This is a genomic window from Streptomyces sp. NPDC051563, assembly GCF_044454225.1.
In the GTDB taxonomy this organism is placed as follows: domain Bacteria; phylum Actinomycetota; class Actinomycetes; order Streptomycetales; family Streptomycetaceae; genus Streptomyces.
In genome coordinates this window covers 1-55,595 of record NZ_JBITDL010000037.1, presented here as the reverse complement: position 1 = coordinate 55,595, position 55,595 = coordinate 1, and the positions used below count along the sequence as shown (strand labels likewise).

The following is a 55,595-nucleotide window of genomic DNA, read 5'->3' as shown; positions in this document are numbered from 1 at the left end:
CGGGATCCCTCGCGCGCGAGGGACTCGGTACCCTGGCAGTCATGAGCACTCTTGAGCCCGATCGCGGGACTGGTACGGGGACCCTCGTAGAGCCGACGCCGCAGGTGTCCCACGGCGACGGCGACCACGAGCGCTTCGCCCACTACGTCCAGAAGGACAAGATCATGGAGAGCGCGCTCGGGGGCACCCCCGTCGTCGCGCTCTGCGGCAAGGTCTGGGTGCCGGGCCGGGACCCGAAGAAGTACCCGGTCTGCCCCATGTGCAAGGAGATCTACGAGTCCATGGGCCCCGGCGGGGACAAGGACAAGGGCGGCAAGGACGGGAAGTAGCCCTCCGGCCCTCCTGGAACGGGACGAAGGCCCCCGGTGCGCAGCTGTGCACCCGGGGGCCTTTGTCATGTCCCGGGGGCGGGTTAGGGTCGCCGCATCAGCGCCCTGTGAAACGTTCGTTGCACCTGATGCAACGGTGGAGGTCGAGGCCATGCCCGAGTTGATCCCGCAGCCCCGGTACGCGCGATTCCTGCCCGACGGGGGCACGGTCGAGCTCACCGACCCGCTCCTCGATACCGGACCCGGCACCGGGGGCGCGGCCCGCTGGCTGCGGCGCGAACTCGGCGCCGCCACCGGCTGGGAGCTGCCGGCCCCGGTCCGCGGCGGGGAGCACGGCGCCCGCCCGGTCATCCGGCTCGCGCTGCGCCCGGACATCGCGCGGGGGACCGGGGCGGAGTCGTACGAGCTCCACGTCGCCCCCGGCCTCGTCCTGCTGGAGGGCGCCGACGAGGCGGGCCTCTTCTACGCCGCCCAGACGCTGCGTCAGCTGCTCGGCCCGGGCGCCTTCCGGCGGGCACCGCTGCCCGGCGCGGTGTGGCGGCTGCCGGTCGGGGACCTCCTGGACGGGCCGCGCTTCGGCTGGCGCGGCCTGATGCTCGACGTGGCCCGCCACTTCCTGCCCAAGGACGGGGTGCTGCGCTACATCGACCTGCTCGCCGCCCACAAGCTCAACGTGCTGCACCTGCACCTGACGGACGACCAGGGCTGGCGGATGGAGGTCAAGCGCTACCCGCGGCTCACCGAGGTCGGTTCCTGGCGGGCCCGCAGCCGGTGGGGCCACCGGGCCTCGCCGCTGTGGCGGGAGACCCCGCACGGCGGCTTCTACACCCAGGACGACCTGCGCGAGATCGTCGCGTACGCCGCGGAGCGGCACGTGCGGGTGGTCCCGGAGATCGACGTACCGGGGCACTCCCAGGCGGCGATCGCCGCGTACCCGGAGCTGGGCAACGCGGACGTGGTGGACACGGCGGCCCTGGGGGTGTGGGACGACTGGGGCGTCAACGAGAACGTGCTCGCCCCCACCGAGGCCGTCCTGCGGTTCTACGAGGGGGTCTTCGAGGAACTCCTGGAGGTGTTCCCCGCGGAGGTCTCCCCCTTCGTGCACGTGGGCGGCGACGAATGCCCCAAGACGCAGTGGAAGGCCTCCGCGCTCGCGCAGGAGCGGATCCGGGAGCTGGGGGTCGACGGCGAGGACGGTCTGCAGTCCTGGTTCATCCGGCACTTCGACGGCTGGCTCGCCGAACGCGGCCGCCGGCTCATCGGCTGGGACGAGATCCTGGAGGGCGGCCTGGCCCCGGGGGCGGCCGTGTCCTCCTGGCGCGGCTACGCGGGCGGCGTCGCCGCCGCCGAGGCCGGCCACGACGTGGTGATGTGCCCCGAGCAGCAGGTCTACCTGGACCACCGTCAGGCGGCCGGCGAGGACGAGCCGGTGCCCATCGGATACGTACGGTCATTGGAGGACGTGTACCGGTTCGAGCCGGTACCGCCGGAGTTGTCCGAAGAGGCCGCCGCCCACGTGCTGGGCGCGCAGGCCAACGTGTGGACCGAGGTGATGGAGGACCAGAGCCGCGTCGACTACCAGGTGTTCCCGCGCCTCGCCGCCTTCGCCGAGGTGGTGTGGTCCCGGCTGCCGGAGCCCGGGGAGCGGGACTACGCCGGCTTCGACGCGCGGATGACCGCCCACTACCGCCGCCTGGACGCCCTCGGGGTCGACTACCGGCCGCCCGGCGGCCCGTTGCCCCGGCAGCGCCGGCCCGGACTGCTCGGACGCCCGATCGAGGGAGCGCCCCCGAACGTGTGACGGGCCCCCGCGGGGTGAGCGGTGCCCCCGGGGGCGAGCGCGAGGCCCCCGCGGCCGGGTCGTGCGGACTCCGGGCGGGGGCCGTGCGGGGCGCCGTGCGCGGGGTCTTGCGGGGGTGGTGCGCCGGTGGTGCGCGGCCGGTGGACCCTCGCGTCGGGTGCTCCGGAAGATGTGCCAGAGTTGCCACCTCCCGGCGGTGAGCACGTACCGTACGGCGGACAGGCGTGAGCGCCGGGACCGGGACATCGGGAAGGGGCAGCTGGGTTGACCACGCACGCACCGCACGCACCGCAGGCACGGGACTCGTCCCAGGGGCCCCGCAGCGACCCGCGGGCGGGGAACGCGGCGCAGTCCGTGACGCTGCCGGCCTCGCTCGACGAGGCCGTGGCGGCGCTCGCGGCCATGCCCGCCGCCGTCCCCGTGGCGGGCGGCACCGACCTCATGGCCGCCGTCAACGCGGGACTCCTGCGCCCCGCCGCCCTCGTGGGCCTCGGCCGGATCAACGAGATCCGCGGCTGGCAGTACCAGGACGGCCACGCACTGCTCGGCGCCGGCCTCACGCACGCGCGCATGGGCCGCCCCGACTTCGCCGCCCTGATCCCGGCCCTGGCCGCCGCCGCGCGCGCCGCCGGCCCGCCGCAGATCCGCAACGCCGGCACGCTCGGCGGCAACATCGCCACGGCCGCGCCGACCGGTGACGCGCTGCCCGTGCTGGCCGCGCTGGAGGCCGTGCTCGTCATCGTCGGGCCCGGCGGCTCGCGGCGCGAGATCCCGGTCTCGCACCTGCTCGCCGGCCGGGAGATGCTCCGCCCCGGAGAGCTGATCGGCTTCGTGCGCGTGCCGTTGCTGCACGCGCCGCAGGTGTTCCTCAAGGCCACGGGCCGTACGGGACCGGGGCGCGCGACGGCGTCCGTGGGGCTCGTACTGGACCCCGCGCGCCGGGGTGTGCGCTGCGCGATCGGCGCGGTCGCCCCGATGCCGCTGCGGCCGCTGGAAGCCGAGCAGTGGGTTGCATCGTTGATCGACTGGGACGGGGACCGCAGTCTGGCCCCCGAGGCGCTCGAAGCCTTCGGCGAGTACGTCGCGGCGGCCTGCGTGCCCGACCAGGGGGAGCCGGTGGCTCCCGCAGTACTGCATTTGCGGCGGACGGTGGCCGTGCTGGCACGGAGGGCCCTGGGGAGGGCGCTGAGCTCATGAGTGAGAACGAGAACACGGGTGCTGCGGGCCCGACGGGACCTGCCGGACCCCACAGGGGCTGGGAGCCGGTGCCGCACGGCGGCGAGTACGACTCCGACGCGACGGCCTTCGTGAAACTCCCGCAGGACATGCTGGACGCGCTCGGCACCGGTGAGCCCCTCGCCGCCCCCGGGCACGGTTACGTGCCGCCGCCGATGATCGTGCCGCTGGGCACGGGCAGTACGGATCCCGCGGCCACGGGCACGTGGACGATCCCGGTCCAGTGGCCGGAGGCGGGCGCGCCGGCCCCGGCGGACGCGGGTGCGGGCGCGGGCACTTCGGGGACCGCGGCGCGGGCACCGATCCCGGCGTCGGTGCCGATCCCCGCCTCGGTGGCCGCGGCGTTCGCGGAACCGGCGGCGGAGCCGGCGGCCGAGCCCGTCGCGGAGCCCTTCGGGGAGCCTTACGCGGAGTCTTACGGAGAGCCTTACGGGGACTCCTACGCCGAGCAGTTCGCCGAGCCCTTCGCCGAGCCCGTCGCGCAGACCTTCGCCGAGCCCGTCGCCGAGCCCTTCGCGGGCAGCCGGGCCGGCGCGCACGAACCGGGGTCGACCGCCGAGTGGCGGTTCCCCGAGGCGGCGGCGAGCGACGTGTGGACCCCGGGGGGCGCGGGCGACACGGGCAGCTTCGGGCAGCTCGCGGCCTCGGCCGACTGGAGCCAGGCCCCCGCGACGCTGCCCGGCGGGGCCGCGGCCCCGTGGGCGACCCATCCGGACTTCGAGGGCGCGCGCGACTTCGAGGGCGCGCGCGGGTACGTGGCGCAGCAGCCCGGTTCCGGCGGACCGGGTCCGGACCCGCTGGGCTCCGGCTCGCAGGGTTCCGACCCGCTGGGCTCCGGGGTGCTCCCCGGGTCCTCCGCACCGGCCGGCGGCTCCTTCGCGCCGGCGCCGGGCCCGGGACGCGGACCGCGCGTGCTGGGCGGGCCGGGGGTCGGTACCCCGCTGGACGGGGAGCCGGGCTACCCGGCCCCGCACGACATCGAAGCCGCCCACGGCCCGGCGCAGGCCGCCGACTCGGGGGAGCGGCAGCATCCGGGGACCGAGGGCGAAGCCCGGGGCGAGGAAGCCCGGGGCGAGGAAGTCCGGGGCGCGGAGTTCCGGGCCGAGGGCGAAGGCGGGGCAGGGGCAGGGGCCGGAGCCGCGGACCAGGGGGCGGACGGGGACCAGGACGGGGCCGGAGCAGGGGCCGCGCCGGCGGAGCAGGGTGACGGCGGAGCCGTGCCGGCCGACGGCGGAGCAGGGGCCGCGCCCGCGCCGGGTGCGGACGGCGCCGACCCGGCTGGCGAGAGCGCTCCGGCGGCGACGGCCGAAGGGATTCCGGGCGAGGGGGCGACGTACGGCCACGAGGACGCCGACGGGGCGGACGCCGCCGCCGTCGCGCATCACGAGCATCCGTCGGCCTCCTACGTCCTGCGCGTCAACGGCGCCGACCGCCCCGTCACCGGTGCCTGGATCGGCGAGTCCCTCCTCTACGTGCTGCGCGAGCGCCTCGGCCTGGCCGGCGCCAAGGACGGCTGCTCGCAGGGCGAATGCGGGGCCTGCGCCGTGCAGGTCGACGGCCGGCTCGTCGCCTCCTGCCTCGTCCCGGCCGCCACCGCGGCCGGCAGCGAGGTCCGGACCGTGGAAGGTCTGGCGACCGACGGGGAACTGTCGGACGTCCAAGAGGCGTTGTGCAGGTCGGGCGCGGTGCAGTGCGGGTTCTGCGTGCCCGGCATGGCCATGACCATCCACGACCTGCTGGAAGGCAACCACGCCCCCAGCGAGCTGGAGACCCGCCAGGCGCTGTGCGGCAACCTCTGCCGCTGCTCCGGGTACTCGGGAGTCATCGAGGCCGTGCGCGAGGTCGTCGCCGAGCGCGGTTCGGCGGCGGAAGCGGCCGCCGCGGCCTCGGCCGAGGCCCGGATCCCGCACCAGGCCCTGCCGGGCGAGGGCGGCGTCCACGGGATGCAGGGGAACCACGGGAACCAGGGGGACCACGGGATGCAGGGGAACCACGGCAGCCACGAAGGGGGCACGCAGTGACCGCCCACGACGCGGCGACGGTCCCGGTATCGGTCGCGGCACCGGCCCCCGAGGGCGCGGAGCCGTCGGAGTCCGCGGTCCCGCGCGGCATCGGCGCGTCCGTCCCGGCCGCCGACACCCGCGCGAAGACCGAGGGCACCTTCCCCTACGCCGCCGACCTGTGGGCCGAGGGCCTCCTCTGGGCCGCCGTGCTGCGCTCCCCGCACGCCCACGCCCGCATCCTCTCCGTCGACACCTCCGCCGCCACCGAGATGCCCGGCGTGCGGGCCGTCGTCACCCACGCCGACGTCCCCGGCGCCACCACGCACGGCCGCCGCATCGCCGACCGGCCCGTCTTCGCGCACGACGTGGTCCGCCACCACGGCGAGCCCATCGCCGCCGTCGCCGCCGACCACCCGGACACCGCACGCCTCGCGGCCGCCGCCATCGCCGTCGAGTACGAGCTCCTCGACCCCGTCACCGACCCCGAACAGGCCTTCGGCGCCCCCGACCTGCACCCCGACGGCAACCTGATCCGGCACATCCCGCTGCGCTACGGCGACCCCGAAGCCACCGGCGAGGTGGTCGTCGAGGGCCTCTACCGCATCGGCCGCCAGGACCCCGCCCCCATCGGCGCCGAGGCCGGGCTGGCCGTGCCGCGCCCCGACGGAGGCGTGGAGATCTACACCGCCTCCACCGACCCGCACACCGACCGCGACCTGGCCGCCGCCTGCTTCGGGCTGGACCCGGACCGCGTACGGGTCGTGGTCACCGGGGTCCCGGGCGCGACGGCCGACCGCGAGGACGCCGCCTTCCAGCTCCCGCTGGGCCTGCTCGCCCTGCGCACCGGCTGCCCGGTCAAGCTGGCCGCCACCCGCGAGGAGTCCTTCCTCGGCCACCCGCACCGCCACCCCACGCTGCTGCGCTACCGCCACCACGCGGACGCGGACGGCCGCCTGGTCAAGGTCGAGGCCCAGATCCTGATGGACGCGGGCGCCTACGCCGACGCCTCCTCGGAATCCCTGGCCGCCGCGGTGGCCTTCGCCTGCGGCCCGTACGTGGTCCCGCACGCCTTCGTCGAAGGCTGGGCCGTCCGTACGAACAACCCCCCGTCGGGACACGTCCGCGGCGAAGGCGCCCTCCAGGTCTGCGCGGCCTACGAGGGCCAGATGGACAAGCTGGCCGCCGCCCTCGGCATCGACGGCGCCGAACTGCGCCTGCGCAACGTCCTGGCCACCGGCGACCTGCTCCCGACCGGCCAGACGGTCACCTGCCCCGCCCCCGTGGCGGAACTCCTGCGCGCGGTCCGCGACCACGAGTTGCCCGCCCTCCCGAAGGACACCCCGGAGGAGGACTGGCTGCTCCCCGGCGGCCCGGAGGGCGCGGGGGAGCCGGGCGCGGTGCGGCGCGGGGTCGGGTACGGGGTCGGCATGGTCCACATGCTCGGCGCGGAGGGCACCGACGAGGTGTCCACGGCCACCGTGAAGATCGTCGGCGGCTCGGCCACCGTCATCTGCGCGGCCGTCGACACCGGCCAGGGCTTCTCCACGCTCGCCCGCCAGATCGTCCAGGAGACCCTGGGCGTCGACGAGGTCGTCACCGCCCCGGTCGACACCGACCAGCCGCCGGCGGGCCCCTCCGCCCACGGCCGCCACACCTGGGTCTCGGGCGGCGCGGTGGAACGCGCCGCGAAGATGGTCCGCACCCAGCTCCTCCAGCCGATGGCGCACAAACTGGGCATGTCCACCGAGCTGCTCCAGATCGCGGATGGCCGGATCACGTCGTACGACGGGGCCTTCTCCACCACCGTCGCCGAGGCGATGGAGGGCAAGGAACTCTGGGCCACGGCCCAGTGCCGCCCGCACCCCACGGAGCCGCTGGACGGCGACGGCCAGGGCGACGCCTTCGTGGGCCTCGCCTTCTGCGCGATCCGCGCGGTGGTCGACGTGGACATCGAGCTCGGCTCGGTACGGGTCGTGGAACTCGCGGTCGCCCAGGACGTCGGCCGCGTCCTCAACCCCCGCCAGCTGGAAGCCCGTATCGAAGCCGGCGTCATCCAGGGCGTGGGCGCCGCCCTGACGGAAAACCTCCGCACCGCCTCCGGCCTGATCCGCCACCCGGACCTGACCGGGTACGCCCTGCCCACCTCCCTGGACGCCCCGACGGTCCGCATCGTCAAACTAGTCGAAGAACGCGACGTGGTGGCCCCCTTCGGCGCGAAGCCGGCCAGCGCCGTCCCGGTGGTCACGGCCCCGGCGGCAGTCGCCTCGGCGGTCCGCGCGGCCACGGGCCGCCCGGTCAACAGGATCCCGATCCGGCCATCCGCGGCCGTGGCGGCGCCCAACTCGTAACCTTGTGACCCTGATTGCACCTGCAACCCGAAACTTGGGCCTGTCGGACTCTCTCGATAGAGTGTTTGCGGACACTGGCGACGTGCGTGTGCGAACGCGTGCGAAGCGGGTGCGAACGGGGACGACGGGGAGTCGGGGAGGCCATCGTGGCAGTGGACTATGGGCCGGGCGTGTTCGGAGTGGACTTCGGCGTGGGCGTTGCCTCGCCGGCGGCGCTGGGCGCCCTGCAGGTCGAGTACGAATCGCTGACCGACTACAAGAAGCGGGTCGACGGCCTGCTGGAGAAGCTGGACGGCTCCCCGGCGAGCGACAAGAAGCTGGCGGACGGCACCCTCCCGGAAAACTCCCTGGGCGAAGGCTTCGCAGAGGCCAAGCGGCTGTTCACGGCCTACTCGAACGTGCACACGCAGCTGCTCGCGCTGTCCAAGGGGCTGGCGGACCAGATCGAGGGGCTGGGCATCGCGATCCAGACGGCGGGACGGGGCTTCGGCGGCGTGGACGAGGACACGAAGCGGCGGATGCTGGCGATCAGCGAGCAGGCGAAGGCCAACTACGTCCCGGAACGGGACCCGCTGGCACCTCCGCCGCCGCACAGTTCGCCCTCGCAGGGCGCAACTCCCGGTGCGACGCAGGGAAGTGGCTTCTGATGGCGACGAACTTCGAGAGCCACACGCACCAGGAACTGCTGGCCATGCTCGCCTCGGCCAATGCGGAGACCCTCAAGGCGCGCGGCGACCAGCTGACGGACGCCGCGGCGGCCATCAAGGAGATCGGCGAGAGCCTCAAGGACCACCGGGTGACCGGCTGGGAAGGCGAATCGGGCACGGCCTTCCAGGACTGGGTCAGCCGCGCGGGCAACGCGACGCTGCGCTTGAGCGAATACAGCGCCGAGGGCGGCAAGCAGCTGACGCAGGCCAGCCAGGTCGTCATCGAGGTCAAGGCCAACATGCCGAAGTACGACGCGACGGCGGCCGCCAACCTCGATGCGGCCCGCGAGTTCCACAACGACCCCGACGCACAGCAGATCGGCCAGCAGGCCCACTCGAAGCTGAGCGGCGACCGGCAGCAGGCGATCCAGCAGATGACGAAGCTGGCGCAGGGGTACGAGGCTTCGGCTACCGGGATGGAGATGGCGGAGATTCCGACGTTTCCGGAGCCGCCGGAGACGTTCGTGCCGAAGCTCCGTTCCGGGGAAACGGAAATGGCGCGCTCTGATGGTGGTTCGACGGGGAGTGCTGGCTCGGGTGGGTCGCCGTACGCGCCCACGTCGGCAGGTCCCGCTGGCTCCTCGAACGACTCTGGTTTTACAACTGGGCCGCAGCCGGGACCCGGGGGTACGACCCCGACGATTCCTGGCCCCACTCCTGTGCCGCCGGACCGCAGCGTCGGCACTGGACTGGATACCGTCGGTCCGACGCCGAGTACGACCCTTCCCCCAGTCCCCGGAGTACCCGGAGGCCCGGGTTCTGTCGGGCCGGGCGGCGGTCCAGGCGTCACCCCTGGCGGCTTCGTCCCGCCTCTGACGCTGCCGCCGGGTGTTGGCGTACAGAAGCCGATCGGCAGTGTCGGTCCTGGTGGCTTCGGGCCTGGCGGAACCCCGCCGAGCCCCGGTGGGGTTGGCGGGAAGGGTGGACTGGGCGGTGTCGCAGGACTGCCCCCGCGCGACAGCGGGATTTCGGGCGGTCGGCCGGTGACGCCCGGCGGGCCGGGTGCGAGCATCCCTCGTGGCACGGTCATCGGCGGTGAGGCGGCCGGACGCGGCATGGGCATGGGCGGCGGCATGGGTATGGGTGGCGGCGGCGTGCACGGCGGTCTCGGTGGCCCCACGGCCGGCCGCCGTCTCGCCGCCGAACCCGGCGGTGTCGTCGGTGGGCGTCAGCTTGGTGGCAGCGGTCAAGCCGTAGCTGGTGGTCAGCCGTTTACCCAGGGCGGTTCCGGATTGGTTCGCGGCGGATCAGGTTCTGGCCCCGCGGGGGGCCCCATGGGTCATGGCGGCGCTGGCGCGCATGCTCCGGGTCGACGGGGTGAGGGTCGGCAGGGCGAGCGCCCCGACTACCTTGCTGAGGACGAAGAGACGTGGCAGGGCGACGGTCGTGTCGTTCCGCCGGTGATCGACTGAGTGGAGCGGACGTTGCACGGGATGCGTATGCGTAAGGCAACCGCGGCCTTGGTGGGCTTCCTGCTGGCCGGAGTTGCTGCGGCTCCGGCCCACGCGGAGAGCATTCGGTCCCAGCAATGGCACCTCACGTCGATGAAGGCTGACGAGATCTGGAAGACCAGTACGGGCAAAGGTGTCACGGTCGCCGTTATCGACAGCGGTGTTGATCGACTTCCCGAGCTGGAGGGGCAAGTTCTGCCAGGTAAGGACTACGCCCCTTCCTCGTACAAGGGTGACGAACGTACGGACTGGATGCCGCACGGATCAAGCATTGCGGCGATCATCGCGGGTAGCGGGAAGCATCCCAGCGGCGACGGGGCATTTGGGCTTGCACCAGGAGCCAAGATCCTCCCTATCCGTACACCTCAGAGCGAGAGTGCGTCGGATCCGATCTGGACTGAAGCGATTCGGTATGCCGCAGACTCTGAAGCGAAGATCATTAACATCTCGATGTCGTCATCGGTAGAGGATCCGGCGCGACTTGAGGTAGTGAAGTACGCGCTCTCCAAAGGTAAGTTGATCTTTGCTGCTGTCGGCAATGACGGAGAGTCGACTAACCGGACCATGTATCCGGCGGCGACACCTGGAGTGGTGGGTGTCGGTGCTGTCGACCGAGACGGCAAGGTGACCAAAGAATCGCAGCACGGCTCTCAGGTCGACCTGTCCGCACCGGGTGCTGACATCGTTACGGCTTGCTCGACAGGTAAGAGCGGGCTGTGCACCAGCCACGGCACGAGTGACGCCACCGCCCTCGTCTCCGCCTCCGCCGCGCTGATCTGGTCCGCCCACCCCGACTGGACCAACAACCAGGTGCTCCGGGTCCTCATGAACACCGCGGGCAAGCCCACCGACGGCGCCGCGCGCAGTGACTTCGTCGGGTACGGCATCGTCCGGCCGCGCATCGCGGTGGCAACCCCCGGCGACCCCGGCCCCGCGGACGTCTACCCGCTCCCCGACCTGGCCGCAGCCGGCGGCGGGACGGGGACGAAGGCGCCCTCGGCCGGCTCCTCCACCAGTTCCGAGGCCGCCGCGCCCGCGCCCCAGGCCGATGCGAAGAAGGACGACGGAGGCGGCAGCAACCTCCCCTATGTCGGGCTCGCGCTCGGCCTGGGGGCCTGTCTGCTCATCGGCGGAGCCGTCACCGCGGTCGTCGTCCGGCGGCGGAGCCGCTGACCCGGGCCACGCGCAGAACCGCACACCACCAGAGCCGGAAGGGAAGGCCACCGCATGTCCTTCGACGAGGAATGGTCCACGGCCCGGAGCACCGCCGCCGCCAACGTCGCCACGCGGCTCAACAGCGTCCCGGCCGCCCCCGCACCAGGTCCCGGCGGTGGCAGTGCCGATCTGGAGCTCGATCAGGACCGCATCGGCGAGGTCGGCTCCGAGGCCTACAAGCTCCACACCCGGCTCTCCACCGACGGCCGGCACGCCGCCGCGTCCACCACGGAGGCGGCCGGCGCGCTGACGCGCGAGGGCTTCGCGAGCGGTGCGGCCCTGCTCAAGGTCAACACCCGCTGGGAGAGCCAGCTCAAGACCCTCGTCGCCGCCTGCGCGAACATTTCCAACGGCCTGAACTACTCGCTCTCCTCGCACAGCAAGGAAGAGCAGCAGCTGTACGCCGATTTCACGGCCTCGAAGATCGACGAGCTCCTCAAGTGACGAACAAGTGACGAAGGTGTCGTACACGTGCTGACGTACGAGAACGTCGTGAACGCGCCCCTGGGCCCGCTCCAGACCGCGATCACCGACTGGGCCGCGATGGCCAAGAAGCTGGACGAGCTGGCGGAGTCGGCGCGAAACGGCATGAAGGCGGCCTCGGACAAGGCCCGGTGGAGCGGCGTCACCGCGGGTGTCGCCCGCTCGCTGGTCGACAAGACGGCCAAGGAGTTCGACGACGCGGCCCGCGAGGCCAAGGGCATCCACCTCCTGCTCACCGACGGGCACGCCACCCTCAAGGCGGTCCAGGAGCAGCTCAAGAAGCTGGTGGCGGACGCTCCGGCCGCCGGCTTTCGCATAGACGAGACCGGGCGGGTGTCGGCCATACCGCTCGCCGACCCGCAGGATCGTTACGCCGCCCAGCACGATCCGGACTACCAGGCGTCCCTCCGCACGAACCAGGGTCTGTGGCAGGACCGGGTCGACCGGGCCGTCGAGGACGCCCAGGACGCGGACGACTCCCTTGTCCGCGCGCTCCAGGCCAATGTCACGGACGACCACGACTTCACCGCACCGAAGTACGCGACCCTCGACGCCGAACAAGCGGACCGGGCGGCCGCGTTGATGAAGAAGGTCACGGGCGAGGGCGGTACGGCCCGCAACCCCGAGGCGCTGCGCGAGCTGGAGGACCTGCTCGACGACAACCGCGAGGACCCCGAGTTCGCGACGGGCTTCTACCGGACGATCGGGGCCGAGGGCACGCTGGAGATGTACGCCACCATGTCCCTGGACGCCACGAGCCTCGGCGTCGCGGGTAAGGACCGCGCGCAGATGGTCGCGAACATCCAGAGCGACATGGGCGCGATGCTCGGCCTGGCCACGCACAAGGACGTCCCGAACCACCTCGACGCCGCCTGGACCACACAGCTGATGAAGGCCGGCCGCAAGGAGATGCAGGTCACCGGCGGAGTGACGACGATCTACGGCTATCAGGCGCTCGGTGCGCTGATCCGCGAGGGGACGTACGACAAGGAGTTCCTGACCTCGGTCGGCCGCGACATGGTGGCCGTGGACCGCAAGGATCCGAAGGCCTGGGAGTACCACACGCCGTACGGCCTCGACTCGGTCCTGAACCAGGGCGAGGGCGGCGGCCGCGGCTTCTACCCGCTGACGGGTCTGATGGAGGCCCTCGGCAACAACCCGGACGCGGCGACGGCGTTCTTCAACGAGCCGGTCCGCGAGGACTCCAACGGCGACGGCATCGTCACCGAGGACGACAAGCCGGTCAAGGGTCAGCACGGCAAGGACCAGGGCATGGTCGACTACATGCTCGACAAGAAGCCGTACGAGGACGCCTTCGACATCGCGAAGACGGGCGACGCCCACCCGGCCCAGGAGGCCCTCGGCGGCGCCCTGGAGGCAGCCGTCTCGGGCCGCGCGGCGGGCGACGAGGACGCGAAGCCCGTACCGCACACCGGTCCGATGACGGACATCATGGAACGGGTCGTCGAGAAGGTCAGCGACAACCCGGAGCTCGTGGCCAAGCCGACTGCCGACGAGCCGACTCCGCTGGGTGGCCTGTCCGGCAACTTCGGACGCATGGCCGCCGAGTACATGCCGGACCTGCAGGCGACCGCCGCGAACGGTACGCAGGAGATCAGGACCTTCGGCGAGCAGGCCGATTTCAAGAAGTCCGACATGGCGCGGTTCTTGGGGGCGGTGGCTCAGGATCCCGAAGCGTACGGCGTGATCACCACGGCTCAGCAGACCCACACCACGGCCTTGGTCAGCGATGTCATCGCGCACCGCGCCGACCATTCGGAACTGGATCTGGCCATCTCCAATTCCGTCAATCCCGGTGGTCAGATCGCGGGCATGCTGTCCGAGGCCAGGGCGCAGGGGACCTATGGAGCCGCCGCCCATACGAACGAGGAATACGTCAAGGGCGTCGAGGACAGTGCGAAGTGGGTCAACCGCGGTATCACCATGGCCGGCGGCAAGTACCTGGAGCTGGTCCCGCTGGCCGGGGACGTCGTCGAATGGCTTCAGGAGGACATCACCGAGGCGGTAGTCGACAGCGCCAAGGAAGACGTGGCGGAGAAGACCGGCAAGACCGAGAAGGGCGTCATGGCCAACTACGCGGATGCGGAGGCGGCTGCAAGCAAGGCGGCGGAGAACGCCGTTGCCAATGCGGCCAGGGGGTCGGGCATGAGCGAGACGGACATCAAGGACCTTCAGCTGGGGGCAGGACGTGAGACCGGTACGGCCCATTCGACCGGCCGGAACCTCATGGCGTCCGGCAAGGCGGGTTCCTGAGATGGCGCGTCGGGCCGCCTCTTGCTTCACCGGTGGCGCGATCGCAGTCCTGTTGCTGCTTTCCGCGTGCACGGGAGGGAGCGGACAGGGGGCGGCGCCCCTGCCCGACCGGGTCTGCTGGGGAGCGGGGGCCTTCGCGGGCAAGGACGTGGCCCGGACGGCCGGCAAGGGAACCAAGGTCCGGGACGACTCTCCTGCTGTTTTCACCCTGCCCGAAATCGACAAGGGCACGTCCTGCCAGCTCTACGTCGACGGGGACACCCGATTCAGTGCCCGTGCCTCCCGGCGGTCGGTGGATCAGGACTTCCAGTGGTCCAGCTGGGAGAAGGAGAGCCCCGACAGGATCGACATCGGGAGCGGTGGGATCGTCTGGGACAGCGGCGCGGCGATTTCGTTCACCTGCAAGAGCCCCGAGGGCCCCTACAAAGTGGAGCTCGTCCTGACCAGCGGGTCCGGAGCGGGAAAGCCGAAGGATCCGCGAGCCTATTTCACGGAGATGATGGACCCGTACCACCGGTTCGCCGTGGAGCAGCTGCACTGCTCCGCATGACCGACAGATGACAGTAAGAAGGCCGCTCAGGAACGTCCTGAGCGGCCTTCTGCATGGAAGCCGTGACCGGAATCGAACCGGCGTAACTCGCTTTGCAGGCGAGTCCCTCAACCACTCGGGCACACGGCTGGGTGGTGGTGATGTGTATGACCGTACGAGGGGGCGGGAGGGTGGGGAAGGGGTGCGCGGGGCGTGCAATGCGACTGCCATGCCGCGTTCACAAAGAGGGAGGGGGAGGGGAGCACCGAGGGGAGGGAGGAAGGGAGAGAGGAGTGGTGGCGGGACCTTTGGCCTAGGGCTGGGGGAGGGGGTGGGATCGGTCGGAATGACAGGGTCGAAAGAGGGTTATGGGACTTACGCTGGGGCGATGAGCGTCCTCCCCCAGCGAGCTGCTGCACCCGCCGAGCCCATACCCGACGACCCGAAGGGCGGGATCCTCGCGCCCGCGTACCGGACGCTCAGCATCGGGATCATCTCGGTCATCTTCCTGATCGCCTTCGAGGCGACCGCCGTCGGTACCGCCATGCCCGTGGCCGCCCGGGAGCTGGACGGGATCGCGCTGTACGCCTTCGCCTTCTCCGCCTACTTCACGACCAGCCTCTTCGGGATGGTGCTGTCCGGGCAGTGGGCCGACCGGCAGGGGCCGCTGCGGCCGCTGACCGTGGGGATCGTGGCATTCGCCGCCGGGCTGGTGTGTTCCGGGACGGCCGGGGCGATGTGGATGTTCGTGCTCGGGCGGGCCGTGCAGGGGTTCGGGGGCGGGCTGGTCATCGTCGCGCTCTACGTGGTCGTAAGCCGGGCCTACGAGGAGCGGCTGCGGCCCGCGATCATGGCGGCCTTCGCCGCGAGCTGGGTCGTGCCGTCGATCGTCGGACCGTTGGCGGCGGGAACGGTCACCGAGCACCTCGGGTGGCGCTGGGTGTTCCTCGGGATCCCCGCGCTGGTCTTCGTACCGCTGGCCGTGGCGCTGCCCGCGATCCGGCGGAGCGCGTCCGGGCCGGTGGACCCCGAGGCGCCGCCCGTGGCGTTCGACCGGCGGCGGATCCGGCTCGCCCTCGGGATCTCGGCCGGTGCGGGACTGCTGCAGTACGCCGCCCAGGACCTGAGGTGGCTGTCGCTGGTGCCGGGGCTCGCCGGGGCCGCCCTGCTGGTGCCCGCGGTGCTCGGGCTGCTGCCGCGCGGGACCTACCGGGCGCGGCGCGGGCTGCCGTCGGTGGTGCTGCTGCGCGGTGTGGCGGCCGGGTCGTTCATCGCGGCGGAGAGCTTCATCCCGCTGATGCTGGTCACCCAGCGGGGGCTGAGCCCCACGATGGCCGGGTTCTCGCTCGCGCTGGGCGGGGTGACGTGGGCGGCGGGGTCGTGGGTGCAGTCGCAGGGGCGGACCGCGCCGTACCGGGAACGGCTGATGGTGCTCGGCATGATCATGGTCACCGTGGCGATCGCCGGGGCGCCGGCGGTGCTCGTGGAGTGGGTGCCGGTGTGGATCATCGCGCTGGTGTGGGCGCTGGGGTGCCTGGGGATGGGGCTCGTCATCGGCTCCACCAGCGTGCTGCTGCTGAAGCTGTCGGCGCCGGAGGAAGCGGGCGCGAACTCCGCTTCGCTGCAGATCTCGGACGCGCTGGCGAATGTCGTGCTGCTGGCGGCGGGCGGGGCGGCGTTTGCCGCGCTGGGCGGGGGCGCGGTAGGGGCGGCGCACTCCGTGGCCGAGGGGGGCGGGGCTTCGCACCCCGGTGCGTTCGTGGTGGTGTTCCTGCCGATGGCCTGCGTGGCGCTGGTGGGGGCATGGGTGGCCACCCGGCTGGACGCGGAGCCCGTGCGGGGCTGAGACCGGTTGCAGGGTGCGGCGCCGCTGCCGGGGGGCCGGCCCCCCGGGCCCCTGCGCCTCAAACGCCGGCGGGGCCGGGTTGTGGCCGGGGCGGCCTGCCCTGTGTGCGGGGTAACCCCCGGGGTGGGTCGGCTGGCCGGTGGTCCGGTGCAGCGCCGTTGCCGGGGGCCGGCCCCCGGGCCCCCGCTCCTCAAACGCCGGAGGGGCTGGATTCGGCCGGGCTCGGTCTGTTCTGCGAGCGGGTGCTCCGGGCGAGGTGGACGGGCCGGTGGTCCGGTGCGGCGCCGTTGCCGGGGGCCGGCCCCCGGGCCCCCGCTCCTCAAACGCCGGAGGGGCTGGATGTGGCCTGGGCAGGGGACCCGTGCGGAAATGCGGCGCGGCCACCGGGGGCGGCTGGCTAGCATCCGGGGATGAGTGAGTTGATCATCGGGATGGGTGAGGCCGAGTTGGCCGATCTGGCCGATGCCACCGGGCAGAGTGTCGAGGAGGCCGTGCTGGCCGCCGTGCGGGGCTGGGTGCGGGGGGAGCGGGAGCGGGCCGGGAGTGAGGCCGGGCGGCTGGCCGGGCTCCATGCGGGGCTGCTGCGGAGGCTCGGGGAATGAGCACCAGGTATCTGACCCTCGTAGAGGTGCTCGACCTTGCGCGGTACGCCTGTCTTGCCCAGGACCAGCCCGTCGAGCTGCGTGCGCCCGGGCTGCTGGAGTCCGCGGTGCACCGGCCGCGGGCTCCGGGGGCCCCTCCCAGCGGTAGCTGGGGGAGTTCGGGACGGCTGCCTACGAGGACGTGTTCGGGCAGGCCGCCGCGCTGTTGCACGCGATCGCGACGAACCACCCCCTCGTCGACGGGAACAAGCGCACCGCCTGGCTCGCCGCGGCCACCTTCCTCGCCGTCAACGGCGTCGATCTCGGGGATGCCGATCAGGACTCCGCGTACGGCCTGGTCATCGACGTGGCGGCGGGCAGCGAGGAGGACATCGGGCGGATCGCGGAGCGGCTGCGCACGCTGGAGCGGCGAATGTGACGCTCGCCGCACGCGCCGAGGTCACGGGCCTGTCCCTCCGCGAGGGGCGGGCCCGTGCCGGTAAGGTGGCCCGGTTGTCCTACGTACGACTGCCCGTACCGCCGGCCGTACCGATGCCCGGACCGCACGCCCGGAAGACACCCGGAATGCGTGCCCGGGACGGAAAACGCCGCCGAGAGACCGAACCGGAGACCGTGACTACTACCGCCTCCCACCACCTCTCACCCGCCTTCCCCGGCCGCGCGCCGTGGGGTACCGCCAGCGCCCTGCGAGCTTGGCAGCAGGGTGCGCTGGACCGGTACCTGGAGACCCAGCCGCGCGACTTCCTCGCCGTCGCCACCCCCGGCGCCGGCAAGACCACCTTCGCGCTGACCCTCGCGTCCTGGCTGCTGCACCACCACGTCGTGCAGCAGGTGACCGTCGTCGCGCCGACCGAGCACCTGAAGAAGCAGTGGGCGGAGGCCGCCGCCCGGATAGGGATCCGACTGGATCCCGATTACTCGGCCGGCCCGCTCAGCAAGGACTACCACGGGGTCGCCGTCACGTACGCGGGTGTGGGCGTGCGCCCGATGCTGCACCGCAACCGGTGCGAGCAGCGCAAGACCCTCGTGATCCTCGACGAGATCCACCATGCCGGTGACTCGAAGTCCTGGGGCGAGGCCTGCCTGGAGGCCTTCGACCCGGCGACCCGGCGGCTCGCCCTCACCGGTACGCCTTTCCGGTCCGACACGAATCCCATTCCCTTCGTCGCCTATGAGGAGGGGAACGACGGAATTCGGCGGTCCTCCGCCGATTACACGTACGGCTACGGGAACGCCCTCGGCGACGGGGTCGTGCGGCCCGTCATCTTCCTTTCCTACAGCGGCAACATGCGCTGGCGCACCAAGGCGGGCGACGAGATCGCCGCGCGCCTCGGCGAGCCGATGACCAAGGACGCCATCTCGCAGGCCTGGCGCACCGCCCTCGACGCGCGCGGCGACTGGATGCCGAACGTGCTGCGCGCCGCCGACCAGCGGCTCACCGAGGTCAGGAAGGGCATCCCGGACGCGGGCGGGCTGGTCATCGCCGCCGACCAGGATTCCGCGCGCGCCTACGCCAAGCTGATCCGGGAGATCACCGGGAGCAAGGCCACCGTCGTCCTGTCCGACGACACCGGCGCCTCGAAGCGGATCGACGAGTTCGCCGCGAGCAACGACCGCTGGATGGTCGCGGTCCGCATGGTGTCCGAGGGCGTCGACGTACCCCGCCTCGCGGTCGGCGTGTACGCCACCACCATCTCGACCCCGCTGTTCTTCGCGCAGGCCGTCGGCCGCTTCGTGCGCTCGCGCCGGCGCGGCGAGACGGCCTCGGTGTTCCTGCCGACCATCCCCTACCTGCTGGGCTTCGCCAACGAGATGGAAGTCGAGCGCGACCACGTCCTCGACAAGCCGAAGAAGCAGGGCGAGGAAGACCCCTACGCCGACTCCGAGAAGGAGATGGAGGAGGCGAACAAGCAGGAGGACGAGGACACCGGCGACGAGGAGCAGATGTCCTTCGAGGCGCTGGAGTCCGACGCCGTCTTCGACCGGGTGCTCTACGACGGCGCCGAGTTCGGCATGCAGGCGCATCCGGGGAGCGAGGAGGAGCAGGACTACCTCGGCATCCCGGGGCTGCTGGAGCCCGACCAGGTGCAGATGCTGCTCCAGAAGCGGCAGTCGCGGCAGATCGCGCACAGCAAGCGCAAGCCAGACTCGGAGGCGGACCTGCTGGAGCTGCCCGCCGACCGGCGCCCGGTGGTCTCCCACAAGGAACTGCTGGAGCTGCGCAAGTCGCTCAACACGATGGTCGGTGCGTACGTCCACCAGAGCGGCAAACCGCACGGCGTGCTCCACACCGAACTGCGCCGTGTGTGCGGCGGACCGCCGAGCGCGGAAGCCACCGCGGGACAGCTGCGCGAGCGCATCAAGAAGGTCCAGGAGTGGGCCACCCGGATGCGGTGATTTCCTACGGAATACGGTCCGGCGGGCGAGGGGAGATTCGTACGGTCCCCGCCCGCCCGGGCCGCCGTAGCGGTGGCGCCGCACCCGTGGTGGGAGCCCCTGCGGGGCCGCCGGGGGCGGCCCGCAAACGCGGGACGGGACCGGGGGCCGAAGGTCACGAATTGGCGGCGATGCGCGTTTTCAACCGGCATAAAACGCCAGTAGGCGCCCGGATTCTGGACGAGCCCTTCCGCTGAGCGAACCCGCTCGCTAGTGTCCCCGCATCGAACGCCCCGTGGCAACGCCGCTGCGGGAGCGCAGCCGGTGCCATGGCCGCTACCGGCGGCCTCTCCGTGCGTCGCCGAGGGACCGGCGGCGCTATCCCCAGAGAGTCACCGCCGCCCACCGAAAGAGGGAGAGGCGTCGTGACCGCGGAAACCTCCCAGACTCTCGACCGAGGACTCCGAGTTCTCAAACTGCTCGCCGACACCGACCACGGTCTGACCGTCACCGAGCTCTCCAACCGCCTCGGTGTGAACCGCACCGTGGTCTACCGCCTCCTGGCCACCCTCGAACAGCACGCCCTGGTCCGCCGCGACCTCGGCGGCCGCGCCCGCGTCGGGCTCGGCGTGCTGCGCCTGGGCCGCCAGGTGCACCCGCTCGTGCGCGAGGCGGCGCTGCCCGCGCTGCGCTCCCTCGCCGAGGACATAGGCGCCACCGCGCACCTGACCCTCGTGGACGGAACCGAGGCGCTGGCCGTGGCGGTCGTGGAGCCGACCTGGACCGACTACCACGTGGCCTACCGGCCCGGCTTCCGCCATCCGCTGGACCGCGGGGCAGCCGGCCGGGCCATCCTGGCCGCCCGTCAGGGCACGCTCATCGAGCCCGGGTACACGCTCACCCACGGCGAGCTCGAAGCGGGCGCCAGCGGCGCTGCGGCGCCCCTCGTGGGCATTACCGGGCTGGAGGGCAGCGTGGGCGTCGTCATGCTGGCCGACGCCGTGCCCGAGCGGGTCGGCCCGCGCGTGGTGGACGCCGCCCGCGAGGTGGCCGACGCCCTGCGCTGAGCAGCGCACGCAGCACACCGGGCCGCGCCCCCGTCGCAGGGGGCGCGGCTCGACCCGTTCGCAGGCACCCGCGCTAGATTGGCCCGGTGCTCTCTCGTCTCACACGTCTGCCGCGTCCCGCCGCCCTCGCCGTCTGCGCCGTGCCCGTGCTCGCGCTGTTCGCCGTCGCGGCCTTCGCCCCGCTGCCCTTCGTGATCGCGCAGCCGGGCCTCACGGCCGACGTGCTCGGCTCCCGTGACGGCAAGCAGGTCATCAGCATCACGGGGGCCCCGACCCGCGCGACCACGGGCCAGCTGCGGATGACGACCATCCAGGCCACCGGCCCCTCCACCACCGTCACCCTCCCCGAGCTGGTCGGCGACTGGTTCGACACCTCGCGGGCGGTCATGCCCCGGGAGTCGGTGTACCCGTCGGGCGGAAGCGACAAGGAGATCGAGGAGCACAACCTGGAGGAGATGACCACGTCGCAGACGACGGCCTCCCAGGCCGCGCTCGGCTACCTCCACAAGGACCCGAAGGACGTGAAGGTCGAGCTGAACCTCGCCGACGTCGGCGGTCCGAGCGCCGGACTGCTCTTTTCCCTCGGCATCGTCGACAAGCTCGACGGGAACGGCAGCGGCGGCGATCTCACCGGCGGCCGCACCATCGCCGGTACGGGCACGATCAGCGCGGACGGAGAGGTCGGTGCGGTCGGCGGCGTGGCCCTGAAGACTCAGGCCGCGCGGCGCGACGGGGCGAGCGTGTTCCTCGTACCGGCGGCGGAGTGCTCGGACGCGAGGTCCGAACTCCCCGAGGGGCTGCGGCTGGTCCCCGTCACCTCGCTGACGGGTGCGGTCGACGCGCTGCGGGCCCTGCAGAAGGGCGCAGCGGTTCCGTCCTGCTGACCCGGGGGGCCGCCTCCATGCTCCGCCAGGACGGGAACACCAACGGGGAGAGCGTGGCGAGGAGGTACACCCCGCCGAACACCAGCAGCGCCCGCGTCACCCCGAAGCCGTCGATGAGCAGCCCGGCGGCCAGCCCGCCCAGCGGCATCGTCAGCTCGCAGCCCGCCTGGGTCACTCCCGAGACCCGGCTGCGCAGCTCGTCGGGCACCTTCTCCAGCATCACGGTGGTCAGGATCGGGTTGAGCACGCCCGCGCCCAGCCCGGACAGCGCCATCGTCACCGCGAGCGGCAGCGAGGTGTCGGTGAAGGCGGCGACCACGTAGCGCGGGGCCCCGCACAGCAGGAACGCCGCGGCGAAGACGGCCCTACGGGGGAACCGCTCGCCCCAGGCTCCGTAGAGCAAGGCCCCCAGCAGGGCGAACCCGCCGAAGAGGGCGACGAGCATGCCGAGCGCGGTGGCTCCGCCGAGGGCTTCGCGGCCGTGCACGGGCAGCAGGACCGAGGACCAGCCCTGGTCGAGGCCGTTGGTCATCATCACCATCACCGTGACGCCCAGCAGCAGCCGCGTGCGGGTCAGGAACCGCCAGCCCTCGGCGAGTTCCGCCCGGTAGCCGGCCAGCGACACCTTCCCGGCGGCGCGCTGCGGCTCGGCGGCCGGTATCCCGCGCACGAAGGCGGTGACCAGCAGCGCGGAGGCGCCGAAGGTGGCGGCGTCCAGGAGGAGGACCGACTCGGCGCCGATCGTGGCGATCAGCAGGCCGGCCAGCACAGCCCCGATCATGCGGGCTCCGCGCGAGACGGCGTCGTAGAGGCTGGCGGCGCGGGCGACGGTGGTGCCGGCGTGCTCGGCGAGATGGGGGAGCAGGACGTAGCGCGAGGCCAGGCCGGGGGTGTGCACGAGGCCGCCGACGGCCATCAGCGCGCACAGCATCCAGAACTCCAGCAGCCCGGCGTAGTGCAGCAGCGGGATCGCGCCCACGGACAGTCCGCAGATCAGGTCGGAGGCGGCGGAGACCCGGCGGCGGCCGATCCGGTCGATGACTGGGCCCCCGACGAGCGCGGCGATCGCGACGGGCAGGGTGGCGCAGAAGGCGACGATCCCGGCCCGGCCGGCGCTGCCCGTGGTCTGGAGCACGAACCAGGGGACCCCGATGAGGGTCAGCGAACTCCCGGCTATCGAGATGGTGTTGGCGATCAGGACGGCGGTGAAGGGGCGACGGCTCACGCGATGCCCCGGTGCGGGCGCGAGATGCGGGTGGTGCGGGTGATGCGTGCGTGCAGGTGCGCGGGCTGGATCAGGCGGATGCCGGTGGTGATCAGGGCCTCGCCGACCCGGTTGCGCAGGGCGGAGGCGGGGTGCCGGCACAGGTGGGGGGCGGCCTCCCGGGTACGGCGCCAGGTGGCGGCCTCGGCGGTGCGGACGGTGTGGACCTCGGCGTGGATCTGGGCATGGCTGAAGGGGTGCACGGCAGGGCTCCTTCTGCGAAAGGGGTGGGTGGGGCGCTACTTGGTGTGGATCGGGAAGGCGTGCGTCTGGAAGCGGACCGTCTCGGTACCTTCGGTGGGCGGCAGATCGCGGTAGCTGTTGATCAGGTCGTGGAGCTTGAGGATCAGCTCGTGGCTCTGCGCGGGAGTCAGCTGCAGCGAGAAGTCGCTGAGTTCGGAACTCCGGCGCCACTCCACCGACCAGGTGTGGGCTTCGCCCAGCCAGGCGGACAGTTCCTGTTCGTGGATCTTCACGATCTCCGCCATGAAGACCTCCGCGGCGCCGCGCGTGGCGGGGTCGGTGTCGTAGATCAGCGCCTCGTCGAAGATCGTGCCGTCCTGGGAGGGGCGCCACCAGCGCTCGCGGCCCTTGCCGTGCTCGGGGGCGTCCTCGACGAACCCGTACGCGGCGAGCTGGCGCAGGTGGTAGCTGGTGGCCCCGCTCGACTCCCCGAGCCGCTCCGCGAGTTGCGAGGCGGTGGCCGGCCCGTGCAGACGCAGGTCGCCCAGCAGCCGGATGCGCAGCGGGTGAGCCAGGCCGCGCAGGGAGTGGGCGTCGAGCTTGCGGAGCTGGGGCTCCGGCTTCGGGGATTCCGGCTTCGTGGACTCCGGCTTCGGGGACTCTGCGCTCTTCTCGGGCATGCCTCGACGATAGGGTTGCAAAGAAATCTATGCAAGGGTTTCTTTGCAACTACTCCTTTGCATCTTCCGGGGCCGGTCCGAGGTCACCCCTCCTTGATGAACCCCTCCGCCACCAGCCAGTCCTTCGCCACCTCGTGCGGGTCCTGCCCCTCCACGTCCACCAGGGCGTTGAGCCGCTGCGCCGTCTCCGTCGTCAGCCGCTTCGACAGGGGGTCCAGCAGGCCCGCGATCTCCGGGTACTTCTCCAGGGTCTTCGCGTGCAGCTCCGGCGCCGCGTTGTAGTTGGGGAAGAAGTGCCGGTCGTCGACGAGGGTGTCCAGGTCCATGGCCTTGATCCGGCCGTCCGTGGTGAAGGCCTCGCCCAGCAGGCAGGAATCGGACTTGGAGACCTGGGTGTAGATGATCCCGGCGTCCATCTTCTTGACGTTGCCCGCCGGGATCTCCATCCCGTAGGCCTTCTCCATCCCCGGCAGCCCGTCCTCGCGCGAGGCGAACTCGTTCTCCACGCAGACGGTCACCGCCTTCGGGTCGCGCTTCGACAGCGCCGCCACGTCCGACAGGGTCTTCAGCCCGTATTTGGCGTTGTTCTTCTTGCTGATGGCCAGCGTGTAGGTGTTGTTGAGCGTGGACGGCGGCAGCCATGCCACGCCGTTCTTCACGTCCGCGTTCCGCACCGCCTCCCACTGCGCGTACGGGTCCGTGATCGGCTTGTCGTTGCCCAGGTAGGTGATCCACGCCGTGCCCGTGTACTCGTACATGGCGTCCGCGTCGCCCTGGATGATCGCCTCGCGGGCGCTGATCGAGCCGGGCAGGTTGGTGCGGTCCAGCACCTCCGCGCCGGCCGCCTTGAAGATCAGGCCGATCATCTGGCCGAGCACGATGTTCTCGCTGAAGTTCTTCGAGGTGACCGTGAGCGAGGCGCCCTTGAGCGGCTGCCCCTGGCCGACCGAGCCCGGCAGGACCTCGTCGACCATCGGGGAACCGCTCTTGAGCCCGCAGCCCGCGAGCGCCAGCAGGGGCAGCAGGGCCGCGCCGGCCGCCGCGGCCGTCCGTACGCAGAGGGGGAGCCTGGTCATCTACGCCTCCAGCCCGCGCGGGGTCAGGACCGTCTCGGCCAGCGAGGCCAGCCAGTCCACGAACAGCGCCAGCGCCACCGTCAGCACCGAGCCCAGCACCAGCACGGGCATCCGCTGGGTCTGGATCCCGGAGGTGATCAGGTCGCCCAGGCCCCCGCCGCCGCCGAAGGTGGCCAGGGTCGCGGTGCCGACGTTGAGGACGAGGGCCGTCCGCACGCCCGCCAGGATCAGCGGGACGGCCAGCGGCAGTTCCACCTTCGTCAGGGTGCCCATGGAGGACATCCCGATCCCGCGCGAGGCCTCCACCAGCTGCGGGTCGATGCCGCGCAGCCCCGCGACGGTGTTGGACAGCACGGGCAGGACGGCGTAGGCGACCATGCCGATGATCGCCGTCGAGGGGCCGATGCCGAGCCAGATGACGAGCAGGGCGAGCAGTCCGATGGCCGGGGTGGCCTGGCCGATGTTGGCGATCGCGGTGACCAGCGGAGCTCCCCGGCGCAGGCCGCGGCGGGTCAGGGCGATGCCGAGCGGGATGGCGATGACCAGCACCCAGAAGGTGGAGATGGCGGTGAGCTGGACGTGCTGCCACAGCCGGAGCTGGACGTTGCCGTTGGCGAGGGAGTTCTCGGCGATCGTGTCGAGGGTGGCGTTGGTGATCCACAGGTACGTGGCCAGCAGCACCAGCGCCAGCACGACGGGCAGGGTCACCAGCCGGCCCCAGGTCAGCCGGCTCCCGGGGCGGGGCGGTGCGATGGAGGCCATGACCTCCTCGTCGGGCCCGGGCTCCTGCGGATCGCGGAAGACGTGCCCCTTGAGCTCGTGCTCCCCGGGCGGGCGTTCGGGGGAGACCGGGTTCCGCGGGCTCATGAGCCCTCCGAACCGTCCCGGAGCCCCTCCAGGTCCCGTTCGGTGCGGTGGTGGCGCAGCTCCTCCAGATCGTGCGCGTGCTCGGCGGCGGTCAGCCGGTCGGCCTCCAGCATCTCGTGCACGGAGTTCATCAGGGTCTCCATGTCCACGACGCCGATGTACTCGCCGCGCCGCCCGGTGACGGCCACCCGGCCGCCGCTGTCGGTGAGCACGGCCTCCAGGGCGTCGTGCAGGGTCGCGTCCCGTGTCACCGTGTCGTGCACGAGCTGGCCGGCCCGGGCCAGGGATCCCTTGGCACGCATCAGGTCGCCGCGGCGCAGCCACTTGTACGGGCGGCCGCGCCGGTCCAGCATCAGGAGCTCGTTGACCTGGCCGGCGCGCAGGGTGTTGAAGATCTTCTGGAGCGGGTCGTCCACGGAGACCGTCGGGAACTCGGCGATCTCCACGTCCCGTACGCGGGTGAGGTTGAGCCGTTTGAGGGCCGCGCCCGCGCCGACGAAACCGGAGACGAAGTCGTCGGCGGGGTTGGTCAGGATCGCCTCGGGGGTGTCGAACTGGGCGATGTGCGAGCGCTCGCGCAGGACGGCGATCCGGTCGCCCAGCTTGATGGCCTCGTCGAAGTCGTGGGTGACGAAGACGATCGTCTTGTGCAGCTCGTGCTGGAGCCGGATCAGCTCGTCCTGGAGGTGGTCGCGGGTGATGGGGTCGACGGCGCCGAAGGGCTCGTCCATCAGCAGGACGGGCGGGTCGGCGGCGAGCGCCCGGGCCACGCCCACGCGCTGCTGCTGGCCGCCGGAGAGCTGGCGCGGATAGCGGCCGTGGAACTCGCGCGGGTCCAGGCCGACCAGGTCGAGCATCTCCTCCACCCGGTCCTTCACGCGGGACTTGGACCAGCCGGTCATCTTGGGGACCAGGGCGATGTTCTCGGCGACCGTCATGTGCGGGAAGAGCCCGGAGGACTGGATCGCGTACCCGATCTTGCGGCGCAGCTTCACCGGGTCCATGTCGGTGACGTCCTCGTCGCCGATGCGGATCCGGCCGGAGGTGGGCTCGATCAGCCGGTTGATCATCTTCAGGGTGGTGGACTTCCCGCAGCCGGAGGGCCCGACGAAGACCACCAGCTCGCCCGCCTTGATTTCCATGGAGACGTCGTCGACGGAGGGGTTGGGGTTGCCGGGGTACCGCTTGGTGAGGTTCTCCAGCTGGATGGTGGCTCCGGAGGCGGTGGCGGGGGAGGGGGCGGCCGCGGAGGCGGCGGCGGCCGGCTCGGAGCCCCCGGCCGGCTGCGGGCTGGTCGTCGACGGCGTCGGCTCAGACACGGATTCCCCTCGGGATGGTGAGACGGCCGAGCAGGACGTACGCGGCGTCGAAGAGCAGGGCGAGGATGACGACGCCGAGCGTCCCCGCCAGGACCTGGTTGATGGCGTTGGCGCTGCCGAGCGAGGCGATCCCGCGGAAGATCTCGTTGCCCAGGCCCGGCCCGGAGGCGTAGGCGGCGATGGCCGCGATGCCCATCAGCATCTGCGTGGAGACGCGGATGCCGGTCAGGATCGGCGGCCAGGCGAGCGGCAGCTCCACCTTCAGCAGCTGGGCGCTGCGCGACATCCCGATGCCCTTGGCGGCGTCGACCAGGGCGGGGTCCACCCCGCGCAGTCCCACGATGGAGTTGCGGACGATGGGCAGCAGCCCGTACAGGGTCAGGGCGATCACGGTCGGCGCGACGCCGAGGCCGACGATCGGGATCAGCAGGCCGATCATGGCGAGGGAGGGGACGGTCAGCACCGTGGAGGTGGAGGTGACCGCGAGGTTCCCGGCCCAGCCGCTGCGGTAGGTGAGGACGCCGATGGCGACGCCGAGGGCGGTCGCGATCACCATGCACTGGAAGACGGCGCTGGCGTGCTGGAAGGCGTCGGTGAGGAGCTGCTGATGGCGGTTGGACACGTAGGACCAGAAGCTCACGCCACGTCACCCCATCCGTCGTTGCCGCACGTCAGTGGTCAGTGATCAGTCGTCCTCGGCCGCCTGTTCGACCAGGGGAATGATCCGCAAGGGTACGGGATTCTCCATGACAATCGCGGTCGAAGCCCTCACGATGCCATCAAACGCGACAACCCGGTCGATCACCCGCTGGAGATCCGCGTTGGACCGGGCCACGAGCCGGCACAGCATGTCCCCGTGACCGGTCGTCGTGTGCAGCTCCAGCACCTCCGGCACCCCGTCCAAGTGGGCCCGTACGTCCGCCCCTTGACCCTGTTTGATCTCCAGCGTGGCGAAGGCCGTCACCGGGTACCCCAGGGCCGCCGGATCCACCTGCGGACCGAACCCCCGGATGACTCCGTTCGACTGAAGCCGGTCCAGCCGGGCCTGCGCGGTGCCGCGCGCCACGCCCAGCCGGCGCGAGACCTCCAGAACCCCGATCCGGGGCTCGCGGGCGAGCAGCACGATGAGCCGGCCGTCGAGTTCGTCGATTCCCATGGCTGCCTCCGGGGCGGTCGGTCGGTGGTCATAGTGCACAGATATTCCAGCCATGGTGGTCCTGTACTGGTCAGTCTGTACAGCAGAAACGGAAACTATTGCGCAGCTTGTGGAACGGCGGGAGTCTGCGGTCATGACTGAGACCCAGCCGCTCGACACCGCACCGCGCACCGCCGCCAAGGCCGATCCCTTCCCCGTCAAGGGCATGGACGCGGTCGTCTTCGCCGTAGGCAACGCCAAGCAGGCCGCGCACTACTACTCGACCGCCTTCGGCATGAAGCTCGTCGCCTACTCCGGACCGGAGAACGGCACGCGCGAAACGGCCAGCTACGTCCTGACCAACGGCGCGGCACGGTTCGTCCTGACCTCGGTCATCAAGGCCTCCACCGACCGAGGCCGCTTCCTCGCCGAGCACGTCGCCGAGCACGGCGACGGAGTCGTCGACCTGGCGATCGAGGTCCCCGACGTCAAGGCGGCCTACGCCTACGCCGTCGAGCACGGCGCCCGCGGCCTCGACGAGCCCTACGAGCTCACCGACGAGCACGGCACCGTACGGCTCGCGGCCATCGCCACCTACGGCCAGACCCGCCACACCCTGGTCGAGCGCGGCGACTACACCGGCCCCTACCTGCCCGGCTTCGTCTCCGTCGACCCGATGGTCGAGCCCCCGGCCAAGCGCACCTTCCAGGCCATCGACCACTGCGTGGGCAACGTCGAACTCGGCCGGATGAACGAGTGGGTGGCCTTCTACAACAAGGTCATGGGCTTCACGAACATGAAGGAGTTCGTGGGCGACGACATCGCGACCGAGTACTCGGCGCTGATGTCGAAGGTCGTCGCGGACGGCACCCTGAAGGTGAAGTTCCCGATCAACGAGCCGGCGATCGCGAAGAAGAAGTCGCAGATCGACGAGTACCTGGAGTTCTACGGCGGCGCCGGAGTCCAGCACATCGCGCTCGCGACCAACGACATCGTCCGCACGGTACGGGCCATGCGCGCGGCCGGCGTGGAGTTCCTGAACACCCCGGACTCCTACTACGACACCCTCGGCGAGTGGGCCGGCGAGACCCGCGTCCCCGTCGAGATCCTGCGCGAGCTGAAGATCCTCGTCGACCGCGACGAGGACGGCTACCTGCTGCAGATCTTCACCAAGCCGGTCCAGGACCGCCCGACGGTCTTCTTCGAGATGATCGAGCGGCACGGCTCGATGGGCTTCGGCAAGGGCAACTTCAAGGCCCTGTTCGAGGCGATCGAGCGGGAGCAGGAGAAGCGGGGCAACCTCTAGCGGGTTGCGTGGACCGGGGCCCCAGTGGCGTGGCGCCGCCGCCTGGGGCTCCGCCCCGGCCTCCCCGCGCCTCAAACGCCGGCGGGGCTGGGACGGTCCCCTGCGGCGCCGCTCCCGGGGCTCCGCCCCGGACCCCGCGCCTCAAACGCCGGCGGGGCTGGATCCGGCCCACCGACCGCTACGGCTTCGGCTTCGGCTTCGGTGACGGTTTGGCCGCCTTCGGGAGTTCCGGGGCCACCCACGGGGTGGTGGGCTGCATGTTCTCCGGGCCGCCCGCCGGGGGCTTGCCGATGGCCGCCAGGGCCTCCTTCGCCAGCGGGGCCCGGACCGGCGAGAACCGCGGGTTGGTCCGCAGGGCCTCCTCCAGGTGCCGCCGCGCCCCGGCCGTGTCGCCCAGGCCGCGCTCGATCAGCGCCCGGTGGTACGCGTACTCCGCGAGCCGCAGTCCCTGCTCCGTGGCCTTCTTCGCGTACTCCAGCGCCCCCGTGTCGTCACCCGTCTTGTGCAGCGCCCACCCCAGCGCGTCCGCCACCGGCAGGCTCTTGTGCCGGGCCCACTCCGCCGTGAGGCGCCGTACGGCCGCCGCCGGGTCGCCGTGGTCCGCCTCGAAGCGGCCCAGCAGCAGCTCCTCGTTCACCCCGCTCCGGGCGGCCTGCGCGGGGAGCCCCCCGTACACCGCCCTCGCCTCCTCGCCCCGACCCAGCGACTCCAGCAGCTCGCCCAGCTCCAGCGACAGCGCCGGCACCGCGGCGCGGCCCAGCGCCAGCCGGTAGTCCCGTACGGCCTCGCCGCCCCGGCCCAGCGCCGCCAGCACCCGGGCCCGCCCGCCCAGCGCCTGCGCCTGGCCCGGATCGGTGCGCAGCGCCGCCTCGTACTGCTTCAGCGCCTCCGCGTCGTCCCCCCGCTCCCACGCCAGCTCCCCGAGCCGGAACAGCACGTACGCCTTCTCCGCCGGCGCCTTCGCCGCGCCTCCCGCGTGCTCCATGGACATGGCCGCGTCCTCGCGCCAGCCGCGGTCCCGGTACACCTGCGAGGCCTTCATGAAGGCCGCCAGACCCGGGCGCAGGTCCACCAGGCGCTCCATCGCCTTCTCCGCCGCCTTGTAGTCCCCGAGCCCGCCGTACGCGTCCACGAGCACCGGGTACGCCGTCCACCGCTTCGGGGCCTGCGCCCGGACGAGCTCGCCCCACTTCTTGCCGGTCCCGAAGTCCCGCCGGGCGTTGGCCAGCGTGCCCATCCCCGTCATCGCGTCGAAGTTGCCCTTCTCGGCCGGGTGCAGCTCCAGCGAGCGCTTCAGCGCGCCCTCCGCCTTCGGGTACCAGGCGGGATCGGCCGTCCGCCGGGCCTGCTCCAGGTAGGCCGAGCCCAGCACCGCCCAGGACGCCTCGTCCTGCGGGTGCTCCGCGACCCACTTCTCCCGGTCGCCGATCAGCGCCGTCAGGTCCACCGCCGCCACCGGCGCACCCATCCCGACCGCCGCGCGGGCCCGCTCGCTGGGCCCGGGCGGGCGCGCGTCGTCACCGGTGCGGGCCGGCCGGATCAGCAGGGCCCCGGCGATCAGGACCACCAGGGCCGCCGCCGCCACGAGCGTCTTGCGGCCGGTGAAGGTCACGGGCGGGGCAGCCTGGTGCTGCCTCTCCTGAGAGACGGATGCGTCGCGCATAGGGTCCATGGGGTCACTGTGCGTCAATATGAAGAGCTCGCCGAGGTGTCCGAAGAGCGTCGCGGGCGTGTTCACACCGATGGCCCCGGGTGCCACGCTGGTCCCATGGCTGACGATGTTGACAACGCCGAGAACGCTGAGAATGCCGAGAACGCTGAGAACGCTGAGAACGCCGACGCTGGTGCCGGTGGGTCGCGCGAGCTCCACGCACTGCTCCTGGAAGGCCTGCCCCCCGAGGCCCTGCTGACGGACCCCCAGGTGACCGCCTCCTACGCCACCGACATGGCCAGCTTCTGCGCGGCCGGCACCCCGGCCGCCGTGGTGCTGCCCCGGACCGTCGAACAGGTGCAGCACGTGATGCGCACCGCCCACGCGCTCCGCGTGCCCGTGGTCCCCCAGGGCGCCCGTACCGGCCTGTCGGGCGCGGCCAACGCCTCCGACGGCTGCATCGTGCTGTCCCTCGTGAAGATGGACCGGATCCTGGAGATCGACACCGTCGACCGGATCGCCGTCGTCGAACCGGGCGTCGTCAACGCCGTCCTCTCGCGCGCCGTCGCCGAGCGCGGCCTGCACTACCCGCCGGACCCCTCCAGCTGGGAGCAGTGCACCATCGGCGGGAACATCGGCACCGCCGCCGGCGGTCTGTGCTGCGTCAAGTACGGGGTCACCGCCGAGTACGTCCTGGGCCTCGACGTGGTCCTCGCCGACGGCAGGCTCCTGCAGACCGGCCGGCGCACCGCCAAGGGCGTCGCGGGGTACGACCTCACCCGCCTGTTCGTCGGCTCCGAAGGCAGCCTCGGCGTCGTCGTCCGGGCCGTCCTCGCCCTGCGCCCGGCCCCGCCCCGCCAGCTCGCGCTCGCCGCCGAGTTCCCCTCCGCCGCGGCCGCCTGCGCGGCCGTCTGCGCCGTCATGGAGGCCGGACTGACGCCCTCGCTGCTGGAGCTGATGGACCGTACGACCGTCCGCGCCGTCAACGCGCTGGGCAAGATGGGCCTGCCCGACACCACCGAGGCCCTGCTGCTCGCCGCCTTCGACACCCCGCACGCACCCGAGGACCTGGCCGCCGTGGGCGAACTGTGCACCGCCGCGGGGGCGAGCGCCGTCGTACCGGCCGAGGACGCGGCCGAGTCCGAACTGCTCCTCCAGGCCCGCCGGATGGCGCTGCCCGCCCTGGAAGCCCTGCGGCCCGCGACGATGATCGACGACGTGTGCGTACCGCGGACCCGGCTCGCCGAGATGCTGGACGGGACCGCCGCCATCGCCCGCACGCACGAGCTGCTCATCGGGGTCTGCGCGCACGCCGGCGACGGGAACACCCACCCCATCGTCTGCTTCGACCCCGCCGACGAGGACGAGGCCCGGCGGGCCCGCGCCTCCTTCGAGGAGATCATGGCGCTGGGGCTCGAACTGGGCGGCACCATCACGGGGGAGCACGGGGTCGGCGTCCTGAAGAAGGAATGGCTCGCCCGCGAACTCGGCCCGGTGGGACTGGAGATGCAGCGCGCCGTCAAGCACGCCTTCGACCCGGAGGGGCTGCTCAACCCGGGCAAGCTCTTCTGAGTCACACTTCCCCGTCCGCCGACTCGTCCGACGGCCACGGGTCGCGCATCCACAGCTCGTCGGCCGGCGTCGGGGTGAGCAGCTCGGCCAGCGCCGCGTCCAGGCCGAGCCGGTCCGCCTCGGTGCCGGGCGGCACGATCCGCAGGGTCCGCTCCAGCCAGGCCGACACCGATACGGCGGGGGCCTCCAGCAGGGCGTCGCCGTCGGGGGAGCTGAGCGCCATGCACAGGACGGCCTGCTGGCCGACCTTCGTGGGCCAGATCCGCACATCGCCGTGGCCGCACGGGCGGAACACCCCCTCGACCAGCAGCTCGCGGGCGAAGGTCCAGTTCACCGGGGTGCTGGAGCCGGTGTGGAAGGTGATGTGCACGGCGTACGGGTCGTCCGTCAGGTACAGCAGACGGGCGGGGACGGGGACGCTGCGCTCGGGGGACAGGACCAGCTTCAGTTCCAGCTCGCGCTCGACGACGGGGTGGTGCATGGCGGCCTCACTTCGGTACGGAGTGCGTGTTCGGGCGGTGCGCGGGGGCCTTCACGGGGCCCACACCCGGAGAGAGCGCCGAAGTGCCCGGGTATGACGCGAGTTCGCGAAACGCATCGAGGATTGGCCGAAATTGGTCGGCTGGCCGAAAGCATCCGTACGGGGCTGCGCGCGCCGGGGTTCGCCAGGGTTCGCCCGAACGCTTGGATTCTCCCGTTACCGGACCTGTCGGGGGGCGGTTCTTGGCTATGGTCCACCCCTGCAAGAAGCCTCAAGCCACGATCGGAGTTGGGGACATTGACGGCCTCCCCTGGTGACGGCGAGCACGCGGCCCGCGAGGGCTACTACCCCGATCCGTCCATCCCCGGGTACGTCAGGTTCTGGAACGGCCTGAACTGGGTTCCCGGTACGAGCCGCCCCGCGGCCCCTGCCGACGAGACGGGTCCCGTGTTCCTCGACCAGACGGGGGTGAGCGAGGCGCTGCGCGAGCCGGAACGCCGGCCGCAGCCCCGCCCCGCACCGACCCCTGCCCCGGCACCGGCCCCCGCGGCCTGGCCGGAGCCCGCCGGGTCCGTGGCGGCGCCGGCCGCGCGCCCGGAGCTGGAGTCCTGGTCGGAGTCGGTCTCGCGGTCGGACTTCGCGCCGTGGCCGGAGCCCGCGGCGGAGTCTGGGCCGGAGTCCGGGGACGGGTCCGGTGCTGAGGCCGGGGCCGCCGGGGCCGGGGCCGTGGAATGGCAGGCCGATCCGCTGCACCAGTCCGGGTTCGGCGGGCCGCGCGACCACCGGGTGTCCTGGGGCCACGAGGAGGAGGCCGCCGCCCGTCCCGGCGGGATCTCCCTGGCCCGCACACCGGTACCGGCCCCCGCGCCGCACCAGGCGGAGGGCCGGGCGCAGGGCCTGGGCCAGACCCCTGCGCAGACACCGGCCCTCGCGCCGCACCAGCCCCACGCGCAGGGCCAGGCCCACGCGCAGGCCTCGGCCCACCGGTCGGCACCGGCTCAGGCCCACGCCCACGCCCAGCCCCACGCCCAGCCCCACGCCCAGCCCCACGCCCAGCCCCACGCCCAGGCCCCGGCCCACCGTTCGGCGTCCGCCCCGGCCCGGCACCTGGCCCCGGCCCCCGTGTGGCCCCCCGCCCCGGGGTCGCCGGACCCGGGCCCGGATCCGGAGCCGGCCGAGCGCGTGCGCCGCGCGGAGCGCCCCGCCCCGGGCCCGGCCGCGCGGGCCGTCCCGGCGGAGCCCGCCCGGCGCGCGGCCCCCGTAGCGGCGGCCGAGGGTGCGGAGCGGGCCGGGGCCCCCGAGCTCCCGGCCGCACGTCCCGGGCGGACCGGCCGCGCGGTGTTCGAGCGGATGGCGGAGCGGGCCGTGCGCCCCGCCGGGCTCGTGCGCCGCGCGACGGCCCGGCTGCTGGACTCCCTCGTGTACGCCGCCGTCGCGACCGGGGCGGCCCTGCCGCTCCTGCCCGGGGCGACGGCGCACCTCCAGGCCAAGGTCGACGCCGCCCGCGCGGGCGGCCGGACCACCACGGTGTGGCTGCTCGACGGGACCATCGCGGGCTCGCTGGGCCTCGTCCTGGGAGCCGTCCTCCTCTTCGGCATCCTCTACGAAGCCGTGCCCACGGCCCGTTGGGGCCGCACCCCGGGCAAGAAGCTGCTCGGCGTCCGGGTCCTGGCCACCGCCACGCTGCGCCCGCCCCGCTTCGGCGCGGCACTGCGCCGCTGGCTCGTGTACGCCCTCCTGGGCCTCCCGGGGGCCCTGTGGGCCCTCGCGGACCGCCCCCGCCGCCGGACCCTCCCCGACCGCGCCGCACGGACGTACGTGGCCCGCTAGGGGTCGACGGGAGGGTGACGACGGGTCACCAGGGCCGCCGGGGGCCCTCCGTGAGGCCCGCGTCCCCCGGATGGACGCGTCCCCGTTGCGGGCCGCTCCGGGCCGGGTTCGACTCGGGCCATGAGCACCGACCAGCCGCCGCCGGGCCCGCCGCCCGAGGACGACCCGTTCCTCAAGAAGCCCCAGGAACCGACGCCCCCGCCGTCGGGCGGTTCGCCGTACGGTTCACCGCCCGCGGGCGCCGGCGGAGGCTTCCCGCCGCCCCCGCCCGGAGGTGGAGGGGGCTATCCCCCGCCGCCCCCGCCCGGGGGAGGGGGCTACCCGCCTCCGCCGCCCCCGTACGGCGCAGGCCCGGGCGGCGACCCGTACGGCGGTGGTGGCGGCTACGGCATGCCCGACCCGCTCGCCGGGATGCCGCCGCTCGCCGACTTCGGCAAGCGGCTCGCCGCCCGCATCATCGACCTGCTGATCATCGCCGTCCCGCTGTTCGTCATCCAGCTCCTCGCCGGTGACCGCAACCGCTACACGGTGAAGACCAACGAGGGCGAGGACGTCACCGAGGTCATCACCAAGTCCTACAGCGGCAGCGGTCTGGTCATGACGCTGATCTCGATCGTCGCGTACGTGGGCTACGACTGGTGGTTCGTCAAGAAGAACGGCCAGACCCTCGGCAAGAAGTGGATGGGCCTGCGCGTCGCGATGCTCAACGACGGCAGCGTCCCGCAGTCCAACGCCGCCCTCTCCCGTGCCGCCGTGCTCTGGCTGCCGACGCTGATCTGCTGCTTCTGCCTGTGGCCGATCGCGCTCGTCATCTCGATGCTGGTCGACAAGCCCTACAAGCAGGGTCTGCACGACAAGGTGGCCAAGACCGTGGTGGTCCGGGCCACCTAGCGGTACCCGGTCCGGTGCGCGGGCGGTCTCCCCACGGGGGAGGCCGCCCGCGCCGCGCTGTGCGCGGCGTCGGCGGTGCGCGGCGGTGCCCCGCGGCGTCAGTGGTGCACGGGGTGTTCGACCGGGGCCGGTGCGGGGGCGGGGGCGCCCACCGGGAGGTCCTGCGGGAGGGTGTCGGGCACGGGGGAGGCGGTCCTCGTGCGGGTCGCCGCGTGCCGCCCGCGCCGGCGGGGCAGCGGGACGGTGATCGCGACGAGGAGCCCGAGGGCGAGGGCGGCCGCGGAGATGACCGCGACGCCGAGTCCCGTGCTCGTCTGCGAGAGCAGCAGCATGGCGATCGTCGACACGATGACGGTGGCGGACCCGTAGGCGAGCTGTGCGGCAGTCGGACGCGGCATGGCGATATCCGTCCTCGAAGCGGGAGGGGGAGTCGGCTCGACCTGGTCTGGCGTCGAGTGACTCTACGACGGTGGATGCCCGAGGGGAACTGTCGGTAAGCGTGACCTCACTCATGCGGGGGGAGGCAGCGGAGCACAGGGGGCGCACGGGGAGCACTCACGGGGCCCGGGGGCGGCGGGAGGCGGGTGCGGCCGGTGGGGCGGGAAGTCCTGTTCATCCGCTATGGCCGGGGAACGTCCGTATAGCGGAACTCGGTGACCGCATAGTGCAGTTGTAAGGAACAAGTCAAGGTCTGTCTTTTCTCGCGTCTCTCCGGTCAAATGTCGTCACTTGAGACGCGCGCCGCACGGAACCCCCCACTCCTACGGAGAAGTTCCGCACCACCTTCGCGGCCGCGGGAGGGGAACGACATCAAGTGACCAGCAACTCGGCCAGACGACGAGCGCTGCGCGCCGCCGCAATCGGCGTGACCCTGGCAGCGACGGCGGCCACCGGCGCCGCCTTCACGATGGCCACGGCAGACCCGGGTGCGAGGGTGTCCGCCGCGGACCGCCAGGACCCGACCGCTCCTTCGAAGGAGCAGGTCAACCACAACCTCGAAGGCCCGTACAGCAAGCAGCAGGAGCAGGCCCGCAAGGCTGCCCTGGAGCAGGTGCTGAGCGGCAAGAAGGGCGTTGAGCAGCGGGGCGCCTCCAAGGTCGTCAAGCTCGACGACAAGAAGTACGTCGAGCTCGGCCGCGAGAAGACCGACAAGATCTTCACGATCCTCGTCGAATTCGGCGACCAGGTGGACAACACCACCACGTACGACCCGGACGGCCCCGGCCCCAAGCCGCCGGTGCCCAAGTACGGCGGCAACCCGGGCCCGCTGCGCAACCAGATCGCCCAGCCCGACCGTACGACGAACAACAGCACGGCCTGGCGCAAGGACTTCAACCGCGCGTACTTCCAGGACCTGTACTTCGGTACCGGCACCGGCAAGAACTCGCTGAAGACCTACTACGAGAAGACCTCCTCCGGCCGTTACTCGGTCGAGGGCGAGGTGGCCGACTGGGTCAAGATCCCGTACAACGAGGCCCGTTACGGCTCGAACTACTGCGGTCAGACCAACTGCGCCAACGTCTGGGACACGGTCAAGGACGGCGTGACCGCCTGGGCCGAGGGTCAGAAGAAGGCCGGGAAGACCGACGCCCAGATCAAGACGCAGCTGGCCCAGTACGACCAGTGGGACCGCTACGACTTCGACGGCGACGGCAACTTCAACGAGCCCGACGGCTACATCGACCACTTCCAGATCGTCCACGCGGGCGAGGACGAGTCGGCCGGCGGCGGCGTGCAGGGCACCAACGCCCTGTGGGCGCACCGCTGGTACGCCTACGGCACCGAGGCCGGCAAGAGCGGCCCGGCCAACAACAAGGCCGGCGGCACCCAGATCGGCAACACCGGCATCTGGGTCGGCGACTACACGATGCAGCCCGAGAACGGCGGCCTCGGCGTCTTCGCGCACGAGTACGGCCACGACCTGGGCCTGCCGGACCTCTACGACACCTCCGGTGGCGGCGAGAACTCGGTCGGTTTCTGGTCCCTGATGTCGGCCGGCTCCTGGCTCGGCAACGGCAAGGACTCCATAGGCGACCTCCCGGGCGACATGACCGCCTGGGACAAGTTCCAGCTGGGCTGGCTGAACTACGACAAGGCCACGGCCGCGACGAAGTCCACCCACAAGCTGGGCGTCTCGGAGTACAACACCAAGGACAAGCAGGCGCTCGTCGTCGACCTTCCGAAGAAGAAGGTCACCACCGACATCGTCGCTCCCGCCGAGGGCGCGTCGCAGTGGTGGAGCAACATGGGTGACGACCTCAAGAACACCCTCACCCGCTCGGTCGACCTGACCGGCAAGTCCTCCGCGGCCCTGTCGCTCAAGGGCTGGTGGGACATCGAGGCGGAGTACGACTTCCTGTACACCGAGGTCTCCACCGACGGCGGCGCCACCTGGACCGCGCTCGCCGGCACCGCCGACGGCGTGGCCATCCCGGTCGACGCCTCCAACAGCCCGTCGCTCACCGGCGTCTCGGGCGGCTGGAAGAACCTGGCCTACTCGCTGAACGCCTACGCGGGCAAGAAGGTCGACCTCCGCTTCCGCTACCAGACGGACGGCGGCGCGGGCGGCAAGGGCTTCACCGGCGACGCCCTCTCCATTACGGCGGACGGCGCCACGGTGTTCACCGACGGTGCCGAGAACGGCGACAACGGCTGGACCGGCAAGGGCTTCTCCCGCGTCGGCTCGGGCTTCACCAAGGAGTACGCCCAGTACTACCTGGCCGAGAACCGCCGCTACGTCTCGTACGACAAGACCCTCAAGGTCGGTCCGTACAACTTCGGCTTCGCCAACACGAAGCCGAACTGGGTCGAGCACTACGCCTACCAGGACGGCCTCCTGATCTGGCAGTGGGACACCTCCCAGAAGGACAACAACACCAGCCAGCACCCCGGCTCCGGTCTGATCCTTCCGATCGACGCCAACGCCAAGCCGATGAAGTGGTCGGACGGCACCCTGCTGCGCAACAAGATCCAGCCGTACGACGCCGCCTTCAGCGCGTACAAGACGGATGCGATCACCCTGCACAAGAACGGCGCGGAGCTCTTCCTGAAGCCGAAGCCGGCCCAGCTGGTCTTCGACGACCACAAGGGCACGTACTACTACGACGAGAACCCGACCGGTTCGGTGAAGGTCACTGACACCAACACCAAGATCAAGATCGTCAAGGAGACCTACGACGGTCTCGTCATGACGGTCGAGGTCGGCCCCTCCGTTAAGTAATTCGGTAAAACCGCAGGTCAAAACATGATCGGCCGTCGCCCCCTAGCGGGCGGCGGCCGATCGCGTTTAGATGCGTGGGCTGAGTTTCTTATTGACGGGGGAGATGAAGACATGCCCGGTGGAGGTTTCGTCCGATTGCCAGGCGGCAGCGTGGTCGTCGCGCTCACGCTGCCCAGACCGTCCGCGGAGGGTGCCGTGAAGGGCGGCATCACAGGTGATGTCGCAGGCGGCATCGAAGGCGGAAACGTCCGCGTGCTGGTGCACGCGGTGAACCGGGCCCGCGCCCTGACCAGGCTGCGGAACCTCGGACTGCGCGCCGTCTACCTGCGCGGAAACGCCGAGCCGCCCACCCCGGACGAGATCACCGCCGTCCTGCACCACCCCGACGGCCTGCTGTGGCGCTCCGCGCCCGACCGGGCGGCGGAGCTGTGGCACCCGATCAGGGCCCTGCTGGGGGTGACCGGGCGGAGCTGAGCCCACCCTCCCCGGGGGCGCCCCTGCCGGCGCCCTGCGGGCCCCGTCACGGCCCCCGGGGTCCGGCGTCAGCCGGCCACCACGGGGGTCCCGCTCAGCTCCACACCGGCGTCCCGGAGCTCGGCCAGCGCACGGGCCGTGGTGTGCGGGGCCACCCCGGCCGTCAGGTCCAGCAGCACCTGCGTACGGAACCCCGCGCGGGCCGCGTCCAGGGCGGTGGCCCTGACGCAGTGGTCCGTGGCGATGCCCACCACGTCGACCTCGGTGACCTGCCGGTCGCGCAGCCACTGCGCGAGCCCGAGGCCGTTCTCGTCCGCACCCTCGAAACCGCTGTACGCGGCCTCGTACGCCCCCTTGTCGAAGACGGCCGCCACGGCCCCGGAGGCGACCGCGGGCGCGAAGTTCGGGTGGAAGCCCACACCCTCGGTCCCGGCGACGCAGTGCACCGGCCAGGAGGTCTCGTAGTCCGGCTGGGCCGGCGGGTGAGCGAAGTGGGACCCGGGGTCGACGTGGTGGTCGCGGGTGGCGACGACGTGCCGGTAGCCGGCGGTGGCCTGGCCGATGAGCTCGGTGATGGCGGCGGCGACATCGGCTCCGCCGGTGACCGCGAGGCTGCCGCCCTCGCAGAAGTCGTTCTGTACGTCGACGACGATCAGTGCGCGGTGCATGTCCGGTGCCCTTCGGTTGGGTGTTCTTGTGGGGCGGAGTGGTCCTGGCGAGACGGCGCGGGGCCCTGCGGGGCCTTTCCCCCACCCCGCCCCTTCCCGAAACTGGGGCTCCGCCCCAGACCCGCGAGGCGCGCATGTGCAGGCCGGGCCTCAGCCGCATCCAGCCTCGCCGGCGTGTGCGGCGCGGGGTCCGGGGCGGAGCCCGGGGGCCCCGGCTGCGCCGGGCTTGCGGCCCGGCCCGGCCTGGCCCGGCCCCGCCCCGGCGCTACGCGTACTCGGTCGGGATGACCGCCTCGCCGCGCGAGAGCTGCGTCGCGGACAGCGGCAGCCCCGACAGGGCCTCGCGGTGGCGGTCGCGGGCCGTCTCCAGGGACTCGCGGGCCACGACCTCGCCCGCCTTGACGAGCTGCACCAGGAGCTGCGTGTCGGCCAGCGCGGCCGGCACCGGCCCGGTCCCGAGGACCTCCGCCTCGGCGACCCCCTCGGAGTCCACCCGGCGGGCCGCCCACTTGCGCCCCCCGACGGAGGTCTTGCCGCCCGAGGACTTCTTCGCCACCGAGACGAGCGGGGCCTTCAGGTCCGCCGAGGCGGCCCGCGCCACCAGCTTGTAGACCATCGAGCACGTCGGGTGCCCGCTGCCCGTCACCAGCTGGGTGCCGACCCCGTACGCGTCCACCGGAGCGGCCGCCAGCGAGGCGATCGCGTACTCGTCCAGGTCCGAGGTCACCACGATCTTCGTCGCGGTGGCCCCCAGCTCGTCGAGCTGCTGGCGCACCCGGTGCGCGACCAGCAGCAGGTCCCCGGAGTCGATCCGGACGGCGCCCAGGTCGGTCCCGGCCACCTCCACGGCCGTGCGGACCGCCTCCGCCACGTCGTAGGTGTCCACCAGCAGCGTGGTGCCGCTGCCCAGCGAGGCGACCTGGGCGGTGAAGGCGTCCCGCTCGCTGTCGTGCAGCAGGGTGAAGGCGTGGGCGCTGGTGCCGACCGTCGGGATCCCGTACCGGAATCCGGCCGCCAGGTCCGAGGTCGAGGTGAAACCGCCGACGTACGCGGCGCGCGCCGAGGCGACGGCCGCCAGCTCGTGCGTGCGGCGGGCGCCCATCTCGATCAGCGGCCGGCCGCCGGCGGCCGAGGACATCCGGGAGGCGGCCGCGGCGATCGCCGAGTCGTGGTTGAGGATCGACAGGATCACGGTCTCCAGCAGCACGCACTCGGCGAAGCTGCCCTCGACGCGCAGGACCGGCGAGCCGGGGAAGTAGACCTCGCCCTCCGGGTAGCCCCAGATGTCGCCGGAGAAGCGGTAGGAGGCGAGCCAGTCGAGGGTGCGGGCGTCGACGACGGCCCGCTCGCGCAGGAACTCCAGTACGGCGCCGTCGAAGCGGAAGTTCTCCACCGCGTCGAGCACCCGGCCGGTCCCCGCGATCACCCCGTAGCGGCGCCCCTCGGGGAGCCGCCGGGTGAACACCTCGAAGACCGAGCGGCGGTCGGCCGTGCCGTTGGCCAGCGCGGCCTGCAGCATCGTGAGCTCGTAATGGTCCGTGAAGAGCGCTGTCGACGGCACGTCCACCGGCAGGCCCAGGTCCGCAGGGTTCATGCAACGGATGCTAGCGCACATCTCGTCAAAGTGACGAGATGTAGGGGCCCGTTTGTGCGACGGGCCCCCGTCAGTGGCAGCATGGGACGAGTGAGTGTTGCTCCTGTAGAGATCGAACGCACCGAATCGGCCGAAGAGACCTTCGCGGTCCCCGAACCCGACGTCCCGTGGGTGACCCTGGTGCACAACGACCCGGTCAACCTCATGAGCTACGTGACGTACGTGTTCCAGGCGTACTTCGGCTATTCCAAGGACAAGGCGAACAAGCTGATGATGGACGTCCACCACAAGGGGCGGGCGGTCGTCTCCAGCGGCAGCCGCGAGGAGATGGAACGGGACGTGCAGGCCATGCACGGCTACGGCCTCTGGGCGACGATGTCCCAGGACCGCAACTGATGGGCGGCGTCTTCGAGCCCCTGAAGGGCGGCGGGGCCGCCATCGCGCTGGACGAGATCGAGATCTCGATCCTGCGCTCCCTGGCCGTGCAGCTGCTGGAGCTCATCGGCCCCGGCGAACCGGAACCCGAGCCGGACGCCGACCCGCTGGCCGCGCTCTTCGCCGCCTCCGACGGCCCGACCGAGCCCCCCTCCGACCCGGCCCTCGCCCGGCTCTTCCCCGACGCCTACGGCGGCCCGGAGACCCCGGCGAACGCCGACACGGAGGAGCTGCGGGCCCACTCGGCCGAATTCCGCCGCTTCACCGAGAACGACCTGCGCACCCGCAAGCGGGAGGACGCGCTGGCCGTCGTGCGCAGCCTGGACGGGATCGGCGCGGCCGGCGACGGCGCGGCCGTCCTGGAGGTCGGCGGGGAGCTGCGGCTGCGCTGGCTGGGCGCCCTGAACGACCTGCGGCTCACCATCGCGGCCCGCCTCGACATTACGGAGGACGACGAGAGCGCCGTGCTGTTCCGGCTGCCGGACGACGATCCGCGCAAGCCGATGGTGATGGCGTACCTCTGGCTCGGCGGCCTCCAGGAGACCCTCATCGAGACGCTGGCCGACACCCTCTGAGGGGTGGCCCGGCGGGGGCTCGAATGGTGGCCCTACGGGCGGCCCGGCGGGGGTTCCGCGCAACCCCCTGAACATCCTCAAGCAGGTCCGCCGTTCGCTCAGCGGACGCTCAAATCCGGATAACGATCAGGTCACCACGATGTGGTGACCTGATCTGTTTCAGGACCTATGTCCCGAATTTTTTGCGGCCTGCGTCACATTTTCCGCCCTCATGCACCCGTAAGCACGTGATAAATCTTCACGACCGCCGCGGGGCGCCACCCATGCCCCCCGGCCTGCTTGAACCGGCTGACCGCCGGCGTGCAACTCCATCCGTATCCGGGGGGATCGAGGACCCGATCCGCTGCCATGCGTGGCGCGGGTCGGCGTGGAGAAAGGCGCACCAAGACATGACCTCCGTACAGGTCGACGAGCAGCAGCACGACACCACCGAAGGCGACGGCTACCACCGCGCACTCGGCGCCCGCCAGATCCAGATGATCGCGATCGGCGGCGCCATCGGCACCGGCCTCTTCCTGGGTGCGGGCAAGGCCATCTCCAAGGCCGGCCCCAGCCTGATCCTGGCCTACGCCATCGCGGGCCTGGTCATCTTCTTCATCATGCGGGCCCTGGGCGAACTCCTCATGTACCGCCCGGTGTCCGGTTCCTTCTCGGACTACGCCCGGGAGTTCCTCGGCCCCTTCTGGGGGTACGTGACCGGCTGGACCTACTGGCTCTTCTGGGTGGTCACCGGCATCACCGAGGTCACCGCCGCCGCGCAGTACATGTCGTACTGGACCCATGACGGCTTCCCGCAATGGGCGTACGCGCTGATCTTCACGGTCATCCTCTACGGCGCCAACCTGATCTCCGTGAAGCTCTTCGGCGAGCTGGAGTTCTGGTTCTCCATGGTCAAGGTCACCGCCATCGTCGGCATGATCCTGATCTGCGCCGGCATCCTCACCATCGGCTTCTCCGACGCCGCGGACACCGCCACCGTCTCCAACCTGTGGAGCGACGGCGGCTTCTTCCCCAAGGGCATCGGCGGCACGCTGATGACCCTGCAGATCGTGATGTTCGCCTTCCTCGCCGTCGAGCTGGTCGGCGTCACCGCCGGCGAGTCCAAGGACCCCGAGAAGACCCTGCCCAAGGCCATCAACACCGTGCCGTGGCGCATCGCCGTCTTCTACGTCGGCGCGCTCATCATGATCCTGTCGGTCGTCCCGTGGCACGAGTTCCAGCCCGGCGTCAGCCCCTTCGTCGCCGCCTTCGAGAAGATGGGCCTCGGCGTCGGCGCCGCGATCGTCAACTTCGTCGTCCTGACCGCGGCCCTGTCCTCCTGCAACTCGGGCATGTACTCCACCGGCCGCATGCTGCGCGACCTCGCCCTCAACGGCCAGGGCCCGAAGTTCTTCACCAAGCTCACCAAGAGCGGCACCCCGCTGGTCGGCACCACCTTCTCGGCGGCGCTCATGCTCGTCGGCGTCTGGATCAACTACGTCGCCCCCGGCAAGGCCTTCGACTACGTCGTCTCCTTCGCCACCATCTCGGGCATGTGGGCCTGGATCATGATCCTGGTCTGCCAGATCCGCTACCGCGCCGCCTCCGACCGCGGCGACCTGCCCGCGTCCCCGTTCCGCGCCCCCGGCGCCCCGTACACGAGCTACTTCGCCCTGGCCTTCATCGGCATGGTCATCGTGATGATGGGCATCGACAAGGACGCCCGGGTCTCGCTCTACTGCGCCCCGCTGTGGGGTCTGCTGCTGGGCGTCTCCTACCTGGTGATGAAGTCCCGCGACCCGCGTGGCGCCGCCTTCACCAAGGCTTCCTGAGGCGCCGCAAGGCCCCTGTCCACGATTCGGGCCCTCCCGTACCACTCCTCGGTACGGGAGGGCCCGTCTGCTTATCCTGTCGCTCATGCTGACCCTCACCCAGGACCTGTACGACCGGATCGTCGCGCACGCCCGTCAGGATCACCCCGACGAGGCCTGCGGCGTGGTGGCCGGCCCGGCGGGCACGGACCGGCCGGAGCGCTTCGTACCGATGCTGAACGCGGCCCGGTCGCCCACGTTCTACGAGTTCGACTCGAAGGACCTGCTGAAGCTCTACCGGGAGCTGGACGACCGGGACGAGGAGCCCGTCATCGTCTACCACTCGCACACCGCGACCGAGGCCTACCCCTCGCGCACGGACGTCACGTACGCGAACGAGCCCGGCGCGCACTACGTCCTGGTCTCCACGGCGGACGAGGACGGCCTCGGGGAGTTCCAGTTCCGGTCGTACAAGATCATCGACGGCGTGATCACCGAGGAAGAAGTGCAGGTCGTAGCGGCCTACTGAGGCTCCGCGCGGGGCTACTTCTCAGTATGTGAGAGATATCCGTCCACGATGCGGAATCACACTCCAAACCAGGCACCGGGAATCGTTAACATGACCGCATGGTTTCCCACGACGTGAGCATCGAGACGCCCAGCAGGCTGCTGCTTGTGGCGCGGCTGCACGTCGACCTGTGCCGCCTCGCAAGCGCCATCTGTACAGCCGCCTGAGCTGCGCCGGCCCCCTCGCGGGCCGCGCGGCCCACGCCTGCTCCGCTTCGCTTCGCCCGCCTTCCCTTCACCATCCTGACTGGAGCCTGCCATGGCCATCGAGGTCCGCATCCCCACCATCCTCCGCACCTACACCAACGGCGAGAAGGCCGTCACGGGCGCGGGCGCGACGCTCTCCGAGCTGTTCACGGACCTGGAGACCCGCCACAAGGGCATCCAGGAGCGCATCGTCGACGAGGCCAAGGGCGGCGAGCTGCGCCGCTTCGTCAACGTCTACCTCAACGACGAGGACGTCCGCTTCCTCGACGGCATCTCCACCGCCCTCAAGGACGGCGACAACGTCACCATCCTCCCGGCCGTAGCCGGCGGATCGAAGTAATGCGCTACGACTCCCCGCTGGCCGCGGTCGGCAACACGCCGCTGGTACGCCTGCCCCGGCTCTCGCCCTCGGACGACGTCCGCATCTGGGCGAAGCTGGAGGACCGCAACCCGACCGGCTCGATCAAGGACCGCCCCGCGCTCCACATGGTCGAGCAGGCCGAGAAGGACGGCCGGCTCTACCCCGGCTGCACGATCCTGGAACCCACCTCCGGCAACACGGGCATCTCCCTTGCCATGGCCGCGAAGCTCAAGGGCTACAAGATCGTGTGCGTCATGCCGGAGAACACCTCTCAGGAGCGGCGCGACCTGCTGGCCATGTGGGGAGCCGAGATCATCCCGTCGCCGGCCGCGGGCGGCTCGAACACGGCCGTCCGCGTCGCGAAGGAACTGGCCGAACAGAACCCCTCCTGGGTGATGCTCTACCAGTACGGCAACCCCGACAACGCGGGCGCCCACTACGCCACCACCGGCCCGGAGATCCTCGCGGACCTCCCCTCGATCACCCACTTCGTGGCCGGCCTCGGCACCACGGGCACGCTCATGGGCGTGGGCCGCTACCTGCGCGAACACGTCCCGGGCGTCAAGATCGTCGCGGCCGAGCCGCGCTACGACGACCTCGTCTACGGGCTGCGCAACCTCGACGAGGGCTTCGTCCCCGAGCTGTACGACGCCTCGGTCCTGACGACCCGCTTCTCCGTCGGCTCGGCGGACGCGGTCACCCGCACCCGGGAACTCCTCCAGCAGGAGGGCATCTTCGCCGGCGTCTCCACCGGCGCGGCGCTGCACGCGGCGATCGGCGTCGGCCGCAAGGCGGTGGCCGCGGGCGAGCCGGCCGACATCGTCTTCGTCGTGGCCGACGGCGGCTGGAAGTACCTCTCGACGGGCGTCTACACGGCGGCCACCACGGAAGAAGCCATCGAAGTCCTCCAGGGCCAGCTCTGGGCGTAGCCCATTGCTACTCCTTCTCGACGCGCCGCTCGCACCGCTGCGCGGGCTTCGCGTCGCTGCGCCGGACTCCGTCCGGCGGTGCCTGGTCGGGGCTGCCGCCACTGCCGTCCCGGCGCGGGGCCGGTGGGCGGGTGCGGCTGGGCGGGCCCTGCGGGGCGAAGTCCCCTACCCGCCCTTCGCCCGTTCCCCGGGGCTCCGCCCCGGACCCCGCGCCTCAAACGCCGGCGGGGCTGGATGTGGCCGGCGCAGGCTGGATTGCCCGTAGGGCAATTTCAGCCCCTCCGGCGTTTGAGGAGCGGGGGTCCGGGGGCTGGCCCCCGGGAACGGCGCCGCACGCGGCAAGGGGTCCGGGCGGAGCCCGGGGAACGGGGGAAGGGCGGGTAGGGGACGGCCCCGCGCAGCGGCACCCGAAGGGCAACCGCAGCCGCGGCCCGGCGAGCAGTCCAGACGGGTCAGCGGCGAGAAGCCCGCCCGGGTCAGCCCAACAGCGCGGCCAGCACCCCCGCGTGACTCGCCCCCGGATCCCTGACGGCAGTCAGCAGCGTGACGGGCCCCGCCGCAGCCAGCCCCCGCAGCCGCGCAAGCTCCGCCACCGCCCCCGCCGAGCGAAGCTCCACCGCGTACCGCTCCCGGAACTCCGCCACGGACCCACCCGCGTGGAACCACTTCCGCAGCTCCCCCGAGGGGGCGACCGCCTTCGCCCACGTGTCGACCCCCGCCGCCTCCTTCGACACCCCGCGCGGCCACAGCCGGTCCACCAGCACCCGGACCCCGTCGAGCTCCGGCTCCGGGGGATCGTAGATCCGCTTCAGCCGGACGACCCCGGTCCGCCGAGCCCCCCGAGCCCCTTCACCTCGTCCCACACCGCCGGATCCACCGTGCCCAGTGGCCGCGCCCGCGCGAACTCCCATACCGACACCTCCCGCACCCGGTCCGCCTCCAGGAACCCGCCCCGTGATCCCACGACGCCCGGCGGCAGCGGGATCACCCCGGCGCGCCGGTCGTCGTACTTCCCGGTGATCCGCGCGATCCGCGCCCGGTGGCCCCGTACGCCCAGCACCAGGACGGGCCGCCCGTCCGCCAGGGACCACAGCTCACCGGCCTCCGGCCGGGGCAGCGGTCCCGGTCCGTGCGGCGGATCCGCGGCCCGCCGCTCCCGCCGCGCCCGCCGGGGGAGGAGTACCAGCAGGATCACGACCATCACCGCGGCGACCGCCGGCCACCAGGACGTGTCCATACTCCGACCGTAGCCCCGCCCGGGGCCCCCGGCACGGCAACCCGGCTCCGCCCCGTCGCTCCCCCGGGTGACAGCTCAGGTGATTCGCCCCACAACGGCCTGCCGCGGAGGAGCGACCGGACGTTTCGCGCCTTACGCTCGACCCACGCACGGCCCGCATTCCGTCCACGGACCGTCCACGGAGGTTCACGCTCCATGAAGCTCACCGTCGTCGGCTGTTCGGGCTCGTTCCCGTCCGCGGAATCGGCCTGTTCGAGCTACCTCGTCGAGGCCGACGGCTTCCGGCTGCTCCTCGACATGGGCAACGGCTCCCTGGGCGAGCTCCAGCGGCACATCGGGCTCTACGATCTCGACGCGATCTTCCTCAGCCACCTGCACGCCGATCACTGCATCGACATGTGCGCGTACTTCGTCGCCCGCTTCTACCGCCATGAGGGCGGCCGCTGCGGCACCATCCCCGTCTACGGACCCGAGGGCACCGAGAAGCGGCTGTCCACCGCCTACGAGGACGTCCCCGACGAGCGGTCCATGAGCGAGGTCTTCGACTTCCGGACCCTGAAGCCGGGCACCTTCGAGATCGGCCCGTTCCAGGTCCGCACCGAGAAGGTCTGCCACCCGGTCGAGTCCTACGGGATCCGCGTCGAGCACGGCGGCCGCTCGCTGACGTACTCCGGCGACACCGGCGTCTGCCCCGAGCTGGGCCTGCTCACCGAGGGCACCGACCTGTTCCTGTGCGAGGCCTCCTTCACGCACGGCAAGGAGGACATCCCGGACCTCCACCTCAACGGCCGCGAGGCCGGGGAGTTCGCCCGGGCCGGGCGCGCCGGCCGGCTCGTCCTGACCCACATCCCGCCGTGGACGGACGCCGAACGCAACCTGGCCGACGCCCGCGCGGTCTACGAGGGCCCGGTCGAGCTGGCGTACACGGGCGCGGTGTACGAGGTCTGAGCCCGGCGCTTCCCCTGCGTCCGTACGGATACGCGAAAGCCCCCGCCCTCCCTTCCGGGAGAGCGGGGGCTTCCTGCGTACCGGGGTGCGGTACGGGACCGCTTACTTGGCCTCGGCCTTGAGCAGCTCGGCGAGCTCCTCGTCGGACTCGCGGCCCGGCGTCGGCAGGTTCCACTTGGTGATCGCGAAGCGGAAGACGAAGTAGTAGACGACCGCGAAGCAGAGGCCGATGCCGACCAGGCCCCACGGGTTGTTCGCGATGCCCAGGTTCAGGACGAAGTCGACCGCACCGGCGGAGAAGCCGAAGCCGTCACGCATGCCCAGGGCCCAGGTCAGCGCCAGGGAGACACCGGTCAGGACCGCGTGGATCGCGTAGAGGACCGGGGCGATGAACATGAAGGTGAACTCGATGGGCTCGGTCACACCGGTCACGAAGGCGGTGAGCGCCAGGGAGAACATCATGCCGCCGACGACCTTGCGGCGCTCGGGGCGCGCACAGTGGACGATCGCGAGGCAGGCCGCCGGGAGGGCGAACATCATGATCGGGAAGAAGCCGGTCATGAACTGTCCGGCGGTCGGGTCACCGGCGAGGAAGCGGCCGATGTCACCGTGGACGGCGCCGGTCGGGGTGTCGAAGGAGCCGGCCTGGAACCACGGGAAGGAGTTCAGGAGGTGGTGCATGCCGATCGGGATCAGCGCACGGTTGGCGACACCGAAGATGCCCGCGCCGACCGAGCCCGAGCCGACCAGCCACTCACCGAAGTTGTGCAGACCCGCGCCGAGGACCGGCCAGATGAGACCGAAGACGATGCCGGTGACCAGACCCGCGAAGGCGGAGAGGATCGGGACGAGGCGGCGGCCGCCGAAGAAGCCCGCCCAGTCGGGCAGCTTGGTCCGGTGGAACTTCTGGTAGAGCAGGGCCGCTATGACACCCATGACGACGCCGCCGAGCACACCGGCGTTGACCGGGGCGTCCACGTTGACGATCTTGCCGCCGACGACCTTGGCGACCTTGGGCAGGTTGCTGTCCGTGAAGGTGGCCAGCACCTTCTGGAAGACCAGGTAACCGGTGACGGCCGCGAGGGCGGTCGAACCGTCCGACTTCTTGGCGAAGCCGATCGCGATGCCGACGGCGAACAGCAGCGCCATGTTGTCGAGGATCGCGCCACCACCGGCGGCCATGTACCCGGCGATCTTGAGGACGAACGTCGGGAAGACGTCCTTGTCGCCGAGCATGTCGTCCGCGCCCAGGCGGAGCAGGAGCGCGCCGGCAGGCAGCACCGCAACGGGGAGCATGAGGCTCCGGCCGATGCGCTGCATGACGGCCATCACGCCAGCGCCCTTCTTCTTTTCCGCAGCGGTGGCTGTGGACATGGTCTTCCTCCAGTGGACAAGGCTCTGCCAGGACGTGGAAAAACGGGGGATTGGCAGCGTCTCGGAACGGGGGACCCCGGGGCCGAAAGGCCCACGTGGTCTACACCACTCAGTGGTGTAGACCAGTTGTAGCACGGTGAGGTCTGCGTAAGGAACCCGTCATTTCCGTGGGGGAGGACACAGTTGGGCATACATGACAAAGGCCTTCGGACCCTGTGGGTCCGAAGGCCTCATGTGCCAACGGGTGATGCGGGCGGGGCTTCCGGCGCCCCCGGGGTGGTGCGTCCGGCCGTTCCGGGGCGGTGCGTTCGGCGGGCCGCCCGCGGGGCGTTCGCCTGCCTCCCGGACCGGCCGGCGGCCCGCCGCGTCACGCCTTGGTGTTCTCCCCCTCCATCTCCACGATCTCCTCGTCGGACTCCCGGCCGGGAGTCTTGATGTCCCACTTGGTGATCGCGAACCGGAAGATGGCGTAGTAGACGACCGCGAAGCACAGGCCGATCGGAATGATCATCCAGGGCTTGGTCGCCAGGCCCCAGTTGATGACGTAGTCGATCAGGCCCGCGGAGAAGGTGAAGCCGTCCTTCACCCCGAACGCCCAGGTCACCGCCATGGACACACCGGTCAGCACCGCGTGTACGGCGTACAGCGCCGGCGCCAGGAAGAGGAACGAGTACTCCAGCGGCTCGGTGATGCCGGTGATGAAGGAGGTCAGGCCGACCGACAGCATCAGGCCGCCGACCTCCTTGCGCCGCGCCGGCTTCGCGCAGTGCGTGATCGCCAGCGCCGCCGCGGGCAGCGCGAACATCATGATCGGGAAGAAGCCGGTGGTGAACTGCCCGGCGTTCGGGTCGCCCGCCAGGAACATCGGGATGTCACCGTGGACCGTCTGTCCGTCCGGCTTCGTGAAGCTGCCGAACTGGAACCACACCGGCACGTTCAGGAACTGGTGCAGGCCGATCACCAGCAGCGCGCGGTTCGCCAGGCCGAAGATGCCGGCGCCCACCGACCCCAGGCCCACCAGCCAGTCCGAGAAGCTCTCCAGCGCGTCACCGATCGGCGGCCAGATCCACAGGCACACCACGGCGAACACGATGGCCACGAAGGTCATGATGATCGGCACCAGCCGGCGGCCGTTGAAGAAGCCGAGCCAGTCGACCAGCTTGACCCGGTGGTAGCGCATCCAGAACCAGGCGGCCAGCCAGCCCATGACGATGCCGCCGAACACCCCCGGGTTCTGGTAGGTGTACTCGACGAAGGCGTCGCCCGCCCCCAGGCAGGCGCCCTTGATGTCCTTGGTCCCCTCCGGGCAGGACTTGGGGAAGGCGTGCAGCACGGCCCGGTAGACCAGGAACCCGACCACCGCCGCGAGGGCGGTCGAGCCGTCCGCCTTCTTGGCCAGGCCGATCGCGACGCCGATGCAGAAGAGCAGCGGCAGACCGATGTCCGCGTTGAGCAGGGCGCCGCCCGCCGCCGCCATCACCTTGGCGACGTCCGTCCAGCCCAGGCCGTCCTTGCCGAACACGTCGTCCTGGCCGAGCCGGTTCAGGATGCCGGCCGCCGGCAGCACGGCGATCGGCAGCTGCAGGCTCCGCCCCATCTTCTGCAGCCCTTGGAACAAGCCGTTCCACCACTTCGGCTGTGTCCCTGCTGCGGCGCTGCTCGCGCTCATCCGCGTCCTCCCTGACCGGCCCGTTTTTGGCAGTCGCGACACTTGCGGCACACTGGTGTAGACCACTTGTGTTGCGGTCGCATTTCACCCGCCTTGAGGGCAGGTTGATGCTGATCATCATCATTCGGCAGAGACCGGGCATGTGCCCGCGTAGCTGGGCCAATCGTGGGCTACCGTGACGAAGCGGACCGCCCTGGTTGGACGGTCGGTCGGGCGACGGGCGTGCAGACGCCGGGCGCCGGATGTCAGTCGGACTCGTTCTTCGTAGAACTCAGGGAGAAACACATGGCCAGCAAGGCTGAGAAGATCGTCGCCGGGCTCGGCGGCATCGACAACATCGAAGAGGTCGAGGGCTGCATCACCCGCCTGCGCACCGAGGTCAAGGACCCCAGCCTGGTCGACGAGGCCGCGCTCAAGGCCGCCGGCGCCCACGGCGTCGTCAAGATGGGCACCGCGATCCAGGTCGTCATCGGCACCGACGCCGACCCGATCGCCGCCGACATCGAAGACATGATGTGAGCTGAGCCCACCGGCTCGCACGCGCCCCCGGGCGCACCCGTACGTACGACAGGACCCCGACCGGACGCACCCGGACGGGGTCTTCTCGTTCCCGCGCACCGGCTAGGCTCGGTGCCATGTCTCGCATCGACGGCCGTACGCCCGAACAGCTCCGCCCGGTCACCATCGAACGCGGATGGAGCAAGCACGCAGAGGGCTCCGTCCTCGTCTCCTTCGGAGACACCAAGGTCTTCTGCACCGCCTCCTTCAGCGAAGGCGTCCCGCGCTGGCGCAAGGGCAGCGGCGAAGGCTGGGTCACCTCCGAGTACTCGATGCTGCCCCGCGCCACGAACACCCGCGGCGACCGCGAATCCGTACGCGGCAAGATCGGCGGCCGCACCCACGAGATCTCCCGCCTGATCGGCCGCTCGCTGCGCGCCGTCATCGACTACAAGGCCCTCGGCGAGAACACCATCGTCCTGGACTGCGACGTCCTCCAGGCCGACGGCGGCACCCGCACCGCGGCCATCACCGGCGCCTACGTGGCCCTGGCCGACGCCATCTCCTGGGGCCAGGGCAAGAAGCTCATCAAGGCCGGCCGCAAGCCCCTCACCGGCACCGTCGCCGCCGTCAGCGTAGGCATCGTCGACGGCGTCCCGCTCCTCGACCTCTGCTACGAGGAGGACGTGCGCGCCGAGACCGACATGAACGTGGTCTGCACCGGCGACGGCCGCTTCGTCGAGGTCCAGGGCACCGCCGAGGGCGAGCCCTTCGACCGCAAGGAGCTCAACGCCCTCCTCGACCTCGCCGCCGGCGGCTGCGCCGATCTGGAGACCCTGCAGCTCGGCGCCCTGGAGCTCACTCTCTAGGGTCCGTGGCAACCGCGCGGCCCGTCCGCGCGTCTCCTGGCATACGGGTGCACGGCGTCGAAGCCGTGCACCCGTCCACGTACCTGCATCCGTCGCAACCTCATCCGTTGCATCCTCCTGGGGGCCGAAGTGAAGCCGAAGTACCGCCTGGCAGCCGTCGCCCTGACGGCAGCGCTCGCCATACCCGCGATCACCTCCTGCGACGCGATCTCGACCGCGATGGACTGCGCGAGCACGGCGGTCGCCATCACGGACGGCGCCAACGACCTCCAGCAGGCGGTCTCGCAGGCCGGCAACAGCCCGCAGGACGCCCAGAACGCGCTCAACGCGATCGAGGCCAACCTCAAGAAGGTCGGCGACCAGACGGACAACGCCGACCTGAGCAAGGCCATCGCCTCGATGAACACGGCCGTCCAGAACGTCCGCACCTCCATCGAGAGCGGCACCGCGACCCCCGACGTCACCCCGGTCGCCGACGCGGCGAAGGAGATCTCGAAGGTCTGCACCCCGGGCTGATCCGGGCCGGGGCCCGGGTTGATCCGGGGCTGATGCCGGCCGGGGGGCCCGGGCTGATCCGGGCCCGACCCGGGCCCGGTACCGGGCTGATCCCGGCCGGGGCCCACGCGCGGCGCCGGGATAATGGCGTCATGACGACGCCCCCGCCCAGCTCCCCGAGCCGCCTGATCCTCGCCACGCGCAACGCGGGCAAGGTCACCGAACTCCGCGCCATCCTGTCCGACGCCGGCCTGCCGCACGAGCTGGTCGGCGCGGACGCGTACCCGGAGATCCCGGACGTCAAGGAGACCGGCGTCACCTTCGCCGAGAACGCCCTCCTCAAGGCCCACGCCCTGGCCCGCGCGACGGGACTCCCCGCGGTCGCGGACGACTCGGGTCTCTGCGTGGACGTCCTGAACGGCGCCCCGGGCATCTTCTCGGCCCGCTGGGCCGGCGCCCACGGCGACGACGCCGCGAACCTCGCCCTCCTCCTGGCCCAGCTCGGCGACATCGACGACACCCACCGCAGCGCCCACTTCTTCTGCGCGGCCGCCCTCGCCCTCCCCGACGGCACGGAACGCGTCGTCGAAGGCCGCCTCCTGGGCACCCTGCGCCACACCCCGTCGGGCACGGGCGGCTTCGGCTACGACCCGATCCTCCAGCCCCTCGGCGAGTCCCGCACCTGCGCGGAACTCACCCCGGCGGAAAAGAACGCCATCTCCCACCGGGGCCAGGCCTTCCGAGCCCTGGTCCCGGCGGTACGGGAGCTGCTGGGCTGACGCAGCGCGGCCGGGTTCCCCCTATCGGGGAACCCGGCCGCGTCTTGAGCAGTACGCCCGGTCGGATTCGAACCGACATACGTGGCCACCTAAAGACCACCGCTAACCAGGTCGCGTACGGGCGCGAGCCATGGACACTCTACTGCGCACCGTGCCGTATCCGGGAAGCGGGATTAGCGATTGTGTCGTCCACCGCGGCACCACGTGCTGGTGACTGAGTGGCAGTTGGGGCAGAGCAGCCGCAGGTTGTCGGCGCGGTCGTCTCTCCAGTTGCCGTCGATGTGGTCGACCTCCAGGGTCATTGGACGTTCTCGCCACTCGGGAGGTGTTCCGCACATGGCGCAGAGCTCTGGAACGCCGATCTCGAACAATGCGCGTCGTAGGAGTTGGGTGCGAGTGCGCTGTTTCCCATCGTGCTTGACGAGGATGCTCACGGCAGTCCGCAGGGGCGTGGTACCCGGCTTGCCACGTTGATGGGCTTGTCCGAGGAAGTGTGCCGTCGAGAGGCCGTCCTCGCTGATCCACTGTTTGAGAGCTTCATTCTGGCTGCCGGACACGGGCCTGCCCAGGCGTCTTAGGGTCTCGGCCAGGGAGAGCGATGACGCGACCGCTTCACGCAGGGTGGCCCCGTCCGGCTTGACGCGCTTGACGTAGCTCCTTCGTTCCAAGTCGCTCATCCACGCCTCTTGCCACGGCCGCGGTACGTGTCCGTAGTCGAGTGGCAGTTCGGGCAGACCAGCCGGAGGTTCTCCCGCTGGTTGTTGCGCCAGTCGCCGTCGACGTGGTCCACCTCCAGCGGCAGCGGGTAGCCCTGCCAGGTCGGCTCGATGCCGCACATCGCACACAGCTCGGGAACCCCGAGCGAGGCCAGCGCGGACTTGAGGTGCTCGCTCTGCATCCGGCGGGCGTCGGCGTCACCCTGCCTGATCAGGATTGCTTCCGGTGTTCGCCGGACCTTGGGGCGCCCCGCCGGAGACGGCAGCTTGAAGTGAGAGGTGTCTATGCCGAATGCCTTCACTCGCCGGCTGATGTGGGTGTGGTGGCCACCGACGACTTCGAGGCCCAGGTGCCTCAGTACCTCGCACATGTTCGTCGATGCTGCGACGGCCTCGGTCAGGATCTCCTTCGTCCACTTGAGGGCCTCCTCCCTCTCGAAGTGCGATACGTCCACGCCCAGCTTCCGCATGCGGTCGTGCAGATACCGCCTCGTCGGACTCTTCGGATCGACCCCCAGCTGCACCAGGGCTTCCGTCAGCGTGCGTGCCGCACTTGCCGCCTCCGTGAGGCGCTCCCTCGTGTACGGGCTGATCGGCATCGTCCCCTCCATTTCTCGGCCACACGTGCGGCCCTCGTACGGAGCAACGGACCGATAGTCGGACGGTTACGGCTGATTTCGTCCGATAAAGGGTCTGTAAAGTTTTCGGTGTAACTGGGTTGGTTTGTAGGCTCAGATTCGGTTGTTGGTGAGGCGTCCGTCGAAGGCGATGTCGAAGGCCTGGA

At 71.4% G+C, this 55,595-nt stretch carries 53 protein-coding genes, 2 tRNA genes and 1 pseudogene; 35 read left to right on the top strand and 21 right to left on the bottom strand.

All coding sequences use genetic code 11. From position 1 onward, the window contains the following. The first annotated feature begins 41 nt into the window (after positions 1-41). From ACIA8F_RS33480 to ACIA8F_RS33430, 11 genes are all read left to right on the top strand, one after another. Entirely contained in the window at positions 42-329 is a 288-nt protein-coding gene (locus ACIA8F_RS33480) for a DUF3039 domain-containing protein (RefSeq protein WP_243337322.1), read from the top strand. Positions 330-480: 151 nt separating this feature from the next. Next, on the top strand, positions 481-2,130 hold the full coding sequence (locus ACIA8F_RS33475; RefSeq protein ID WP_399384504.1) for a beta-N-acetylhexosaminidase: 1,650 nt from the start codon (positions 481-483) through the stop codon (positions 2,128-2,130). Between the two features lie 264 nt (positions 2,131-2,394). Then, positions 2,395-3,327, top strand: a complete 933-nt coding sequence (locus tag ACIA8F_RS33470) for an FAD binding domain-containing protein (RefSeq protein ID WP_382976312.1) — start codon at positions 2,395-2,397, stop codon at positions 3,325-3,327. Continuing rightward, a complete protein-coding gene (locus ACIA8F_RS33465) occupies positions 3,324-5,387 on the top strand; it encodes a 2Fe-2S iron-sulfur cluster-binding protein (RefSeq protein WP_399384503.1) in 2,064 nt (687 codons plus the stop codon). Before ACIA8F_RS33470 ends, ACIA8F_RS33465 begins: the two co-directional genes overlap by 4 nt. Next, the gene (locus ACIA8F_RS33460; protein ID WP_399384501.1) at positions 5,384-7,717 is read left to right on the top strand and encodes a xanthine dehydrogenase family protein molybdopterin-binding subunit; all 2,334 of its coding nucleotides are present in this window, start codon (positions 5,384-5,386) and stop codon (positions 7,715-7,717) included. Before ACIA8F_RS33465 ends, ACIA8F_RS33460 begins: the two co-directional genes overlap by 4 nt. Before the next feature lie 146 nt (positions 7,718-7,863). Further along, entirely contained in the window at positions 7,864-8,364 is a 501-nt protein-coding gene (locus ACIA8F_RS33455; RefSeq protein WP_399384500.1) for a hypothetical protein, read from the top strand. Then, complete coding sequence (locus ACIA8F_RS33450) at positions 8,364-9,836, top strand: WXG100 family type VII secretion target (RefSeq protein ID WP_399384498.1); 1,473 nt, start codon at positions 8,364-8,366, stop codon at positions 9,834-9,836. The genes ACIA8F_RS33455 and ACIA8F_RS33450 overlap by 1 nt, the downstream gene beginning before the upstream one ends. Before the next feature lie 21 nt (positions 9,837-9,857). Beyond that, positions 9,858-11,048, top strand: a complete 1,191-nt coding sequence (gene mycP, locus ACIA8F_RS33445; RefSeq protein WP_399384497.1) for a type VII secretion-associated serine protease mycosin — start codon at positions 9,858-9,860, stop codon at positions 11,046-11,048. A gap of 54 nt (positions 11,049-11,102) precedes the next feature. Beyond that, positions 11,103-11,534 carry a hypothetical protein gene (locus ACIA8F_RS33440; protein ID WP_399384496.1) on the top strand — a complete coding sequence of 144 codons (432 nt, stop codon included), beginning with the start codon at positions 11,103-11,105 and terminating at the stop codon, positions 11,532-11,534. A 27-nt stretch (positions 11,535-11,561) separates the two neighbouring features. Then, entirely contained in the window at positions 11,562-13,847 is a 2,286-nt protein-coding gene (locus tag ACIA8F_RS33435) for a hypothetical protein (protein WP_399384495.1), read from the top strand. Between the two features lie 52 nt (positions 13,848-13,899). Then, the gene (locus tag ACIA8F_RS33430) at positions 13,900-14,397 is read left to right on the top strand and encodes a hypothetical protein (protein WP_399384494.1); all 498 of its coding nucleotides are present in this window, start codon (positions 13,900-13,902) and stop codon (positions 14,395-14,397) included. 54 nt (positions 14,398-14,451) lie between these two features. Here ACIA8F_RS33430 and ACIA8F_RS33425 read toward each other — a convergent pair. Then, positions 14,452-14,526, bottom strand: a tRNA-Cys gene (locus ACIA8F_RS33425). A 238-nt stretch (positions 14,527-14,764) separates the two neighbouring features. Here ACIA8F_RS33425 and ACIA8F_RS33420 point away from each other — a divergent pair. From ACIA8F_RS33420 to ACIA8F_RS33395, 6 genes and pseudogenes are all read left to right on the top strand, one after another. Then, the gene (locus tag ACIA8F_RS33420; protein WP_399384492.1) at positions 14,765-16,222 is read left to right on the top strand and encodes an MFS transporter; all 1,458 of its coding nucleotides are present in this window, start codon (positions 14,765-14,767) and stop codon (positions 16,220-16,222) included. A 410-nt stretch (positions 16,223-16,632) separates the two neighbouring features. Beyond that, complete coding sequence (locus ACIA8F_RS33415; protein WP_399384490.1) at positions 16,633-16,824, top strand: hypothetical protein; 192 nt, start codon at positions 16,633-16,635, stop codon at positions 16,822-16,824. Beyond that, positions 16,821-17,242: pseudogene (locus ACIA8F_RS33410) on the top strand (type II toxin-antitoxin system death-on-curing family toxin). The gene ACIA8F_RS33415 and the pseudogene ACIA8F_RS33410 overlap by 4 nt, the downstream one beginning before the upstream one ends. 146 nt (positions 17,243-17,388) lie before the next feature. Continuing rightward, positions 17,389-19,221 (top strand): DEAD/DEAH box helicase, encoded by a 1,833-nt coding sequence (locus tag ACIA8F_RS33405; RefSeq protein WP_383951824.1) that lies wholly within the window; start codon positions 17,389-17,391, stop codon positions 19,219-19,221. 404 nt (positions 19,222-19,625) lie between these two features. Next, positions 19,626-20,267, top strand: coding sequence for an IclR family transcriptional regulator (locus ACIA8F_RS33400; RefSeq protein WP_054222485.1), 642 nt, complete (start codon positions 19,626-19,628; stop codon positions 20,265-20,267). Between the two features lie 86 nt (positions 20,268-20,353). Further along, the gene (locus tag ACIA8F_RS33395) at positions 20,354-21,151 is read left to right on the top strand and encodes a S16 family serine protease (protein ID WP_399384489.1); all 798 of its coding nucleotides are present in this window, start codon (positions 20,354-20,356) and stop codon (positions 21,149-21,151) included. On the opposite strand, the gene ACIA8F_RS33390 is transcribed toward ACIA8F_RS33395, so the two are convergent. From ACIA8F_RS33390 to ACIA8F_RS33355, 8 genes are all read right to left on the bottom strand, one after another. Continuing rightward, positions 21,081-22,376 (bottom strand): MFS transporter, encoded by a 1,296-nt coding sequence (locus tag ACIA8F_RS33390; RefSeq protein ID WP_399384487.1) that lies wholly within the window; start codon positions 22,374-22,376, stop codon positions 21,081-21,083. The genes ACIA8F_RS33395 and ACIA8F_RS33390 overlap by 71 nt on opposite strands. Beyond that, on the bottom strand, positions 22,373-22,618 hold the full coding sequence (locus tag ACIA8F_RS33385; protein ID WP_399384485.1) for a hypothetical protein: 246 nt from the start codon (positions 22,616-22,618) through the stop codon (positions 22,373-22,375). Before ACIA8F_RS33385 ends, ACIA8F_RS33390 begins: the two co-directional genes overlap by 4 nt. A gap of 36 nt (positions 22,619-22,654) precedes the next feature. After that, positions 22,655-23,278 (bottom strand): ArsR/SmtB family transcription factor, encoded by a 624-nt coding sequence (locus tag ACIA8F_RS33380; protein WP_399384482.1) that lies wholly within the window; start codon positions 23,276-23,278, stop codon positions 22,655-22,657. Positions 23,279-23,361: 83 nt separating this feature from the next. Beyond that, complete coding sequence (locus ACIA8F_RS33375; protein ID WP_399384480.1) at positions 23,362-24,354, bottom strand: glycine betaine ABC transporter substrate-binding protein; 993 nt, start codon at positions 24,352-24,354, stop codon at positions 23,362-23,364. Beyond that, positions 24,355-25,221, bottom strand: a complete 867-nt coding sequence (locus ACIA8F_RS33370) for an ABC transporter permease (protein ID WP_399384479.1) — start codon at positions 25,219-25,221, stop codon at positions 24,355-24,357. It lies immediately after the preceding gene. Continuing rightward, entirely contained in the window at positions 25,218-26,429 is a 1,212-nt protein-coding gene (locus ACIA8F_RS33365) for a betaine/proline/choline family ABC transporter ATP-binding protein (protein ID WP_383951822.1), read from the bottom strand. The genes ACIA8F_RS33370 and ACIA8F_RS33365 overlap by 4 nt, the downstream gene beginning before the upstream one ends. Positions 26,430-26,532: 103 nt before the next feature. Beyond that, positions 26,533-27,180 (bottom strand): ABC transporter permease, encoded by a 648-nt coding sequence (locus tag ACIA8F_RS33360; RefSeq protein WP_399384477.1) that lies wholly within the window; start codon positions 27,178-27,180, stop codon positions 26,533-26,535. A gap of 45 nt (positions 27,181-27,225) precedes the next feature. Then, positions 27,226-27,696, bottom strand: a complete 471-nt coding sequence (locus ACIA8F_RS33355) for an Lrp/AsnC family transcriptional regulator (RefSeq protein ID WP_112448141.1) — start codon at positions 27,694-27,696, stop codon at positions 27,226-27,228. Positions 27,697-27,829: 133 nt separating this feature from the next. Between ACIA8F_RS33355 and hppD the strand changes: the two genes are divergently transcribed. After that, complete coding sequence (gene hppD / locus ACIA8F_RS33350) at positions 27,830-28,981, top strand: 4-hydroxyphenylpyruvate dioxygenase (RefSeq protein WP_399384476.1); 1,152 nt, start codon at positions 27,830-27,832, stop codon at positions 28,979-28,981. Positions 28,982-29,159: 178 nt separating this feature from the next. Here the strand turns inward: hppD and ACIA8F_RS33345 are convergent, their stop codons facing one another. Next, positions 29,160-30,593 carry a tetratricopeptide repeat protein gene (locus tag ACIA8F_RS33345; RefSeq protein ID WP_399384474.1) on the bottom strand — a complete coding sequence of 478 codons (1,434 nt, stop codon included), beginning with the start codon at positions 30,591-30,593 and terminating at the stop codon, positions 29,160-29,162. Positions 30,594-30,749: 156 nt separating this feature from the next. Between ACIA8F_RS33345 and ACIA8F_RS33340 the strand changes: the two genes are divergently transcribed. Then, positions 30,750-32,204, top strand: a complete 1,455-nt coding sequence (locus ACIA8F_RS33340) for an FAD-binding oxidoreductase (RefSeq protein ID WP_399384472.1) — start codon at positions 30,750-30,752, stop codon at positions 32,202-32,204. Position 32,205: 1 nt separating this feature from the next. Here ACIA8F_RS33340 and ACIA8F_RS33335 read toward each other — a convergent pair whose 3' ends face one another. Next, the gene (locus ACIA8F_RS33335) at positions 32,206-32,685 is read right to left on the bottom strand and encodes an SsgA family sporulation/cell division regulator (protein ID WP_399384470.1); all 480 of its coding nucleotides are present in this window, start codon (positions 32,683-32,685) and stop codon (positions 32,206-32,208) included. A gap of 297 nt (positions 32,686-32,982) precedes the next feature. Here ACIA8F_RS33335 and ACIA8F_RS33330 point away from each other — a divergent pair, with 297 nt between their 5' ends. After that, positions 32,983-34,515: an RDD family protein gene (locus ACIA8F_RS33330; protein WP_399384469.1), complete on the top strand. Its 1,533-nt coding sequence runs from the start codon at positions 32,983-32,985 to the stop codon at positions 34,513-34,515. A gap of 120 nt (positions 34,516-34,635) precedes the next feature. Further along, on the top strand, positions 34,636-35,406 hold the full coding sequence (locus tag ACIA8F_RS33325; RefSeq protein WP_399384467.1) for an RDD family protein: 771 nt from the start codon (positions 34,636-34,638) through the stop codon (positions 35,404-35,406). A gap of 98 nt (positions 35,407-35,504) precedes the next feature. Here the strand turns inward: ACIA8F_RS33325 and ACIA8F_RS33320 are convergent, their stop codons facing one another. Beyond that, positions 35,505-35,804, bottom strand: coding sequence for a hypothetical protein (locus ACIA8F_RS33320; protein WP_399384466.1), 300 nt, complete (start codon positions 35,802-35,804; stop codon positions 35,505-35,507). Positions 35,805-36,220: 416 nt separating this feature from the next. Between ACIA8F_RS33320 and ACIA8F_RS33315 the strand changes: the two genes are divergently transcribed. Continuing rightward, on the top strand, positions 36,221-38,626 hold the full coding sequence (locus tag ACIA8F_RS33315) for an immune inhibitor A domain-containing protein (RefSeq protein WP_399384465.1): 2,406 nt from the start codon (positions 36,221-36,223) through the stop codon (positions 38,624-38,626). A 111-nt stretch (positions 38,627-38,737) separates the two neighbouring features. After that, on the top strand, positions 38,738-39,100 hold the full coding sequence (locus ACIA8F_RS33310) for a hypothetical protein (protein ID WP_399384463.1): 363 nt from the start codon (positions 38,738-38,740) through the stop codon (positions 39,098-39,100). Between the two features lie 68 nt (positions 39,101-39,168). Here ACIA8F_RS33310 and ACIA8F_RS33305 read toward each other — a convergent pair whose 3' ends face one another. Further along, the gene (locus tag ACIA8F_RS33305) at positions 39,169-39,768 is read right to left on the bottom strand and encodes an isochorismatase family protein (RefSeq protein WP_399384462.1); all 600 of its coding nucleotides are present in this window, start codon (positions 39,766-39,768) and stop codon (positions 39,169-39,171) included. A gap of 265 nt (positions 39,769-40,033) precedes the next feature. Further along, a complete protein-coding gene (locus tag ACIA8F_RS33300; protein WP_399384461.1) occupies positions 40,034-41,362 on the bottom strand; it encodes a nicotinate phosphoribosyltransferase in 1,329 nt (442 codons plus the stop codon). 81 nt (positions 41,363-41,443) lie between these two features. On the opposite strand from ACIA8F_RS33300, the gene clpS reads away from it, so the two are divergent. The 7 genes from clpS (at position 41,444) to ACIA8F_RS33265 (ending at position 46,226) form a co-directional block, all read left to right on the top strand. After that, positions 41,444-41,758 carry an ATP-dependent Clp protease adapter ClpS gene (clpS, locus tag ACIA8F_RS33295; protein ID WP_399384459.1) on the top strand — a complete coding sequence of 105 codons (315 nt, stop codon included), beginning with the start codon at positions 41,444-41,446 and terminating at the stop codon, positions 41,756-41,758. Next, on the top strand, positions 41,758-42,372 hold the full coding sequence (locus ACIA8F_RS33290; RefSeq protein WP_399384457.1) for a DUF2017 domain-containing protein: 615 nt from the start codon (positions 41,758-41,760) through the stop codon (positions 42,370-42,372). Before clpS ends, ACIA8F_RS33290 begins: the two co-directional genes overlap by 1 nt. A 389-nt stretch (positions 42,373-42,761) precedes the next feature. Beyond that, positions 42,762-44,183, top strand: a complete 1,422-nt coding sequence (locus ACIA8F_RS33285) for an amino acid permease (RefSeq protein ID WP_399384455.1) — start codon at positions 42,762-42,764, stop codon at positions 44,181-44,183. An 85-nt stretch (positions 44,184-44,268) separates the two neighbouring features. After that, on the top strand, positions 44,269-44,691 hold the full coding sequence (locus ACIA8F_RS33280; RefSeq protein WP_399384453.1) for a Mov34/MPN/PAD-1 family protein: 423 nt from the start codon (positions 44,269-44,271) through the stop codon (positions 44,689-44,691). A gap of 98 nt (positions 44,692-44,789) precedes the next feature. Continuing rightward, positions 44,790-44,897, top strand: coding sequence for a putative leader peptide (locus ACIA8F_RS33275; RefSeq protein ID WP_385372366.1), 108 nt, complete (start codon positions 44,790-44,792; stop codon positions 44,895-44,897). Positions 44,898-44,988: 91 nt separating this feature from the next. Next, positions 44,989-45,276, top strand: coding sequence for a MoaD/ThiS family protein (locus ACIA8F_RS33270; RefSeq protein WP_399384451.1), 288 nt, complete (start codon positions 44,989-44,991; stop codon positions 45,274-45,276). Next, entirely contained in the window at positions 45,276-46,226 is a 951-nt protein-coding gene (locus ACIA8F_RS33265; protein WP_399384449.1) for a PLP-dependent cysteine synthase family protein, read from the top strand. The genes ACIA8F_RS33270 and ACIA8F_RS33265 overlap by 1 nt, the downstream gene beginning before the upstream one ends. Before the next feature lie 476 nt (positions 46,227-46,702). On the opposite strand, the gene ACIA8F_RS33260 is transcribed toward ACIA8F_RS33265, so the two are convergent. After that, on the bottom strand, positions 46,703-46,990 hold the full coding sequence (locus ACIA8F_RS33260) for a DUF488 domain-containing protein (protein ID WP_399384447.1): 288 nt from the start codon (positions 46,988-46,990) through the stop codon (positions 46,703-46,705). Between the two features lie 44 nt (positions 46,991-47,034). Beyond that, positions 47,035-47,463 carry a hypothetical protein gene (locus ACIA8F_RS33255; protein ID WP_399384445.1) on the bottom strand — a complete coding sequence of 143 codons (429 nt, stop codon included), beginning with the start codon at positions 47,461-47,463 and terminating at the stop codon, positions 47,035-47,037. A 195-nt stretch (positions 47,464-47,658) separates the two neighbouring features. On the opposite strand from ACIA8F_RS33255, the gene ACIA8F_RS33250 reads away from it, so the two are divergent. Beyond that, positions 47,659-48,411 carry an MBL fold metallo-hydrolase gene (locus ACIA8F_RS33250; RefSeq protein WP_399384444.1) on the top strand — a complete coding sequence of 251 codons (753 nt, stop codon included), beginning with the start codon at positions 47,659-47,661 and terminating at the stop codon, positions 48,409-48,411. Positions 48,412-48,513: 102 nt separating this feature from the next. On the opposite strand, the gene ACIA8F_RS33245 is transcribed toward ACIA8F_RS33250, so the two are convergent. Then, positions 48,514-49,785, bottom strand: coding sequence for a PTS transporter subunit EIIC (locus ACIA8F_RS33245; RefSeq protein ID WP_399384442.1), 1,272 nt, complete (start codon positions 49,783-49,785; stop codon positions 48,514-48,516). Positions 49,786-50,152: 367 nt separating this feature from the next. After that, entirely contained in the window at positions 50,153-51,454 is a 1,302-nt protein-coding gene (locus ACIA8F_RS33240) for a PTS transporter subunit EIIC (RefSeq protein WP_399384440.1), read from the bottom strand. Between the two features lie 165 nt (positions 51,455-51,619). Here ACIA8F_RS33240 and ACIA8F_RS33235 point away from each other — a divergent pair, with 165 nt between their 5' ends. The 4 genes from ACIA8F_RS33235 (at position 51,620) to rdgB (ending at position 54,095) form a co-directional block, all read left to right on the top strand. Then, positions 51,620-51,973, top strand: a complete 354-nt coding sequence (locus tag ACIA8F_RS33235) for a glucose PTS transporter subunit EIIB (protein ID WP_399384439.1) — start codon at positions 51,620-51,622, stop codon at positions 51,971-51,973. A gap of 116 nt (positions 51,974-52,089) precedes the next feature. Then, positions 52,090-52,821 (top strand): ribonuclease PH, encoded by a 732-nt coding sequence (rph, locus tag ACIA8F_RS33230; RefSeq protein ID WP_399384437.1) that lies wholly within the window; start codon positions 52,090-52,092, stop codon positions 52,819-52,821. A 129-nt stretch (positions 52,822-52,950) separates the two neighbouring features. Continuing rightward, positions 52,951-53,337, top strand: coding sequence for a hypothetical protein (locus tag ACIA8F_RS33225; RefSeq protein ID WP_399384435.1), 387 nt, complete (start codon positions 52,951-52,953; stop codon positions 53,335-53,337). Positions 53,338-53,468: 131 nt separating this feature from the next. After that, positions 53,469-54,095, top strand: a complete 627-nt coding sequence (rdgB, locus tag ACIA8F_RS33220) for an RdgB/HAM1 family non-canonical purine NTP pyrophosphatase (RefSeq protein WP_399384434.1) — start codon at positions 53,469-53,471, stop codon at positions 54,093-54,095. A 52-nt stretch (positions 54,096-54,147) separates the two neighbouring features. On the opposite strand, the gene ACIA8F_RS33215 is transcribed toward rdgB, so the two are convergent. The 3 genes from ACIA8F_RS33215 to ACIA8F_RS33205 all read right to left on the bottom strand — a co-directional run bounded on the left by ACIA8F_RS33215 (position 54,148) and on the right by ACIA8F_RS33205 (position 55,410). Next, positions 54,148-54,220 (bottom strand) — tRNA-Leu (locus ACIA8F_RS33215). 48 nt (positions 54,221-54,268) lie between these two features. Continuing rightward, the gene (locus ACIA8F_RS33210; RefSeq protein WP_399384433.1) at positions 54,269-54,772 is read right to left on the bottom strand and encodes an HNH endonuclease; all 504 of its coding nucleotides are present in this window, start codon (positions 54,770-54,772) and stop codon (positions 54,269-54,271) included. Further along, entirely contained in the window at positions 54,769-55,410 is a 642-nt protein-coding gene (locus ACIA8F_RS33205; RefSeq protein ID WP_399384431.1) for an HNH endonuclease signature motif containing protein, read from the bottom strand. The genes ACIA8F_RS33210 and ACIA8F_RS33205 overlap by 4 nt, the downstream gene beginning before the upstream one ends. Between the last annotated feature and the right edge of the window lie 185 nt (positions 55,411-55,595).

What these genes read in the sequence shown, in the direction of transcription:
- ACIA8F_RS33480 (WP_243337322.1), top strand. Translation starts at nt 42, where the DNA reads ATGAGCACTCTTGAGCCCGATCGCGGGACTGGTACGGGGACCCTCGTA.
- ACIA8F_RS33475 (WP_399384504.1), top strand. Translation starts at nt 481, where the DNA reads ATGCCCGAGTTGATCCCGCAGCCCCGGTACGCGCGATTCCTGCCCGAC.
- ACIA8F_RS33465 (WP_399384503.1), top strand. Translation starts at nt 3,324, where the DNA reads ATGAGTGAGAACGAGAACACGGGTGCTGCGGGCCCGACGGGACCTGCC.
- ACIA8F_RS33450 (WP_399384498.1), top strand. Translation starts at nt 8,364, where the DNA reads ATGGCGACGAACTTCGAGAGCCACACGCACCAGGAACTGCTGGCCATG.
- mycP (WP_399384497.1), top strand. Translation starts at nt 9,858, where the DNA reads ATGCGTATGCGTAAGGCAACCGCGGCCTTGGTGGGCTTCCTGCTGGCC.
- ACIA8F_RS33440 (WP_399384496.1), top strand. Translation starts at nt 11,103, where the DNA reads ATGTCCTTCGACGAGGAATGGTCCACGGCCCGGAGCACCGCCGCCGCC.
- ACIA8F_RS33420 (WP_399384492.1), top strand. Translation starts at nt 14,765, where the DNA reads ATGAGCGTCCTCCCCCAGCGAGCTGCTGCACCCGCCGAGCCCATACCC.
- ACIA8F_RS33415 (WP_399384490.1), top strand. Translation starts at nt 16,633, where the DNA reads ATGAGTGAGTTGATCATCGGGATGGGTGAGGCCGAGTTGGCCGATCTG.
- ACIA8F_RS33405 (WP_383951824.1), top strand. Translation starts at nt 17,389, where the DNA reads ATGCGTGCCCGGGACGGAAAACGCCGCCGAGAGACCGAACCGGAGACC.
- ACIA8F_RS33380 (WP_399384482.1), bottom strand. Translation starts at nt 23,278, where the DNA reads ATGCCCGAGAAGAGCGCAGAGTCCCCGAAGCCGGAGTCCACGAAGCCG.
- ACIA8F_RS33375 (WP_399384480.1), bottom strand. Translation starts at nt 24,354, where the DNA reads ATGACCAGGCTCCCCCTCTGCGTACGGACGGCCGCGGCGGCCGGCGCG.
- ACIA8F_RS33370 (WP_399384479.1), bottom strand. Translation starts at nt 25,221, where the DNA reads ATGAGCCCGCGGAACCCGGTCTCCCCCGAACGCCCGCCCGGGGAGCAC.
- ACIA8F_RS33355 (WP_112448141.1), bottom strand. Translation starts at nt 27,696, where the DNA reads ATGGGAATCGACGAACTCGACGGCCGGCTCATCGTGCTGCTCGCCCGC.
- hppD (WP_399384476.1), top strand. Translation starts at nt 27,830, where the DNA reads ATGACTGAGACCCAGCCGCTCGACACCGCACCGCGCACCGCCGCCAAG.
- ACIA8F_RS33340 (WP_399384472.1), top strand. Translation starts at nt 30,750, where the DNA reads ATGGCTGACGATGTTGACAACGCCGAGAACGCTGAGAATGCCGAGAAC.
- ACIA8F_RS33335 (WP_399384470.1), bottom strand. Translation starts at nt 32,685, where the DNA reads ATGCACCACCCCGTCGTCGAGCGCGAGCTGGAACTGAAGCTGGTCCTG.
- ACIA8F_RS33325 (WP_399384467.1), top strand. Translation starts at nt 34,636, where the DNA reads ATGAGCACCGACCAGCCGCCGCCGGGCCCGCCGCCCGAGGACGACCCG.
- ACIA8F_RS33320 (WP_399384466.1), bottom strand. Translation starts at nt 35,804, where the DNA reads ATGCCGCGTCCGACTGCCGCACAGCTCGCCTACGGGTCCGCCACCGTC.
- ACIA8F_RS33310 (WP_399384463.1), top strand. Translation starts at nt 38,738, where the DNA reads ATGCCCGGTGGAGGTTTCGTCCGATTGCCAGGCGGCAGCGTGGTCGTC.
- ACIA8F_RS33305 (WP_399384462.1), bottom strand. Translation starts at nt 39,768, where the DNA reads ATGCACCGCGCACTGATCGTCGTCGACGTACAGAACGACTTCTGCGAG.
- ACIA8F_RS33300 (WP_399384461.1), bottom strand. Translation starts at nt 41,362, where the DNA reads ATGAACCCTGCGGACCTGGGCCTGCCGGTGGACGTGCCGTCGACAGCG.
- clpS (WP_399384459.1), top strand. Translation starts at nt 41,444, where the DNA reads ATGGGACGAGTGAGTGTTGCTCCTGTAGAGATCGAACGCACCGAATCG.
- ACIA8F_RS33290 (WP_399384457.1), top strand. Translation starts at nt 41,758, where the DNA reads ATGGGCGGCGTCTTCGAGCCCCTGAAGGGCGGCGGGGCCGCCATCGCG.
- ACIA8F_RS33285 (WP_399384455.1), top strand. Translation starts at nt 42,762, where the DNA reads ATGACCTCCGTACAGGTCGACGAGCAGCAGCACGACACCACCGAAGGC.
- ACIA8F_RS33280 (WP_399384453.1), top strand. Translation starts at nt 44,269, where the DNA reads ATGCTGACCCTCACCCAGGACCTGTACGACCGGATCGTCGCGCACGCC.
- ACIA8F_RS33275 (WP_385372366.1), top strand. Translation starts at nt 44,790, where the DNA reads ATGGTTTCCCACGACGTGAGCATCGAGACGCCCAGCAGGCTGCTGCTT.
- ACIA8F_RS33270 (WP_399384451.1), top strand. Translation starts at nt 44,989, where the DNA reads ATGGCCATCGAGGTCCGCATCCCCACCATCCTCCGCACCTACACCAAC.
- ACIA8F_RS33265 (WP_399384449.1), top strand. Translation starts at nt 45,276, where the DNA reads ATGCGCTACGACTCCCCGCTGGCCGCGGTCGGCAACACGCCGCTGGTA.
- ACIA8F_RS33255 (WP_399384445.1), bottom strand. Translation starts at nt 47,463, where the DNA reads ATGGACACGTCCTGGTGGCCGGCGGTCGCCGCGGTGATGGTCGTGATC.
- ACIA8F_RS33250 (WP_399384444.1), top strand. Translation starts at nt 47,659, where the DNA reads ATGAAGCTCACCGTCGTCGGCTGTTCGGGCTCGTTCCCGTCCGCGGAA.
- ACIA8F_RS33245 (WP_399384442.1), bottom strand. Translation starts at nt 49,785, where the DNA reads ATGTCCACAGCCACCGCTGCGGAAAAGAAGAAGGGCGCTGGCGTGATG.
- ACIA8F_RS33240 (WP_399384440.1), bottom strand. Translation starts at nt 51,454, where the DNA reads ATGAGCGCGAGCAGCGCCGCAGCAGGGACACAGCCGAAGTGGTGGAAC.
- rph (WP_399384437.1), top strand. Translation starts at nt 52,090, where the DNA reads ATGTCTCGCATCGACGGCCGTACGCCCGAACAGCTCCGCCCGGTCACC.
- rdgB (WP_399384434.1), top strand. Translation starts at nt 53,469, where the DNA reads ATGACGACGCCCCCGCCCAGCTCCCCGAGCCGCCTGATCCTCGCCACG.
- ACIA8F_RS33210 (WP_399384433.1), bottom strand. Translation starts at nt 54,772, where the DNA reads ATGAGCGACTTGGAACGAAGGAGCTACGTCAAGCGCGTCAAGCCGGAC.
- ACIA8F_RS33205 (WP_399384431.1), bottom strand. Translation starts at nt 55,410, where the DNA reads ATGCCGATCAGCCCGTACACGAGGGAGCGCCTCACGGAGGCGGCAAGT.